We start from the raw sequence: 57,671 nt of genomic DNA, 5'->3' as shown, positions 1-57,671 counted from the left end.
TACGCACCATCTCGGCGAGGCGCGCGCCGCGATCGGGGGCGTCCGGGTGCGCGTCCAGGTGGCTCAGGTGCCTGCGGACATCGGCGTATACGCGGGCGCGATTACGCCGCAGCAACGGCTGACCGAACCAGGCGTACACCAGCCCGCGAGTAAGGTCCGCGATCACGGGGAAGCGCACCTGTGTCGCGGCCACCAGCCGCTCCAGCGTCAGACCGACGGGCTCGCGCAGCACCCTGTCCGGCACCGGCTCGAGCAGCCACTCGCGCAGCAATGTCGTGATGATCGTGACGGTGTCGGCCGGACGCTGCTGAGCGAGGAAGATCCGGAAGACGGCGGCTTCGAGGTCGGGGGTGCGCTCCAGATCGGTCACGCCGTAGTGCTCGAGCGCCTTCGCGAGTTTGGCCTTGTATGCCGCGGACAGCCCGGCCCGCTCGACATCGAGGCTCTGCAGATAGGTGTGGAAGTACTCGCGGGCACTGTGGACGTGGCCCTGGCCGCCGTCGTCGTCCCAGGACCGGTTGTGACTCAGTTCGGCGAGATCGGCGAACACCTGCACGAGCTCGAGTTCCTCGGCGAGGGGCCTGCGGTTGTCGGCGATGGCGGCCCGGCGCGCGACGAGATAGTCGTCGACCACTCGGCGGTCGTCGTGCGGGTCGACGTCGAAGCCGAGGAGCAGGCTGCGCAGATCCTGCTGGCCGCGGGTCAGACGCTCATGCGGTTGAACCGGCGCGGGCTCGCCGGGCAGATCCAGCTCGACCGAGCCGACCGCCGTATTGTCCGAGGCCTCGTCGTCTTCGGCGAGCGGTTCCAGCCGCAGCAGTGGCGCGCCGGTCTCGACCTGAGTGCCGACGGAAACGCCACATTCCTTCAACCGGGCCCGGAACGGCGCGCGCAGCACAGTTTCCATCTTCATGCTTTCCAGCACCAGGACCGGCGCGCCCGCCTCGACCTCGTCACCGATCTCCAGCGGCGTGGCGACGACCAATGCGGGAGCCGGGGAGCGGACGACGCCGCCCTCGTCGCGGCTGATCCGATGCGCCACACCGTCGACGTCGACCATGTGGATCGGGCCGTGCGTGCCGGTGATCAAGCGGTACCTGGCTCCGTTGACGACGATATGCCCGGAGTGGCGATCGAAGCGTTCGAGATCCACGTCGGCGGTACGGATGTCGCCACCCGCCTCGACGCTGACACGGAACCGATGAGCACCGACGCGTGCGACGCGCACCCGGTAGCCGACTCCGCGCAACTTGAGATCGCGCGGCCTGCCGCTCTCGTGCTGCACCTGGGGCCGCCCGCCGGACGCCGTGGACAGCAGCCGGTGCCGCTCCACCCGCTCCTCCTCCTCGTAGGCGTCGATGGCGGCAGCGGCCAGCGCGACGGTGGAGTGGCGGTGCGACACGAGACGACCTTCGGCGCGAACACGGTCGATCCAGCCGGTGTCCGCGCTGGCATCGAGCACCTCGGGCTGGGTCAGTAGCTCGAGCACGAAGCTCTTGTTGGTCACACCGCCCTCGATGACGACCCTGGTCTGCGTCAGTGCCCGCCGCAGCCTGCCGAGCGCTTCGTCACGATCGCGGCCGTAAGCGATGATCTTCGCGATCATCGAGTCGAAGTCGGCGGGAATCGTGTCGCCCTCGCTGACTCCGGTGTCGACGCGGATGCCCGGCCCCGCAGGCAGATCCAGCCGCGCGATACGGCCAGGGGCGGGCGCGAAATCGCGGTCGGGGTCTTCGGCGTTGAGCCGGGCCTCGATGGCGTGTCCGCGTTCCGCCGGAGGTTCGCCCTCGAGCCTGCCGCCGGACGCAACCAGCAGCTGGGCCCTGACCAGGTCGAAACCGGTGGTTGACTCGGTGATCGGATGCTCGACCTGCAGGCGGGTGTTGACCTCGAGGAAGGCGAACTGCTTGTCACCGGGGTGGTAGAGGAACTCCACGGTCGCGGCGCCGCGGTAGCCGACGGCGATCGCCAGCCGCTCGGCCGACGCCTTGAGCTCGGCCGTCTGCTCGGGGAGCAGCACGGGTGACGCCGACTCCTCGATGATCTTCTGGTTGCGCCGCTGCACCGAGCAGTCGCGGACGCCGAGTGCCCATGCGGTGCCCTGGCCGTCCGCGATCACCTGGACCTCGACGTGCCTGGCGCCGGTGACCAGCCGTTCCAGGAAGACCACGCCGCTGCCGAAGGCGCGGGCGGCTTCCTGACGGGTGCGCTCGTAGGCGTCGACGAGTTCGGCTTCGTTCGTGATCACGCGGATACCGCGGCCGCCGCCGCCCGCGGTCGCCTTCAGCATCAGCGGGTAGCCGATCTCGGCCGCGGCCGCCAAGGCGTCGTCCACGTTCTCGACCGCACCGCGGCTCCATGGCGCGACCGGCACGCCGACATCCTCGGCGATCAGCTTCGCGCCGATCTTGTCGCCGAGTTTGCGCATCGCCTCCGGGCTCGGGCCGATGAAGGTGACTCCGATCTGCTCGCACAACTCCGCGAACGCCGGGTCCTCCGCGACGAAACCCCAACCGACCCAAGCGGAATCGGCCTTGGTGGCCACCAGCGCGCGCTCGAGTGCCTTGAGATCCAGGTACGGGCGCGCGGACGCCGGGCCGAGGTCGTAGGCGATGTCGGCTTCGCGCACGAACGTCGCGTTCCGGTCGACGTCGGTGTACAGGGCGACGGTTTCGATCGGTAGCCCGGTTTCCGCGGCCAGATCTCGGGCGGCGTGGATGAGCCGCATGGCGGCCTCTCCCCTGTTCACGATGGCGATGCGGTTGAACACTCGCCGGCTCCTTTCACAGAACTGGCCCGGTCGGGCTGGTTACGTCTACCGGTCCCGCGTAGTGTGCACCTCCATTTTCGCAGGTGCACGGCGTCAGGCTGTTACCCGCGCGTATCGTGGGCAATCTCTCCGTTGAGGTTATGACAGCAGTCGAGGAAATCCTCGGCGGCTGACGGAACTGTTCGAACGCGTCGGTATACCTAATAGGTATTGCCTCTGGATGCAGTAGCGTTTCGGGCCTTCCAGGCGCTCGCCACCGAGCGGACTCGACGACTCGCGAGATGCATTGACCTTCAGCGCTTCTCCGACACATGTTTCCCTTGATTTCCGGGCCGCGCGACGGCGGGCCGTATACGATCGCCGGAAGTGCGCCCGAGAAGCTCTGGAACGCTCCGCCGCGGTGTGGGAGGTGATCTGTGTGCCCGACATCCTCGATGTACTGCACGCTCGCTGTGCCGAGATCGCGGCCGAGGCGATTCTCTCGGGGGAGGAACATCCAAACCTCACGCTGACCACACGCGAGGTAGAGGACCTGCTCGACCACATCGATGATCTATACCGTCACTACTGCGACATCGACCTCGCTTACCGCGAACTCGACCACCGGTACGCCGTGCTGCGTCGAGCGACCAGCGAAGCCACCGCATCATTGGAGAGGATCCGTGCCGCGCTGGAACAGCGCACCGCGCACCCGGAAGCCCGCGCGCGCCAGGCATGCACCATCGCCGGTTTCGCCGCCCGGAATCTCACCGCGGCGAGCCTGGACCCGGACAGAACAGCGAGCTGACACTCCGCGGTTCGATGGTCGAGGCGCTCGTCGCGACTACCGCTGTCGCGGCACAGGCCGGTTGTCCGTGGTGGACACGACGAGCGGACGCCTCAGCGGATCTGTGTGGCTTGTGACCATTCGCACGCCGGGCGGATGACCTCGCCGGATCTGCCCGGCGTCCTGTCGCCGACCATCGCTGGACCTCATGGCCGAACTCGCCGGACTACGCCTGCGCGAGCGATGGGGCGGGTGGGCGCGGGAGCCTTTCACGAGCGAGAGCGGTCAGCACGTCTCGATCTGGCGGAGATCGCCGTGACCGCGCGGACTTCGCATCATCTCGAGCGGGATCGGTCACCAGTCCGCGCTGGATCGCTAACGTCGTCCGGGTGGATCTCAACCTGGATGGAAAGCGCGCCATCGTGACCGGCGGCAGCCGAGGCATCGGGCTGGCCATTGCTCGCGGACTCGCGACCGAAGGCGTGGATGTGGTGATCGCGGCGCGTTCAGCCGAACGACTCGAGGCCGCCGCGCGAACATTGGCCGACGAGACCGGCAGGCGAGTGATCGCGATACCTACCGATACCGGCGATGACGACCAGGTCCGACAACTCGTCCAGCGCACGGTCGCCGAATTGGGCGGCGTCGACATTCTGGTGAATTCCGCCGCGACGCCGTGGAGCGCCGGATCTCCCACGGACCTGACCGCGACCACCGACGATATCGTCCGTCGTGAGATCGAGATCAAGGTGCTCGGTTATCTGCGCACGGCGCGTGCGGTCGCTCCGCATCTGGTCGAGCAAGGCTGGGGCCGGATCATCAACATCAGCGGACTCGGTGCGCGACAAGCCAATTCCATCGCCCAGACGATTCGCAACATCAGCGTATCGGCATTGACGAAGAACCTGGCGGACGAACTCGGCCCGAAGGGTGTCAATGTGACGGTGGTGCATCCGGGCTTGACCAGAACCGAACGTCTCACCGACCGTTTGACCGCGCAGGCCGAGGAGTCGGGCAGTACGGTCGCCGAACTCGAAGCCGGACTGACGACGAACTCGGTGCGCCGGGTCATCGACACTCGAGAGGTCGCCGACGTGGTCACCTTCCTCGCATCACCACGCAGCATCGCCATCACCGGCGACGCTATCGCGGTGGGCGGCGGCGTACCCGGGCCGGTCTATTACTGAGTCACATGCTGGACGTTGTCGTCGAGTACATTCGATCGACCAGCAAGATGTCCTCCGGCGGTAGATCGAGAAATGCCCAGGGCGAACCGCACGGCCCGATCGCAGCGAACAATGCGGCAATCCTCGACCACACCCGGGCGAAAGCGCCGCTCGTACCATGTCGACTCATCTCGATCTCCCTACCGCGCTGTATCGAGTTCATCGAAAGACCGATCCCACCACCAGCATTGGGATCGAGCTGATCGTGAAGGGCGCTGAGTAGTGGATCGCGGTTCGATCTCGGGGTCGGCCGCCCTGGCCACAGGGAGTTCCGCCCTCCGGCTCGGTGAACTCGATCGCGTCTCCGAGGTCCGCGCGGGTGGCCGATCAGGACACCTGCGCGTTCCCGGTAGATGTCGCGCGGACGAGTCTGCCCAGCGAATTCGCCACCGATGTCGCGGAATTCCTCGACGGCACCCCCCGGATCGTCCTGAGTGGTCGCCGATGGGAGTGAAGGCTTTTGAGCCGAGGGTGACGAAGCGACGGTCCGTCGTTCGTGCGTTTCAGTGCAGAAAGCTGGTCAGCAGGGCATTCGTTTGTGCCGGGCAGTCCTCGTGGACTGTGTGCCCACAGCCGGGAAGAACGGTTGCTGTGGCATTCGGAATCCTCCGCGCCAGCTCATGAGCTTGGGCGGTCGGGAGCCAGGTGTCCTGGTCGCCCCACAGCACGAGGGTGGGTGCGGTGATCCGAGTAAGCCCGGCGTCGGTGAGCCGGTAGTCCAGGTTCCGCCAGAGTGACAGGAAGCCTGCACGGTTCGCTGCGCGGGAGAACGGTGCGTAGAGTTCGTCGATCACTTCCTCGGTGACCAGGTATCGGTTGTGGAAGGTGCCACGGATGTTGTCGGCGTAGACGGAGCGGGTCGTCAGCTCGGTGGCCAGCTCACCGAGCAGCGGCGTGGTGAACAGTGTTGTGACAGGCGCCTTTTCGGCATCGAGGCCCGGTGAATCGAGAAGAATCAGCTGCTCGACTCGTTCAGGGTGCTGTTCGGCGAAGTACAGGCTCCAGGCCCCTCCCCACGAATGACCGACTATCGCCGCCCTGGATAGGCCGATGGCGTCGAGGAAACCCGCGATCGCCGCCGACATCGCGGGCAGGTCATAGGCGAAATCGTCACGATGCAGGTCGGTGAATCCCTGGCTCGGGAGATCGACGGCGTAGACCGTGTGCTCGGCGGCCAGGGCCGGGACAACGTCTCGCCAGGAGTATCCCCAAAGCCCGCCTCCGGCGATCAAGACGACGGGTGAGCCGGTCCCGGTCCGGGTGTAGTGGAACTTGGCCAGATCGGTTTCGGCATATCGGGATTCGACACGGGTCAGGTACTGCGATTGGTAGGAGGGACCCGGCCCCGCCAAGGCATAGGCCATGGGCACCGTGATGACGGCGAGGACGGCGAGTAGCACCGTCGCGGTCGATGCGAGTCGCTGGAACAGCGTTCGGGATCTCATGTCGGAGCTTTCTGATCGGCGGGGCAACTGCTGGTAGGACAGCTGGCCGTCCGCTCGCGTGACAGAAGGTGACGTGATTCACGAACCTGGCAGCTGTCAGCGGTGGTCGAGGCCGGACAGTCGCCGAGCAAGGCGGTGTCGCACAGCCGCTGTCATGCCTGCCAGACGCAAGGCGCCGTTGCGATCGGCCGGGTCCGGGCGGATGCGGTGGCCCCCTGAGAATGCTTGCGCTCTTCCACGCGGTGCGCGCGGTCCGACTACGGCGACGCCGGGAGTGAGGCCGTCAGCCGGTCGCGGAGTATGGGCCAGTGCAGGTGGGCCTGTTCGGCCCCGGGCACCGCCAGGAGCGCGGTGCCGCGCAATGTGGCGAGAGTGGTGAGCAACCATTCGCGGAAGCCGTCTCGCGCCGCAACCTCGGGAACGAGCTCACCAGCCAGATCGCTGACGGCGGTAGTCGCGAGGTTCGCCATCATGGCCGCGACGTCGGCGACATCCTCATCGTTGTGGGCTACGGCGTACAGCTGGAGCAGCGCACGGCTTATCGGCAGGTTGTGAACCTCCCACAGCAAGTCGAGCAGCGCCTCGAACCTCCCGGCGCCGGGCGGCAACGGGCCGACCTCGGCCTGCACATCGGCCACGTAGCGTTCGACGATGCGCTCGAGAGCGGCCTTCACCAACGCGGCCTTCGTCGGGTAGTAGTGCTGCATCGCGCCCTGGCTGACGCCGGCACGCGCGGCCACCGCCGCAGCGCTCAACGCGACGAACCCCTGCTCGACGAGCATCGATACCGTCGCTCTGAGCAGCCGATCCTGGGTCTCCGCTCGTCGTTCGGCTTGGGTTCGCCGTGGCTTCGTCTGCCCTCTCGTCACACCCCGAAGGGTAGTACCACCACTTGCAAGTTACTAACTTATATCTTACCGTTTGCGCATGCCCTCCCCATCGAGCAACGCGCGAGGACTAGCGAACCGCGCCCTCCCATCCCTCGCTTCCCTGGTCGTCCTCGGCGCCATGCTCACCGAGTCGGCGCTGCGGGATTTCCTGCTGGTGAACCTCGGCGTCCAGCTCGCCATCTTCGTGGGCGCCGCCTGCATCCCGGGGTGGCGCACTCTCCGGATGTCCTATGTCGACATCGCGTGGCCCTGGGGACTCGTCGCCCTCGGCGTCCTGACGCTCGCGATGAGCGACAGATCCCCGCTCGCCATAGCTGTGGCCGTCGTCTTCCTGGTGATGGGCGGACGCATGGGTCTCGCCGCGCTCGCCCTGTGGCGCCACGGCGAACTCGACCGCGAGCTGCCGCGCTATCGGTTCCAGCGAAAGCGGTGGGCAAAGGCCACCCTGGGCAGCGAGCGGCTCGACATCGTAGCCGAGATCATGGTCCAGGCAGTCTCGAACATCACCGTCATGGCCGTACCGGCAGCGCTGGTGATCGCGATCGACGGTGCCGGAATAAGCGCGGTCGCAGCGGCAGGCATCGTCCTGTGGGCGGTGTCGTGGGTGCTGGAGTCGGTCGCCGACCTTCAGAAAATGCGTTTCGTCCGGTCGATGTCGACGACCAATACGCGGGGGCATTGCGACGTCGGACTCTGGAGCTACAGCCGACACCCCAACTACTTCTTCCAGTGGATGCAGTGGAACGCGATCATCGTCCTGTGCTTGCCGGTGCTAGGCAAAGCGTTCGACGAATTCACACCCGTCGCGGCGATCGCCGCCGGCATCGGACTGTTCGCGCTGTCGGCGATCATGTACTGGTGTCTCGTGTTCTACACCGGCGCTGTCCCGGCCGAGTACTACAGCGCGCAGAAGAGGCCGGGCTATCGCGACTACCAGGCACGGACCAACCGATTCATGCCCGGTCGCCACAAGCCATCCGCCAGCCACACTGTCAGCTGAGGGCGCCGACTTCCGGCTCGGCGGCCGGACTCGGCGCCCGGATCCGCGGGGCATGCCCCTCCCCCGGTACGCGCCGTGCGACGACCAACGGGCGACGGAAACCGTCAGCGTGCGTTCGTCGCACGTTCGAGAGGATCGACGCCCTCGAGGGCAGAACTGGCGGCCCATAGCCCCGGTATCGACGTCGGTCATGTGCGGGAGGGGCGTTTCTCGATGTGGTCGCCCGCGGAGACCGAAAAACTCTTATCCCCCAGAGTTGCCCGCTCGTGATCTTGTGCCCAGAACGGCGCGGACGATGGCGCGGGCACCCGCGCGTTTGCCGTGCAGCACAACATTCGCGGGAACTCTTCGGCACTACCGGACGCCCGCTGAGACGGTCGAGACTCGATGAACATTCGCGAGGCCGAGGATGACCTGTGGACCCGGAGTCGTCCTCGAAAGCCGAGGAGCCACAATACCGACCGAGCCGAATTGGTAAGTGCCACAAGATTCTCGGTAAGCCCCCGGTTGGTGCGTCCTTCTGCTAGAAAGTTGTAATCATTCGCGTTCCCTACTTATACGCGAGCGTACCCCACTCGATGTTCATGATCGGATCACAGACTCGATGAAGAGAAGCACATCTGCCGCGGCGGCCCGTGCCGTCGCGATCACCGCCCTGGTCGCTGGAAGCACAGCCGGATTCTCCGGGGCGGCCCACGCCGACAACGCACCTGGGAATTCGCCAGGAGTGATCACTGTGAACAGCACAGCGGACGAGGTCGCGACCGACCCCGGAGGCGGGCAATGCCGCACGGCATCCAACACCTGCACATTGCGCGCCGCGGTGCAGACGGCCAATGCCCATCCAGGCAGTACGATCGTGGTGCCCGCAGGACGGTACATTCTGGCGATACCGCCCGACCCCGGCAAAGTGCAGGGCCGCAACGCCGATCCGACCACGGGAGACCTGAACCTCACCGCGCCGACGGTACTGCGAGGCGCAGGCCGCGACCGGACGATACTGGACGCCAACGGGATCGACAGGGTGTTCAGTATTGCCTCGCCCGTGACGTTGGCGGGATTGACCGTGACCGGCGGCGTCACCGCCCAGCACGAGATCCCCTTCTACGACACCGGCGGGGGCGGCATCGCCAATTCGTCGAATCTGGTACTCGACGACGTCGTCGTTCGAGGTAACAGCGCCGGTTACGGCGGCGGGATCTTCAACGTGCCGGGGTCGGATCTGCAGACGAAGAATACGACCATCACCGGTAATACAGCCGGCGAAGCGGGCGGCGTTCGGTGCGATAACACCTGCACCTTCACCGACTCGACGATCTCCGACAACCGCGTGATCAATCCCAAAGAGTGGTATCGCCCTGGTGGATTCGCCGGTCGCGGCGGCGGCGTAGACGTCCGAGGCCGGGGCGTGGTGACTTTCGATCGTGCGACGATCACCGGAAACACTGCCTCGGACGCCGGCGGCGGCATCAACGTGGCGCCGGCCTACCTCGACACCCTCCCGCACCAGGTGACCGATCGGGTCGACGTTCCGTTGGGCACCGTCGTATTGCGGAACTCGACTATTACGGCGAATACCGTCGGTACCGCTCTTGCCAACTGCGCGAAGGTGTTCGCGAAAATCGTCTCCGACGGCGGTAACACCAGCGACGACAAGTCCTGCGATCTCACCGGGGCGGGAGACAGAATCAAGTCCTAGTCGACCGGCGTTGCCGGCCCGAGCAGCGCGTGGTGGATGTACATCACGGTGTCCTCGAGCTCGAGCAAGTCACCTCCGGCACGTAGGGTTCGGCGGACGGCCTCGTTGGTCGCGTCGGTCACCGCGAGATAGGCATAATCGGGGACCGACGGATCGACGGGGCCTACCGTTTTGCGCCACGACCGAATGTATCCGGCGAACCAGTGTTGGCAACGTTCGAACGACTCGATCGCGCGTGATCCGGCCACGGCGGTTTCCAGGTAGAACGAGCGCGCGAACGATGGTTCGTCACGCAACAGAGTGAGATACTCGCGAATGCCGCGCCGAAGAGTCTCGCGGGGCTCCAGCCGTTCGGACAACACCTGCGTCATCGCCCGCTCGAGATGCTCGATCATCAGATCGCGACCCGTCTCGGCCGCGGCGAGGAAGCACGCTTCCTTGTCCGGGAAGTGCTGATAGAAAGTGCGACGCGAAACCTTGGCCGCCGCAGCGATATCGGCGACCGTCACATTGAGATAGCCGCGTTCTGCGACGACCACCGTCACCGCGAACAGGAGCCGCTGACGCTGCGACCCCGTCACCAGATCACGAGCAAGACCGTGCGGCCCGTGCGGTAAGGCCGTCAGGGTCGGTTCCAGCAGCTGCTTGTGTTCCACCCGCACTTTCATATCAGGTCCTCACACAGCGCCCACATGTGTGCTCATCAGGTCATCCATCCGGCTCCCCTGCCGGTGAGCTCTGCTCTTCATCGTCGCCACTCGACGCAACCGTATCCGGCTCATGATCAAGCCGAGGATCGCCCCGTGCCACGCATACCCGCTCCTGATTGCATGCAGCTGAGGGGCTTCATTCGCACATCGCGATCTGGCGAAATGCGGTCGGCATCCGGTCGGCGGCATCGAGCGATCCGAGAATGGCGATCAGCACGGCGACGACCAGCGCCCCGCCGACCACCGAACCGAACGCTGCGGCGGCGGAACCCGTTGTGGCCCATATCTTCACCGCGCCCGGGACCGCGCCGGCGACAGCACGGTGCGGAGCAGCCGCACGCGACGTGCCAATTCGTCCGAGGCGCCGGGCGACGAACCGGGCCGTGCTGTCGATCTCGAAGGCGGGCAGGTCGAAATGCCCGCATGCTGATCATCCGCTGGTACAGGTGCGTGTGCGTCAGCGCGCTGGGTGCGGATGCGTAAATGCAGGTTGGCCCGTAGCTGCGCTCTCCGACGCCGAATCGATCACTTCGTCCAGGACATCGCGGGAGCGAATCAGATCGGCGATCATGCGGTCGATGCGGTCGCGCTCCGCGGTGAGTTCGTCGACCAGTTTGGGTGTGGCGATCTCGTTCGGGCGACCGTCGGCGTCTCTCATGCAAGGCAGCAGTTGCGCGATCTTCCTGCTGTTCAAGCCTGCGGCATAGAGGGTTTGGATGCGTACGACGCGGTCGACCGCCCATTCGCCGTAGTCGCGGTGGCCGCCGGAGGTGCGCTGCGCTGTCAGCAGTCCTTGTGCCTCGTAGTAGCGAAGGGAGCGCTCGCTCACCCCGCTGCGGCGGGCCAGCTCACCGATCCGCATTCCTCACCTCGCATGACAAAGGCTTGCACCTGACACCAATGTCAACTTCTACCATGCCGGCGCAGTGAACACCCCGTCGTACAGAGGAGAACATCGATGAGTGACCTGACCGGCAAGGTAGCGCTGGTGACCGGTGGCAGCCGAGGGATCGGCGCGGCGATATCGCAGCGGCTGGCCGGCGCAGGGGCGGCGATCGCGCTGACCTATGTCCAGGCAGTGGACCAAGCGCGTGCGGTCGCCGAACAGATCGAGGCGAATGGCGGCAGGGCCATGGTCATCCAGGCCGACCTGGCCCGTCCAGAGAGCGCGGCGGAGGCGGTGGAGCAGGTGGTGCGGGAGTTCGGCCGCATCGACATCCTGGTGAACAACGCGGGCTTCCTCGCCTACGGCCCACTGGCCGAGGTGTCGGCTGCCGACCTGGATCGCGTACTCGCCGTGGACATCCGGTCGGTGTTCCTGGCCGCCCAAGCCGCTGCCAGGCACATGGGTGACGGTGGGCGGATCATCAGCATCGGGTCGTGCTTCAACGGGCGCGTTCCTGGCTCGAACTTCGTCTTGCAGGCTACGGCGAAATCCGCGCTCATCGGGCTGACCAAGGGACTTGCCCGTGAGCTGGGTCCGCTGGGAATCACCGCCACCGTCGTGGACCCGGGCCCGATCGACACCGACATGAACCCGGCCGACGGCGAGACCGCCGATTTCCAGCGCTCCCTCACAGCCCTGGGCCGGTACGGCGAGGCCGAGGACATCGCCGCCGCGGTGGCATACCTCGCGGGTGCCGGCGGTCGCTACGTGACCGGCACCGCCCTCGCCGTGGACGGCGGGTACACCGTCTGACACAAGCGCGACTGTCAGCGGGAAGCGGCGAGCACCGAGCCATCGACGCCCTGCCCGCACATCAGGTCAACGGCAAGGCAGTCGTCGAGATGAATCAGGGCTGGCCGGAACACCTTTGGACCGGTCTTGCCTTGACATCGGTGACAAGGTTCAGCGTTTCGGCGCCGGTGTGGTGAGGAGGTCGCATGCTGATCGGAGAGTTCGCCGATCGTTCCGGTACGAGCGCCCGCATGCTGCGGTATTACGAACAGCAGGGATTGGTGCGGGCGCGGCGGTCGGCGAACGGCTACCGGGTGTACGACGAGGGCGAGCTGGAAATCGCCGACGCGAAAACGAAGGAATACATGTGAAATTCGCCCTCAGTTACCCGACGCCGTTCAACGGGACCGATCCCGACCGTCTCGTCTCGTTCGCCCGGCATGCCGAGCAGTGCGGGTTCGAGGCGCTGTACGTCCAGGACCACATCGTGCTGTATCCGGGCGCGAACTACGGCGCCGGAGAACTACCTCCGACGCTGCCCTACTTCGACCCCCTGGACTGCCTGAGCTTCGTCGTCGCCGCCACCCAACGCCTGCTGCTCGGCACCGGCGTACTGCTGCTGCCGTACCGCCACCCTGTGGTGCTCGCCAAACGCCTGGCCACCATCGACACGCTGTCCGAGGGCCGCATGCGCCTGCTCACCGTCGGCCTTGGCGCCCTCCCTGGCGAGGCGCAGGCCATGGGCGTCGACTTCCGCACCCGCGGCCGCCGCGCGGACGAGGCGATCGACGTGCTGCGCCTGCTGTGGTCCGGCGGCCCCGATGGCGTCGACCATCACGGCGAATTCTTCGCCTTCGACAAGCTGTGCAGCTACCCGAAACCCTTTGGCACAACGGATCTTCCGATTCACGTCGGCGGGTCGAGCCGCGCCGCCGCCCGCCGCGCCGGACTCCGCGGCGACGGCTACTTCGCCGGCGGCATACTCGACGAGGACGAGCGCGACCTGCAGATCGACCTGGCGCGCAAGGCCGCCGTCGAAGCAGGCCGCGACCCGGCCGCCCTCGAGTACACCCGCTGGGAATCGGCCGAACTGACGGTCGAGCGCGCCGGGCGACTCGCGGAACACGGTGTCACCCGCATCGTCGTCAACGTGACCGCAGCGACCGCCGACGAACAGCACGACCAGATGTCGGCGTTGGCCGAACGATTCGGTCTGCCCACCGATATCAGGCCGGTGTAGGCGCTGGATCGGCCACAGCCATCACGGGCGACGCAGGTCGGGCGTTGCCCGGAGGTTCCCAACGAGAGGAAGATCGATGGGGTGGATGCGGAGAGTTTGCTCCGCTTCGGCACGGCCCTGATGATCGCTGACACCATGGGGTGATATCGATGCGAACGGACGGAGACAGCTGGGACATCGTGACGAGCGTGGGTCTGACCGCCCTTGGCGTCGCCACGTTTCGCGCGCTCGAGACGATCGATCCCGAGCCGATGATCCACGACGACTATGCGGCGTGGTTCGTCGAGGCGGCGGGTGAGCCGCACTTTTTGCGGATGCTGGACGATCCGGCGTCGGCGGGCGCAGTCGGTCGGTTCGGGCGGTTGATGGGGGTTCGGACAAAGTTCTTCGACGAGTTCTTCGCCGCGGCGTGGCAGCGGGGTGTGCGGCAGGCAGTGATCCTGGCATCCGGTCTGGACGCACGCGCGTATCGACTGGACTGGCCCGCGGGCACGGTTGTCTTCGAGATCGATCAGCCGCGCGTTTTGGAGTTCAAGGACCGGGTGCTCGCCGATCACGGCGCGGTTGCCACGGCCGATCGGCGTGCGCTGGCGGTCGATCTGCGCGATGATTGGCCCGCCGCGCTCACTGCGGCGGATTTCGATCCGGGGCAGCCGGCAGCGTGGTCGGCCGAGGGGCTGTTGCCGTTCCTGCCGGGTTCGGCACACGACGCATTGTTCGAACGCATCGACGCACTGTCCGCGCCTGGCAGCTGCGTGGCCACCGACGACTTCGGCCGCGGCCTGGACCAGCGGCACTTCGACATGGAGGAAAAGTTCTTCGGCAGCAACCCGTTCGGCAACCTGAACGTTCATGACCTGTGGTATGACGATGCCCGCGCCGATCCTGGGGACTGGTTGTCGCGGCACGGCTGGTCGGTCGAGCGCGCCACTCCCTTCGACCTGGCCGCCACCTACGGCCGCCCGATCACCGACTTGCCCGCCGACCTGCCCGCCGAACTGCTCGACCGAATGCGGCAGGCGCGTTACGTATCCGCCGAGAAGCACAGGTGAATCCGGCCGAAGCCGTCTCCAGGTTCACTCTGTTGTGAAGCATCCGACGCGGTTGTCGGGAGAGCGTCGCGCACGCCCGCCCGGAGGCGAATCCAATGTCAGCGGAACGAGACGTGACCTAGGATCCGGCGATTTCAACTCTTGGGCGGGAATCGAGATACGAACGGGGATTGAGCCACGGGGCCAGAGCTTCCAAGTCTTCGGAATTCAGGTTGGCAATGCCATTCTCACAATCTCGATGACGGCCATTTCTGTAGTCGTACTCCGTATGCATGCGGTTGTTACACACCGAACAATTCCGAGTAGTCATCACAGCGTCCGTCCCGCATGCTCTCCAGCCTCGTGAAGCAGGACCGCTTCACGAGCCGCGCCAGGCTGTGGAAGCTCCTGGTACGGCATGGAATCGCGATTCTGAGCATGGTAGGTCCGCTTTGCCCATTCATACGCGTAGAGCGCTCTGCGCAGCCATCGCGAGGGGCAATCCCGAAAGTAGTCACTGGGGTCTTCGAAGTAATCACCGGGATGGGGATCGTCCATCATCAGCGCTTCCATAGCCGCATGAAACCCGGCTCTGTCGATATCTATTTCGTGAGAATTCATGATCAATCCTTGGTTCGAGTCAGTGCGAGACACCTCCGGCGATAGCAGTAATAGCAAGAGGCAACGAGATATGGATCACATTTACCCGTCTGCCAGGAAGGAGGGCGGCAACACGCGGCCCGCCGCAAGCCAGAGGATATGGATCGACGTGTTCGCCGTTCTGAAATCGGTGGTGCGCGAACCGGCGAATGGTAGTGATTGTCTCGTCGCGACAGTCCTGTGCGCCGAGGGCTGGATCGCCAGTCGTACGCAACGCCAGAAGTGGGTTCCGCAGTGAGTTGGGCCGGCTGCTGCACGCATCTCACGAGCCCTCCGTGGGTCTCGAGCCTGGAAAGTGTGACGACAGCCCTCACTGGGCCCGGGACCTCCGGCGCGGTAGCGCGATCGGCGAGCAGCAGATCGCCGAGGACCGGAGTCTCAGCCATCGCGCATCCTTCCACTTACCCGACGTTCTGAACAGTCACCGTGCGTTCGATAGGTAGACGTTCAGTTGGTGACTATGGTCACTGCACCCTTGCAGTGATGTCAAGACTCGATCGCTACTTCCGCAAGATATTACGCAAGGACGATGTAGCATGTTCAGTGTGACTGAACATGCGGTTGTCGGTGAGGGTTCCGGCGACACCGGTGCGGGCCATCTGGTGCGCCAGGCTCGGACGGCGGCTGGAATCTCGCTGCGCGAACTGGCGCGCAGTATCGGCGTCAGCGCTGGGACCCTCAGCGCCATCGAGAACGGCAAAACACCACTGACCGTCGGCCGACTCGACCGGATCGCCGCCGAACTCGGCGTCGCCACCGTCGACATTCTCGCCCCCCGGCTACCGTCAGCCGCCGACGCCACCGACACATCACCCGCCAGGTCGACAGGTGCCGGGCAAAGATGGCGCACCTTCGAACCCCTGAACCTGGATCCGGCTCTCGGCGCGGCGATCGCAGCATTCATGCAAACCGGTTACCACGGCGCGACGATGAGGAGTATCGCGGCCAACGCCGGTATGAGTGTCGCAGGCATCTACCACTACTACCCGAGTAAGCAAGATCTGCTCGTCGCCATATTCGATCTCGGGATGGCCGAACTGCATTGGCGAATCCCGGCGGCGCGCGACGACGGTGACACCGTGGTCGAACGATTCGCCAACATGGTCGAAGCCCTCGCGTTGTTCCACACGCACCGCAGTGACCTCGCGTTCATCGGGGCCAGCGAGATGCGCAGCTTCGACGAACCCAGCCGCTCCCGAATCGCCGCTCTGCGCAGCGACATTCAGCGAATGATCGACGACCAAGTCGCCTCCGGCATCCGGGCGGGCGAGTTCACCACCCGCCACCCGCGCGAAGCCGCCCGCGCCGTCGCCACCATGTGCACGTCCCTGCCGCAGTGGTTCCGGCCCGGCGGCCCCGTCTCTCAACAACAAATCGCCGTCGAATATGCGCAATTCGCCGTCGACATCATGCGCGGGCAAACACGGATCGAGCCCACATGGCCCAGGCTTCCCCGGAGAGAGCGTCGGGATACCGGTAGATCTTGATCTCGGCAAGACATTGCCACCGCCTATGCCGAGCGGATGCTCTTGTTGCCGGTGAGAATGTCTCCGGCGACATAGTTGGGGTTGTAGACCTGCGTGGCGGCGGGGCCGACCACGGTGGTGGCGACGATGCTATCCCGGAACCCGGGTGCGAACCGCTCGACCGCGTCGAGCAGTACGTCGGTGGCATCCTCCGAATATCCTTGTGGCACATGCGCGTAAAGGTCGATCGGGTGTACGTTTCCGCTTGATCGTTTCGGGTCGGCGAGGTATTGCTGTCCGACGACGATGAAGGGCCGGTCGGGAAGCCGGCCTCGATGGATTGCGCGTTCGGCACGGACCACATCCGCCGCGCTGCCGCAGACGTGCAGGTTTTCCCGCCTTGTCGGCGTGGGGTTGGTCCACGGGACGCCGTCCTCGACAGCAAGACTGACCTTGTAGGCGGCGGGCCCGTGCCGGAATCGCCGGTACGCTCGGGAGACCGGCGACGGCAGTCGGTCACCGGCGATATCGGCGATCGCGGCCGGGGCGAGATCGAACATCACGAGGTCGGCGGGCGGGGTCGTACACGTAGTACGCCCCGGTCCTGACGCCGGCGATCGATGTGATGTCGTGGGTCGTCGAGCCGTGCGAACCGCTTCCAGCGAAGGCGACCGCCGCCGCATCGAGCAGCCGCGCTCGGGTCCGGGCCGCGCGCGAGCGGTCCTCTGTATCGGTCACCGGGACAGTATGGCTCTACACAGCGCGCGCGAGTTTGCCGTACCGTGGCGATATCCTCGAGGTAGTCATCGAGAGGTGAGCAGGATAGTGGTGCTGTTGCTATGGCGTGGATCGGGTGAATCGGTGTAGGTCGATGACCGGCGCCGATCCACTCGCAACGCAACGCGACGCGTCTGGTTCCGTCGCGGCGGAACTGGCCGCGGCCGGGTTCGACGACGCCGTGGAGATCGGCCGTGGCGGGTTCGGTGTCGTCTACCGGTGCACGCAGGCCGAGCTCGACCGGGTAGTGGCGGTCAAACTGCTCACCGCCCACCTCGACGAGGACAATCGGGAGCGGTTCTTCCGCGAGCAGCGGGCAGCGGGCCGGCTGACCGGGCACCCCAATATCGTGCACGTCCTGCATGCCGGTGTCACCGGCAACGGTCGGCCTTTCCTCGTGATGCCGTACTACCCGCGCGGCTCTCTCGACGCACGGATCCGCAGCGGCGGGCCGCTGGAGCTGAGGGAAGCGCTGCGGCTCGGGGTGAAACTGGCCGGTGCTCTGGACACGGCGCATCGCTTCGGGGTCCTGCATCGCGACATGAAACCCGCGAACATCCTTTTCACCGACTACGACGAGCCGACGCTGGTGGACTTCGGAATCGCCCATTTCGCGGGCGGGTTCGTCACCGGCACCGGCATCGTGACAGGTACACCGGCCTTTACCGCGCCGGAAGTCCTCGCGGGCCAGTCACCGAGTCCCGCCGCGGACGTCTACGGCTTGGGCGCTACCTTGTTCGCCGCGATCACCGGTCACGCCGCCTTCGAACGCCGCAGCGGTGAGCAGTTGGTGGCTCAGTTCGTTCGGATCACCTCCGAGCCGGTCCCTGATCTGCGGGAGCAGGGCATTGCCGAGGATGTCAGCGCCATAGTCGAACGTGCCATGCACAGCGACCCGCGCAGCCGCCCGTCCGCCGCGGAGCTGGGTGAGCAACTCCAGGCCTCGCAACGCCACCATGGATTTCCCGTCGACGAGATGGCTCTGCATACCCGGTCCGAAGCCGAGGACGAGCCCACGCCACCCACACGCGGGAAGTCTTCCTCGGCAGGATCGAATCGGAGCCGGCCGTCGCAGACTTCTCGACCGGGGAAGGCTCCGTTGGAGCTGACCAGTTTCGTGAATCGACGTACCGAGCTGGCCGAAGCGAAGAACTCGTTGTCGATCGCGCGGTTGGTGACGTTGACCGGGATGGGCGGGGTGGGCAAGACCCGGCTGGCGGTGCGGGTCGCCACCACCGTGCAGGGTGAGTTCGCCGACGGTGTGACTTTCGTGGAAATCGGCGAGGTGCGTGACGAGCGGCTGCTGGCGAGCATCGTGGCGAACGCGCTGGGGTTGCAGGACCGGTCGGCGCGTCCGCTGCGCGAGGTACTCGCCGAATTCCTGGCCGATCGGGAATTGCTGCTCGTGTTGGACAATTGCGAGCAAATGGTCGCCGCCGTCGCCGAGCTCGCCGAATCATTGCTTCGCGTGTGTCCCAGGTTGCGGATTCTCGCGACGAGTCGCGAACCGATCGGCCTCGACGGAGAAGCGGTATTGCCGGTACACCCGCTTGCTGTCCCCGACCCCGACCAGTTACCCAGGAGCCTGTCCCGCAACGACGCGATGAGGCTGTTCGCCGAACGGGCCGCCACGGCTGTCGCGGGCTTCGAGATCACCGACGACAACATGGCCACCATCGCCGGGATCTGCCGGCAGCTGGACGGCCTGCCGTTGCCGATCGAGCTGGCGACAGCCCGGCTGCGAGTCATGTCGCCGGAGCAGATCTTGCAGCGGCTGACCGATCGTTTCGCATTGCTCACCCGCGGCAGCAGGAGCGCCCCGCCGCGGCAACAGACCTTGCGCATGTGCATCGACTGGAGCCACGACCTGTGCACGCCGACGGAACAACGAGTATGGGCCCAGCTCTCGGTGTTCGCCGGAAGCTTCGAACTCGAGGCGGCCCAATACGTCTGCGGCGACGATCCCACGGCAGAGGATTTCCTGGACACGGTGGCCTCCCTGGTCGACAAGTCGATATTGATACGGGAGGAATCGGATACCGCGGTTCGGTTCCGAATGCTCGACACCGTGCGCGACTACGGTCACGAAAAGGCAAGGGAGACCGGCGAATACCTCGAGTACCGACGCCGCCACCGCGACTGGTACGTACGGCTCGCCTTCGGCGCGTATACCGAATGGTCCAGCCCCCGAGCACTGGAGTGGATCTCCCGGTTCGGTCGGGAGCAGCCGAACCTTCGGCGAGCGCTGGAGTTCTGCGTCTCCGACAACCCCGAAGCCGGGATTCGGATCGCCGCCGCTATCTGGCCGTTCTGGTACTCCCAAGGCTCGCTGAGTGAGGCTCGCCGCTGGCTGGACCGTCTGCTGGCTCGCCGCACCGGCCCACTCACCATCGACCAGGCGGCGGCGCTCTACGTCGCCTGCATCATGGCCGCGGTGCAGGGCGACCTTGCCGCGGTGGAGGGTTTCGTGCGCCTAGGGCGCCCGCTCGTCGAGAAGACCACCGCCCCCTTTGCCCGCGCACACATCGACCTCATCGAGGGAATTCTCGCGATACTCAGCGGAAAACCTTCTGCCGCACGCCCGTACCTCGAAAAGGCTGTCCAGGCGTATACCGAACTCGACAACGTCTTCTTCCGAGTCAACTCGTTGACACTGCTCGGGTACACCCAGCAACTGCGCAACGATACGGAAAGGGCCGTCGAGTACTACGAGCACGCACTCGCCATCGTCGAAGAGCACGGCGAAACGATGTACCGCCCTTACGTGATGTGGGCGCTGGCTGTGGCGTCGTGCCGGCAGGGGGACCTCGCGCGGGCGACTCGATTACTCGAGCGGGCGCTGCGGGTGAGCCGGGCGCTGAACGACCGCACGAACACGAGCATGTGCCTACGCGCATTGGCGCGGATCGCCACCGACGAACAGGATGCCGAGCGTGCGGTCGTGTTGATGGCGGCCGCTGATCAGATCGACCGGTCGATGGGCGCTTCGCCGACCTGGTATTCGTACCTGCTCGTCCGCCACGAAGAGTGCGAGCGTCTGACTCGCGAGGCGATGAGCGCGCAGGCATACGCTGCAGCCCAGCGGGAGGGCGCCGCGCTCAGTTTCGATGCCGCGATCGCCTACGCCCTGGGTGAAAACGCCCCGCCCACCTCCGCGGACGTTGCCGGTCGCAAACTGACCAAGCGGGAGCGGGAAGTCGCCGAACTGATCGCCGAAGGCCTGACCAATCGGGAGATCGCCACTCGTCTGGTCATCTCACCACGCACCGCCCAGGGACACGTCGAGCATCTTTTGACCAAGCTCGGGTTCACCTCCCGGGCACAGATCGCGGCATGGATCGCGGCATCTCAGAACAATGCTTCGAAATCATGAGCGAAGATGACGCGCTGCGTCATGGCTTCGGCGAACATCAGAGGGTGTCTCCTGTTCGGGCGTAGTGGCTGTGGCTCCAGGCGTCACGTTCGGCGGCGAACGGGTCGTCGACAACGGCCCATTCGTCGTCGATGAGCTGCGTGGTGCGGCGGTCGGGGCGGTACTCGGGCCAGCCGGGTGTACCGATGGTGACGAAGTCGACCCAGGCACGATGTACTCGGGCGGCCAGCAGGGCGGGCGCAGCCGTGCCGAGTAGTCCGTCCGCGCCCTGGAGGGTGGGCAGCAGGTTGTCGAAAACGAAGGGCAGCTCGACGATGTGGGTGGCGCCGAGTTGCCTGTCGAGCGCGGGCGAGCGCCAGCCGAACGCATAGGCGTAGGTGCGTCGGCCCGCCGCCGAGTGGCTGTCGGCCATGGCTCGGCTCCCGGCTCCGAATACCGCGTCCCCCAATATGATCGAGCGCAGCCTGCCTGGTGTGGCGGTGGGATGCAACCTCCGGTAGACCGACAGCAGCCGGTCCGGGTCGGGGTCGGCGTACTCGGCGGCTTCGGTCAGCTGTTGCGGGGTTGTCGCCGCCGCGACGCCGTTGGGCAACAGATATAGATTTCCTTCGTCGGTGTTGTGGCCGATCAGCAGGTCGACAGGTTGGCCCGCCGCGTGGGCCACGGTGGTGACGGGCTGGTCGTCGAGGACCACACCCAGCGGTGTGATCCGTTGGAGCGGGTCGCGGACCGCAGCGGTGCCGAGGTCGAGACCGGCGAGCTCCCCCACGGCATCGATGAGCTGCTGATCCGGCACGTCGGCGAATCCGTCGAGTGTCGGCGCTACCGCGAGCGTCGCTGCGGCGGCATCACGCACGATCGCGGCCTGTTCGCGGCTGAAAGCCGCACTGCCGCTGCCGCTTTGCATCACGGCACGGCCGAACAGGCCGGCCGCCTCGGGTGCGGCGATCGCGGCGGCGGTGAGCATCGCACCGGCGGACTGACCGGCCAGGGTCACCCGTGCTGGGTCGCCGCCGAAGGCGGTGATGTTGCGGTTGACCCACGCCAGCGCGGCGACGACATCGGCGAGTCCCCGATTCGGGAAGGCGCCGGGGATGTCGAGGAACCCGGCGATGCCCAGGCGGTAGTTCACCGTGACAACCACGACGCCGTGCTGTGCGAATCGGGAGCCGTCGAGCATCGGCGAGTGCGACGACCCTGCGACGAACGCGCCGCCGTGCAAGAACACCAGCACTGGGGCACCGCCGGCCACATCGCGCGGTGACCAGATGTCGACAGTCAGGTAGTCGGGTCCGACCCGCCACCCGGGAGCGAAATACGCCGAGATGTCCAGTGATCCGAAACGGCCGCGCGGTAGCTGTGGAGCGGTCGGTCCCGGCTCGGTGGCCGCACGCACACCCCGCCACGGCTGAACGGGAGCCGGCGCCTGAAAACGGCCGATCCCGACCGGCGCAGCGGCGTAGGGGACGGAGTAGAACACGGTGTGGGTCGGGTACGCAGTGCCGCGGAGCCTGCCGCTTTCCACCTCGCGCACGACATCGGCGGGTCGCGAATCGGCGGGTTGTGAAGCCATCATGGAGCGCCTCGATCTGGGTAGCGTTGAGGGTGCAGCGCCGCCCGGCGCGGGTGCGGGGCGGCGCGGCTTCGGTCAGTAGGCGGGCAGCGGAGCCCAGTTCTTGATCGCGAATGCGTCGGCTTCGCGGACGATTTCGAGGGCGCTGTGTCCGCTGAAGTGCGCGGGCAACACCAACGCGGTGTTGTCGGCCGCCCAACCCAGTAGCCGAAGCCGGGTCGCCCTCGCAGCGGTGGGGTCCTCACAGAAGCAGCTGTTGTGTTCGGGGTGAGCGATCTGCAGGGGTGTATGCACCAGATCTCCCGCGAACAGTGCCTTGTCGCTGCCCGACGCCAACACCAGCACGCTCGAACCGGGAGTATGCCCCGGTGCAGCCCGCAACGTAAGATTCGCGTCCACGACGTACTCGGTCTCCCAGAGTCGCACCTGGCCTGCGGCGTAGACCGGCGCGACGCTGTCCTCGAACACGTTCTCGTTGACACCGCCCATGATGTTCGGGTTGTTGGCCGGATTCCAGTGCTCGTAGTCCGCACGTGGCATCAGGTAGGTGGCGTTGGGGAATGTCGGCCCCACTGCCCGTCCACGAGGCGGGTGTTCCAGCCGACGTGATCGACATGTAGGTGGGTGTTGATCACCAGGTTCACGTCCTCGGGTGCGATGCCCGCCGCGGCGAGATTGGTCAAATACCCCAGGTCGAGGTGGTCCCAGGCGTCGACCGCCGGGCGGGTCTTGTCGTTGCCGATGCCGGTGTCCACCAGGATGATCCGGCCTTCGCTGCGCAGCGCCCAGGTCTGCATCGCGATCTGAACGATGTTGTCGACCGGGTCGAGATGATCCGGAACCAGCATCGGTCGCTGTTCGTCCCAATGCTGATCGGGTGAGCCGGGGAAGAACTGGTCGGGCGTCATGCCCACCGGCCCGTGCATTTCCTCGACCCGCGACACGGTGACATCACCGAGCACAATCTCGTTCATCAGGTTCCTTCGCTGCGTGTTTCCGACGCCGTGACCGGGCGCCGGACGGCTCGTGGGCCGTGCCACTGAGTTTTCAAGTGCCCGAAGCCGGTAGCCACACCCTGCGAAGGCGCTGTTGGAGCGGGTGCGTCAACGCTGTCCACACCCCGGCAGGGTCAGGACAACTGTGCATTCGGCAGCGACAATGACGTGATGTGCGACCGCGAAGACGAGTCCGGACAGCTCGGGGCGTTCCTCGAGGCGTGCCGGGCCAGGGTGCGACCCGAGCAGGTGGGGCTCACGCCCTACGGCGAACGTCGTCGTGTTCCGGGGCTGCGCCGCGAGGAGTTGACCCTCCTGGCAGGGGTCAGCCCGTCCTATTACGCCCGGCTCGAACAGGGCCGATCCCGCAACGCCTCACCGGAGGTCCTCGACGCTATCGCCGCCGCACTCGCGTTGACCGCCACCGAACGACGCCACCTGCACGCGCTGGCCGAGTCCGCAGGCCGCCGCCGCGTCACCCGCCCGGCGCCCATCGAGCACGCTGACCCAGCCCTGCTCGAACTGCTCGACGCCATACCATCGGTGCCCGCGCTCGTGCTGGGTCGCCGCAGCGATGTGCTCGCCTGGAATCCTCTCGGCCACGCCCTGCTCGCGGCGAATCTCGATCCAGGCTGCCCGGCGGTCCCTGGTCGCAGACCGAACATGACCCGGATGGTGTTCCTCGACCCGGATACCCGCGCCCTCTATGCCGATTGGCCGCGCAAGGCGCGCGCAGTCGTCGGCAACCTGCGGCTCATCGCAGGCGCCCACCCCGACGACCCAGCACTGGCGTCGTTGGTCGGCGCCCTCACCATGGCCAGCCCGGAATTCGGCACGCTCTGGAACGACCACAGGGTCCAGGCATGCGCGACCGCCCATTACCGGCTGCACCACCCGCTGATCGGGGACCTCACCATCACCCAACAGACACTGAGGTCGGTCGAGCAACCCGATCAAACTCTCGTCACCTGCACCGCCCCGGTCGATTCCCCGTCGGCATCAGCACTGGCCATCCTGACCCATTTGGCTCGACCAGCCGAGCCGCCCACACGCCTTGCCGACAATCGGCACTCTGCGCCCAACGAGACCGTGAGTTCGAAGGCGGGCACCTGACCGGTGGTACTGGGACGTCTTCTCCAGCGGTGCAAGGGAATTGTGCCGTCGGGATCGCCCACGACGACTGACTACTCGGCGTCACGACTGGTGAACTCGAAGGATCCGCCGTCGATGCCCCAGGAGATGATCCGCTCGGGGTGAATGCGGATGACCGCGCGTTCCTGGGGCGGGAACGGGGGCTCCTCGTCATCGAGCGCCTCGGCCGTGCCGCGTACCTCGATGCCGCGAATCACATATGGCTCCACCGAAACCTGCTGGTCTATGACGAACGACACCCGGCTGCCCGCCTCGACATTGCGGTACTTTCGACTGGCACGCATCCGCATGCCCCCGATGTCGATCGTGCCGTCGGCGTTCACCCGATAGCTGGTCGGATTGTTCTGCACAACGCCGTCGGGCGACACCGTGGCCAGCCGACCGATCCCGGCCTCCGCGAGGAATTGCAGTTCATTGATGGTGAAGGTCATGTCCGTTACTCCTCGGTGAATTCGATATGTGTACCTCCGGCGATCAGCCGGAAGTTGTCGGGTGCGGCAAGCGCAAGCTGTTGCCTGGCGCGTCCCGTGCGTCGTGCGTCGGCGGTTCAGGCGCGAGCCGTGCTCTGAGATCAGAACAGGATCAGCGCGGCGCACAGTCCGGCGATGGCGATGAATTGCAGGGTGACCCGGTACTTCAGGATGCTGTCCCACTTGTCCTGCAGTGCACGGGCATTGGCCGGAATGATGCCGCTCTGCGCGGCGGCGGTCTGCTGGGAATTGATCGGCTTGGCGATGCGGACGTAGAAGGCGAGCCAGGTCAGCAGCGCCGCCACCGTGATGCCCGCCGCGACAGCGGCGCCGATCTGCCCGGCCAGCAGCGCGATCAGCAGCGTGAGCACCGCGGTGACCACACCGCCCGCACCGAAAACCGGCATCCGCTTGTCGCCGTAGTAGTGACCCCATCCCGCGCTGATGGTCACAGTCGCGTCATCGAGCTTGCGGTACACGGACCGGGTGATCACGGCTCCGCAGACATCGGTGCCATAGACGACGGCATTGGCGAGAACGGCGACCGCGGCGATGATCTGGCCGGTGACAACGAGCATTTCGGCTTCCCTTCCAATAATCTAGCAGCGCTAGAAACTGAAGTAACGGTAACATTCGCCCGCCAGCTTGTCTAGCGTTGCTAGATTTCAGCTCGCCACCGCCGGGTCGCCGGATCAGCAAGCCGCACATGACCGTTCGGCCAACCCTGGGGCAGCCCCGGGATGCGTCCGTCAGGGCATCGTGGTCGTGTCACGCGCATAACGAGCATCCGCGACCGGTCAGCGCGGACCGCGACCACGACACTTCGAATCGGATTACACACGCCTGCAACGGTTTACAACTGCACCGTCCACACGATTCCGCGCCGCGCGGTCGCGTCGGATCTCGACCAGGTCACGACTGTCTGAAGCATTCGTGCTTGTCTCGCCGACTTCGCGCAGGACCGTTACAGTACCGACGTTCGGGCTGGTTGGAGACCTGGGATGTGGTGTGGCAGTGATGGCTTCGTTGGCGAGGCCCATGCTCGGCGGCCGGTTGAGGTTGTGGAGTCTCGGGAGGTGGGCCGCGCAACGCCTTCGCGGAGTGCCGCGACCGGGTGAAATCACTCGAGACGTGCCGGCGGTTGGCGATCAGGGCTCCCAGGCACCGACCAATGTCCATGCGCTCCCGCTGAATTACCCAGCGGCACCGCACGATTCGGACAGCAAGGACCTCGGTTCCGTACGAAGGCATGGCCGCAGGTATGGCGACCCGGGAATCGATCACAACTTTTCGAAAGGCCAGGCAGATATGACAACTCCCGACGACCGGGCGACGATCACGGACGACGCGTCCGCCGCCGAGGAGACGACGACAGCTACCGCAGGCGAGGGGGCGGTAGCCGAGCAGGAGACCGCTACCACGGCCGAGGCGTCTGTCGCAGCGGGCGACATGGTGTCAGCGGAGGGCGAATCGGCAGCTGAGGAAGACGTGACAGTTGCTGAAGGCGAAGCCGCGAAGGAGGTTTCGGAAGCCGTGGCCGAGCACGGCGCCGCTCCCGAAGGCGGGGAGGAATCCGCGACCGTAGCACCCGAGGCAACTGTATCCTCGGTTGCCGAGAATGAGCCGGCTGCCGAGGCCGAGGCCACGGAAGTCGAGGGTGAGTCCGCCGCCGAGGAAGCAGCTGTCGAAGCAACTGCCGCTGAGGCTGAGGTAGAAGGGGACACAGCCGAGCCGGAGGCGGCAGCCGCCGATATCGAGCCCGCGGTCGAAGGTCGAGTGCCGCAAGCCGAGTGGACCGTCGACACCGAAACCGCAGTCCAGATCGTTGACCCGGCCGAGGAGCCGGAGGTGGTGGCTGCCGAAGACGGAGCTGCTGCTGAGACCGAGGTTGCGGCAGAGCGTGCCGGTGATGTTGCCGTCGATGCCGAAGCGGAAACGGCAGCCGAAGGTGAGGCGCCGGAAGCCGGGTCGGCTGTCGAGACCGAAGAGATCGCCGATGAATCGGAGATAGTGGCCGCTGGAGGCGAGGGTGAAGCCGATGCCGCCGCCGCAGTCGAGATCACCGCAGACGGCGATGTCGGCGAAGGCGAGCCCAGTGTGGTGACCAGCGAGAAGATCACGGATGGCGCCTCGGATGCGGTAGCTGACAGCGGTTCGGACGTCGAGTCCGATACATCGGCCGAGGTTGATGTCGTCGCAGAAGTTGGCGAGCCGGTTGCCTCCGAGGCCCAAGCAGCTGAGGTCGAGGCAGTTGCGGCAACGGAGTCACCTATTGCCGAGGTGGCTGCCGAAAACGAGGCGGCCGCTGTGGACGAGACCGAGGCCGAGGTGGATGCCGTTGAGGTAGCTGGACAAGAGGATCAGACCCAGCCCCTCGAGTTGGAAGTGTCCGACGTAGAGGCGACCGTCGTGGAAGCGCTTGCGGTCGAGGTGGCTTCGGAGCTGGAGGAGCGACCGGTGGCTGCGGCACAGCTGACGGAGCCGCCTGCTGCCGAAGGTGAAGAGGTCGTCGAGGCCGAGTCCGTGGTTGACGAGGAAAACGTGGCGACCGAAGCCGAGCCGGCCGAGACCGAAACCGCTACTGAGTCCGTGGTGGTGGGCATAGAGGCTGTCACCGACAACGAAGTAGCAGCTGAAGCCAGGGAAGGTGTTGAGACCGAAGCGGTCGCCAAGGTGGAGGCGATCGAACACACGGCAACCGCCGAAGGCGAGGAGACAGTCGAAGCCGCAGCGGCTGAGTCGCCCGTTGCCGAAAGGGAGCAGATCGTCGAAGCCGAGTCGGTGCTCGACGAGGAGCAGGTCGTGGCCCAAGTCGAGCAGGCCGAGGCCGAGTCGGAGTTGGCGGGAATGGTTGTGGAGGCGGTCGACGCCGAGCAAGAAGCCACAGCCGACGACACGGAGGATGCCCAGCCCGAAGCGGTCGCCGGAGTGGAGGCCGCCGAAAGCGAGGCAACCGCCGAAGGCGAGGAGATCGCCGAAGCCGCAACAGCTGTGGCCGAGTCACCCGTTGCCGAAAGGGAGCCGATCGTCGAAGCCGAGTCGGTGCTCGACGAGGAGCAGGTCGTGACCGAAGCCGAACCGGCCGAGGCCGAGTCGGAGTTGGCGGGAGTGGTTGTGGAGGCGGTCGACGCCGAGCAAGAAGCCACAGCCGACGACGCGGAGGATGCCCAGCCCGAAGCGGTCGCCGAGGTGGAGGCGGTCGAGAGCGAGGCGCTCGCTGCGGACGAGCCCGTGGCCGAGCTGAGTGCGGTCGACGTAGCTGAAGACGTGGATGAGGTCGAGCCCTTCGAGGCGGAAGTGGCCGAAGTGCCAGCGGCAGTCGAAGAAGTACCCGCGATTGCGGATACCGCTGAACCGGAGGAAGAGCCGGTGGCCGTGGCCGAGGTAGCTATTGTGGAAAGCGAGAAGGTAGTCGAGGGTGAAGCCGTCGGTGAGATCGAGCAGATGGCCGACGACGAGGCCGATCCCGCCGGGAACGAAGTAGCGGCAGTCGCCGAAGACGTGCCGGATCTCGAGTCCGTGAAGGAAGTGGGTTTGGTGCCGACCGGAGCCGGGGACCTGGTGAGGTATTCGAGTCCAGTCGCACTGGCCGACGGGGGCGCGCCCGCAGCCGGTGATGGCGCGGCGGCGGTCATCCGCGACCAAGCGACGACGATCAGCGATCAGGCGCGGATGATCGCGAAACTTCGGCGGAAGGTGATGGTCCTGGAAACCATCATCAAAACCCAGGAATCCCAATCCGCCTCGATGGTCGACGTAATTTCGACCTACAAGAACGAATTGACCAGTCTCGCAGTAGATCTCATAGATCTCTGACCGGCTGACCACGGAGCGCCCGGCAGTGCCTGCACGCTGAAAAGCCACGGGCACTTCCGGGCGATCCCGACGGTATGCGGGTGTAGTCCGGGCCGGGTATTCGCGATCGCGACAAGGACTCCGCTCGTCCCGTGAGTCGGAGGCAGCGGTTTCGCGGTCGTCGCCCGGGCCCGGGGGAAGATTTTTCCAATACCGGGCGGGACCGCTCGGTCGATAGTGGTGCCGTGACCGACACATTCGATCCCGAGAAGCTACAGACCGCCTTGGAGACCGTCCATCACGTGGGCGTACCCGGAGTTTTCGCCGAGGTGCGCGACGACGACCGAATCTGGCGCGGCGCCGCCGGAGTTGCCGATGTCGCCACCGGCCGCCCCGTCACGGCCGAGATGCGACACCGCGTCGGCAGCATCACCAAGACGTTCACCGCCGCCGCTGTGCTGCACCTGGTCGACGATGGCGAAATAGAGCTCGACACACCCATCGGCCACCACTTGCCCCGGCTGGTTCCCGGCGAACGCGGTGCGGCGATCACGGTCCGGATGTTGATCAACCACACCAGCGGCCTCGCCGAATACCTCCCGCATGCCTACCCCTCACTCGCGGCCTTCCCCGCCCTGGCGAAAACGACACCGACCAGCCTGGATGACAGCCGGTTCACCAAGTTTCACGCGACAGAGCTGATCGAGATGGGGGTCTCGGCGCCCGCTACCGGGACACCAGGTGGCACACCCGGGGTGTACTCGAACACCAATTACTTGCTGATGTGCCAACTCCTGGAGTCGGTTACCGGTACCTCGGCGGAGAAATACATCACCCGCAACATCATCGAGCGCGCCGGACTGCTGGACACCGAGCTTCCGACCGGACCGCATATCAACGGACCGCACTCACTGCATTACGAGGCGTGGTTCGGCATGATCGACCCGCCGCGCGACTACAGCGTCTATGACATGTCGTGGGTGGGGCCGGCGGCTTCGCTGATATCGACCGTCGCGGACCTGAACCGCTTCTTCGGCCTGCTGCTGGCCGGCGAAATCATCAGTCGAGCATCGCTGACGCAGATGCAACGTACCGTTCCGGTCATCTCCTTCGAGGGAAAGACACTCGACTACGGTCTGGGCCTGCAGAAGATGACGGTGCCAGGACACGGCATCTACTGGGGCCATGAGGGTTCCGTCTGGGGCGGCGGCGCGATCTCCATGACCAGCGCTGACGGCAAACGGCAAGCGTCCATCGCGGTGAACCTGCAGCGATGGAACCAACTCGACTCATCGGGAAAGCCACAGCCCCATCCCATCGATGACGCACTTCGGGCTCTCACCCAACTCGCGCTGTGTGGTTGATAAACCCAGCCATCGGAGCGCTTGCACTACCGGGCACTGTCGAGCCCCTGAGGCCAGTTCTGTTCGAATTCCACGGGCTTCGGGTAGCCGGGCAACCGTGCGCCGGGACGGACCTGCGGCGCGGATATCCTCAGGCAGAACCCGAGGATGATTCGCCCTCGAGAAACGAGGCCACCGTTGCACGGTGTTCGCGAGAACTTCTCACCACTCATCGACACCGTTACGGACCGGCGATTCGTAGGACCGTACTATCCCGGTGCCGGCAAAACACCGAAGGCGACCGCGCCGCTGTCGATCCGATGAACTCGCAGACACCGTGGTCGCGACCGCCTTGGAGGCCGGCGCGGAACGGTTTCCGATCATCGGGCTTTCGCTGGGTTCCGCCGTCGCGCAGTCGCCGTGGCGCGCCTTCGGCGGACTCGACACCGAAGCTGGGGTGGGCCGGGCTGACCGGCACCGGGCACTTCGTTACCACCCACGCCGAGCAGTTCTCCTGGACGATCGAACTCCGGACCGATCGGATCCACGATTCTGTTCACCACGTTCAGCGACTGGAACGCTGCCGAAGTCGATGAGGCGAATTCGAATTCGGTAGTGAATCCCCGCGCGGGCCCAGCTCCAGCGCAGAGCTCGCAAAGATACCCGATGACACGGCAGCGCCCTGCCCAGTCGATGCGGCAGACTGGACAGGGCCTCCCGGCGCGCCGGGCCGAGCATCCCGCTCGGGACTACTTCGCCGGAGCGGCCGGCGGCGGTTGGTTGATCGTGGTGAAGTACTGCACCGCCGCCATGATGGCGACCGGGGCGGTCACCAGCAGTTGACCGGCGAGCGTCCCGAGGGTGCCGAGGGCGACAATGCCACCGAGACATCCGACCGCCGCGGCCGGAATGAACGCGCCGAACAATCCGATGATCGCCGCGGAGGCGATGGTGGCTCCGGCGATACCGCCCAGCACACAACCGACCGCGGCGCCACCGATGCCGCCGACGGTCGTGCCGATCGTCGCGCCCATCAGGATCGTCGATGACAACCGCGCCCAGGCGGCCTGCTCACGGTCGTACTGCGTCTTCCACGGCGCCTGATCCTCGTACGGCAGGGCCACGGGCTTGTAGGTCGCGTGCTCGAGATCCAGTTGCGGGGTCAGTGTGGCCGTGCGGTCGCGGATTTCCGCGGCAATGGGGAACACGAAATCATCGACCCGGAACGACAATTCCGACCCGCCCAGCACCGAACCGTTGACGGCCTTGAGCTTCAGCACCCCCTCCTCCACCACCAGCGAACCGGAGTCGGCACTGAGCACCATGGAACGTTCGCCCACCGACGCGGTGTAGTTCACCACATCGCTGCGAGCGGGCGGCGCGGCCCCGGCCGAACCCGTGCCTGCCGTGACACCCAGGGCGGCGGCAAGCAGCGCGGAGGCCGCAATAGATTTTCTCATCGGATTCCTTCTTCTCGATACCTCGAACCGACCGTTCGAGAGATCCATATGCGCACCAGCGCAACGCAGTCGACGCCGGTAGGCGGCGTCGGCAACTGCCGTCCTTCCGGGCCCACAGGCCCACTACTAAGCGCTCATTAACCGGTATGGCCACTAAAGATGCAGCAGGCCACACGCGGCGTCAACCCCATCGGGCAAATTTCCGCACAACGCGGTTTTCTTCCGGCAACCACTTGAACTTGACGCCCGATTCAGGTATCAATGGCGTGACCCGCGCCACACCCACCCTCGACCGAACCTTCGGTCACTGGGTCGAAACACCCACTCCCAGCGGCATTTCGGCACGCCAGATGGCATGTTGCCGATAGCCACCCACAACCGATCCGATCGGTTCAGCACTACCCGAACCCAACCCCAGGCGGTCGCCCTCGGCTGCGTGCAGCGGCGGCCGATGAACTTCCCGGCACGACCCCGGGCGCCGGCAGCGATGCCGGCAAACGAGCTCATCGACGAGGACTCCGCATGACGCGGATCCCGCGTTTGGCGATCGGGCGCGCCTTCGCCCGCCCGTCCACCGTTGCCCAACCCCGGCGACAGCCGCCCACTTCCACCCCCGACGGGGCCGGAAAACAACAGTCGCGAAGCCGATTGAATTTGACACCAGATTCAAGTACGGTTCAGCCACCGATAGTGACGGCAGTCACATCGGTTCCTTCACCCCCACCCTTGGAGATAGCGATGACGCCGACCCCGGTCTCCACCGCCCCGGACCAGAAGAAATTGCGCAGACTCATGGCCGCCGGCCTGATCGGCAGTTCCATCGAGTGGTACGACTTCTTCATCTACGGCACCGCCGCGGCCTTGGTCTTCGGCAAGCTGTTCTTTCCCAACGCCTCACCGCTGATGGGAACGCTGCTGTCGTTCAGCACCTTCTGGGCCGGCTTCATCGCCCGCCCCCTCGGCGGACTCGTCTTCGGGCATGTGGGCGACAAGTTCGGCCGCAAACCCGCGCTCGTCACATGCCTGATCCTGGTCGCTCTATCGACCTGCGCGATCGGCCTGCTGCCGACCGCCGCCTCGATCGGGGCGCTAGCACCGATCCTATTGGTAGCCCTGCGATTCCTGCAGGGTATCGCGGTCGGCGGCCAGTGGGGCGGGGTCACCCTGCTGCTCACCGAAACCTCCCGTCCCGGCCGCAAGGGCCGGGCGGGCACATTCGGCCAGATGGGCGTGCCATTCGGTCTGCTGCTCGGCACGGGTGCATTCCTGCTGGTCGCCCGCCTCGTCAAAGGCGCGGACTTCCTGTCGTGGGGTTGGCGCATCCCGTTCCTTGCCAGCGCCCTGCTGTTCCCGGTCGTGCTGTTCATCCAACTCCGCATCGAGGACTCCCCGGAGTTCCGCCAGCTCCAGGCCCGCGCGAGCGACGCCTCGGCCGCGATCGCGCAAGCCCCGATTCTCGAAGTTCTGCGCAAGCATTCGAAGAAGGTGCTGCTCGGCAGTGGTCTGCTCTTCGGTAGCAACTCCATCTTCTACATCAGCGTGGCCGGTGTGCTCGACTACGGTGTCCGCGAACTCGGGCTGGACCGCAACGGCTTGCTGACGGTGTCTTTGCTGTCCTCCGCGGTGGGCATCCCGGTCATCTACATCGCCGGCTCGCTGTCCGACCGGTTCGGGCGCCGCCCGCTGATGCTCACCGGCGCGGCGATCTTGACGGTCTGGGCGTTCCCCTTCTTCTGGCTGGTGAACACCGGCTCGCTCACCGCCATCCTGATCGCCACCGCGGTGGGCAGCGGCATCGGCTCCGGCTTGGTATACGGTCCGCTCGCGGCATACCTGGCCGAACTGTTCGAACCCCGGATCCGCTACTCGGGCATCACGCTGGCCTACCAGCTGGCCGCGATCCTGGTCAGCGGTGGCACGCCTTTCCTGATGACCGCGTTGCTGGCCGCGACCGGATCGACGGCGGCGGTCTCGGCCTTCATGATGGTCATGGCCGTGTGCACGCTCGCCAGTGCGTGGGCTCTACCGGAAACCGTGGCGCACGCACCATCGGCTGCCGTCGGCGAACCCGCCACCGCCCATCCCTGACCCTCCGAACCGGGTAAGCAGCGCCGATCCCCTCACCTCGGCGCTAGAAAATTCGGAAGGGTTGTCAATCGGCGTCGCCGCGGAATCCACGAACCAGCCCGCCGCGGCGACGCCTCCCGGACCGACCGACACCGGATCAGGTTTGCGACCCGTCGACTCTGCGAATCCTCTTCTCCGAGACGAAATCTCTGACCATCGCAGAATTCGACCGCTGGCACCTACCGACCTCATCCGGCCATATCGGCGCCGAACCCAACCATTTCAGGCCCCGCAGCCGGGCTCGTGACGGCCGCGGGCGTTTGGTGCGGCCGAGAGTGTCGAGGTAGCGGAGAAACGATGTGGCCGCATAGATCGCCGCCGCAGGTGCGTGCGGCGACGAGGCGACCTTCCTGCCACCAGTGCCCCACGAAGTGTCGGCTCTTCGCCGCAGCCGGGTCTTCAGCCACAGACGCGATCGCGTCCCCGGGCGATAACTGGACTTATTGACCGGACTGGGAACGACACTCCGCTGTATGAAGCTGTACGCCGGGCGGTTACTGGTTTGCGCTGCGGCGCCGTGCGGGTGAAGATGATCTCCTCGTCCGCGCCATGCTGCGGGGCCGTGCCCAGGCTGCGCAGGGTTCCGTGGAGGCGGATATGACCGCAAAGTTCCAGCCCGGTGTGGCAGCGGTTTCACCGGATCGACACTGGTGGTTCGCCGATGGACAACTGCGTTCGGAATCGACGGTGTTCACGCCATACCGAATGTATTGCTTCGACCGCTGGACCTACGCACACTTCCCCCGGGATGGTGTGCTCGTACTGGCCTTCGAGACCGATTACGAGTGGGACAACCACCTCGAAGCCGTCATGGGACCGCAACACGGTGGCCTGCTGGTGCTGAGACTCGATACCGAGAACTGCTGGCAGCTCGTGGAATTCGACCACGATGAACGCTACGGAGAAGAATTCGTCCCCACTGCTGTCGTGTGGCATTCCCGGGGCGTGTTGGCATGGCTCAACAACGGCCAGCTGCAAGGCCGGGCTCTGCGCCGGCCCCGTGTCCTGGAGCCCGGGCATCCACAAGGTCTGCAGTACTGCGACGACCACGAATTCATACGGCTGGAGTTCGAAGCCCGCGGCGCGTGGGAGACCCTCGCCCTGTCCGAGGACGGGGTAGTACTCACCGCCGGCAGCCAAGCAGGATCTGTTCGCTTCGACCTCGACAACAACCGAATCTCGTCGGACGGTGGACCCTGGCAGGAGCCGGCTTCGACGAGCCTCGATCGGTTGTACTGGTACGTAGCCGATTCCGAGGCTTGACCCAGGCTTACCGATATCCCTCATCGGCATTGACGCGCCGTTCGTGAACGCGCGATTTGCGGCAGACGCGGACGCTCTTTGTCGGCCATCGCGGGAAGCTGGATCCAGGATCAGGGATGATTCGGGCAGAGATCCGGGCTCCGATGTGGTAGTCGTACAACGCTTCCGGCGGGAGGCGCACGCTGCGGCGCGGATGAGCGAACCGCATGTCATCCCGATTCACGACTACGGTGAGATCGACGGGCGCCTGTATCTGGACATGCGGCTGGTCGAGGGTCACGACCTCGCCGCCCCGCTCGCCACCGGACCGATAGCGAAACACACTGCGGTGCAGTACATCCGGCAGATCGGTTCGGCACTCGACGCAGCGCATCGGGCCGGGCTCGTGCACCGCGATGTGAAGCCCTCGAATATCCTCGTCACCGCAGGCCATTTCGCGTACCTCATCGATTTCGGGATCGCTTTCGGCAGCGGCGACTCCAGCTTGACCACCACCGGTGCGGCAATCGGCAGTTTCGCCTACACCGCACCCGAACGGCTCCGGCACGGCGCTGCGACGCCCCGTTCGGATGTGTACTCGCTGACTTGTGTTCTGTACCAATGCTTGACGGGCTCCCAACCATTTCCCGGTGACAGCGTCGAGCAGCAGATCACCGCACACCTGAACGCGCCACCGCCACGACCATCCGCATCGGCAGCGGTGCCTGCCACATTCGACGCGGTCATCGGGCGGGGAATGGCGAAGAACCCGGAGGACCGTTATCGCACGGCCGGGGACCTGGCCACCGCGGCGCAAGCCGCGCTCGACGCCACACCGACAGCGACACCCGCACCGTCCAGGGTCGCCACCACCCGGATCAACCCAGCCTCGCAACCACGAACTCGCAACCGGCCCGCATCGACGTGGATCGTCGTCCTCGTCGTCGTGGCCGCCATCGCCTGGTGGGCGATCAGCGATCGTACGAACCAAGACTCATCCCCCACGAACCCGACGTCCGTCACCTGCACCACCGCGCCACCGACATCGGCGGGTATCCCGGGCGTCCCCACCGCACCTGCGCTGGGCTCGCCGTCCGGTTCGTGTGCGCGCTGAGCTTCGGGTGCGATCGCCACGGAGGCCCCGAACCTCCACACCGCCGACAAGCTTCTCGTAAGCCGTCACCAGCGCGGGGCCACAAAAGCACCGAAGAATGCGAACAAACACTCGGTCGCCAGCAGCGCGTTCTCGGCCACGCTCATCTCGACTCTCAGCAGTTGATGGTCAGATGCGCATATCGACATATAACCATGCCGAAACTCCGAGAACTCCGCTATTTGGCTACTGCTGACGATTTCACTGCCGATCGATGTGGTGTACGACCACGCCGCTGGCCGGACGGATTCACGCCTCTGCCCCGGTAATGGAAACCACACGGGCCCAACGGAATTCGTGTCCGCCGTCGGAATGGCGACCGGTGAGATCGCGTATTCGACTGTCGACTCGTCTACGCGCAGTGGTTCGTAGTTGGGATCGAGGTTGCCCCGGTCTTCCGGGCTACCCGAGCCTGAATATCAGCGTTCCTCGATCTGCGACCGTTCAGCATGTCGCGCACGTGGAGTTACGCATCGGAACCACCTGCCGCCGGTTGCACGAGCGTGGTCTGCGGCCCGGTCCACGCGGCGAGCAGCCGCAGCGCGGTCTCCGACTGCGAGCCCGCCTCGGCGGTGTAGATGCACAGCGTCTGATCGGGATCGCCTGGTAGCGAAACACTTTCGTAGCCGACGGTGAGATCGCCGACGAGAGGATGGTGGTAGCGCTTGCTGCCGTGACTGCGTTCGCGGACATTGTGGTCGGCCCACCAGCGCCGGAATTCCGGGCTCTTGACCGCGAGTTCGCCGACGGGTTCGGTCAGCAGCGGGTCGTCCGGGTGACGGCCGGCGTCCAGGCACAGGACCGCGACGTTGTCCCAGGGCGACCTCTTCCCAATCTAGGTACAGCTCGCGGGCGGACTCGTCGAGGAACATGTAGCGCAACATGTTTCGGTCCCGGGGCGGGAGCGCCTCGAAGTCGGTGATCAGCGCCCGGGCGAGACGGTTGGCGGCGAGGATGTCCATGCGGCGGCCGAAGACGAAGGCAGGCATCACGTCGTCGAGCGTCTCGAGGATGCGGCGGATCCCGGGACGGACGCGCTGCACTCGCGCCGGAGTCCGGCGCCGGGCGCGCCGCGGTTCAGCCCGGGCGATCTGGAACAGATAGGAGCGCTCGACCTCGTCAAGGCGCAGGGCGCGGGCCACGGCGTCGAGGACCTCGTCGGAGACGTTGATATCGCGTCCTTGCTCGAGCCGGCTGTAGTAGTCCACGCTGACCCCAGCGAGTTACACCGGCTCTGCACTCCGTACGGTCGGAGCAGCCCACGCGATCAGCGGCATGAGGGTGTGTTGTGTCGGGGAGATCAGATACATTCCCGTGCAATGACGTCACCTCGATCGCCGCGCAGAACCTGTTCCCGAATTTCGCGGTGTACTCGGGCACCAAGGCCCATGCGACGCACCTGTCGCGGACCCTGCGCGCGGAACTCGGCGCCAAGGATGTCCGTGTCTCCGCGATCGAGCCGGGCATCGTCGGCACGGAGCTGCAGAGCCACGTCACCGACGCCGGCGCCCAGGAATGGCTCGAGGGTTCGAAACAGGAGATGACCTGGCTCGATCCGGAAGATATCGCCGAGGCCGTCAACTTCCTGGCGTCCCAGCCCGCGCACGTGAACCTGCAGCAGGTCACGATCATGCCGACCCGCCAGCCATCGTAAGGGAATCATCCGGCACGGCGGGTTCGCCCACTCTGCGCACTCGGGCCGCGGTGACGGGCGTCCATTCTGGTTTCACGCGACGCCTCGTCGTCGGCGAAAACGCTTGCTGAAAGTCATTTCCGGGTTTTCCTGGGCGGCTCGGGGGAGTTGCTGCGCGTCGAGGCGGGCTTGGTGGGCCGAGTCGTTCAGGGGTTGGCTTGCTTGCGGCGCTGCCGAAGAGCGCGCATAGACACCTGCGATCCGCATCCCGGGCTGCAGTAGCGCGCCGCCCGGTTGCGGGTGCGATCGATGAAGCCGAAGTGGCACGGCGGATTGCAGCATGCCTTGATCCGCATCCAGTCCCCGCGCTGCGCCGTCTCGGTCACCGCGGCCAGAACGGCACCCAAAACGCCGGGGACACCGGTCGATCCGGCGAGGAGCTGCGCCGTTTCCGAGGTGACGACCGTTGTGAGCGGATAGCGCACACCGGCCTGCAGGAGATACCGTTCCGCCTCGGTGACCTGGGCGTCACCGATGTCTGGATCACCCGAGTGTGTCAGCAGCACCGTGACCAGTGCGTCGCGCAGCTCACGCGCAGCCACCGCGTCGGAGTCGGTCACCACGACGGCGGCGTCGAGCAGGCCGTGCTCGATCGCCCAGTCCGCGAATCCCGAAGCAGTGCCGAAGACCTCGACACGCCCCGCGCCGTCGGCTCTGGTGTTGACGAACTGCAACACCAGAGCAGCGGCATCCTCGTTCCACTTCGGTGCCTCACGCGTCGCCTCCACTCCCCCACGATACCAACACGAGAAGCAGCTAACCCAGTTGATCACAACATCTGGGCTGAAATGACTTGAAAAGTTGCGAGCTAAACCGCTACGGTCACAACATGACGAATGCAGGAAACACCCCACCGATCTGGTTCATCACCGGCGCCTCCTCGGGCATCGGACGCGAGCTCGCAGTTCAGGCGCTGACGGCCGGAGAAATTGTGGTCGCGTTGGCTCGACACACCGAAACCCTCTGTGATTTGGGAGAATTCGACCGACTGCTCACGATCGAGGCAGACGTGCGCGACGAGACAGCCGTCGCGAAGGCGGTCGAGCAGAGCGTGGCTCGCTTCGGCCGCATCGACATCGTCGCCAACCTTGCCGGCTATGGACTCTTCGGGGCGGTCGAGGAAGCAGCCGACGTGCAGGCACGGGCGATCTTCGACACCAACGTCTTCGGCGTACTCAACGTGCTGCGCGCGACACTGCCGGTGCTGCGGGGCCAGCGGTCCGGGCACATCCTGCAGGGCTCGTCCTACTACGGCCAGACCGCAGATCCCGGCGTCGGGCTGCTCGCAGCCACCAAGTACGCCGTCGAAGGGCTCTCCGACGCGCTCGCAGCCGAAGTGGCGCCACTAGGGATCCACGTGACTCTCGTTCAGCCCGGCCTCACCGCAACACCTTTCCTGTCCAACCTGGATACGGCTACAGCAACCCACGCCGACTACGACCAGACGGTGCGCGCCCTACTGCAGGCGATCCAAGCGCTGCCGGCATCGGCGTTCTCCGGCGTCGATCGCGTGGCCGCCGCCATTCGCGCAGCCGTGGCCCGCGACACCCCACCCCGCCGCCTCGCCCTGGGTATCGCAGGCGCCGACAGTATGCGCACCGCGCTCACCGCACGCCTCGCCGAACTCGACGAATGGGCCAGCCTCACCAACCTCGTCGACGCCGAGCCAGGCGTTCACGTCCACACCGGATAGATGACCCCGCAGGCTGCCGCCGCTGTGGCAAGATGCCGGTGCGATCGGGGAAGTAGCGGATGACCCGGCCGCCGACCCTGCTCGCCCTGCATCCCAAGCGCGTAGGTGCGTGCCTGCGGCCACCGTTGGTGGTGGACAGACCCATGTCGGTCCACCACCGCCGGGTAGCCGGGTAGTGCTGCGTCCGAACGAAATCCGGCGTCAGCGCGGTGAGCCTGCGTGGGGTTGATGTCGGGCGGCCAAGGGATTACAGGGGTGGATGGGTCGCGTCTAGGGCACGCACGACCACCGGCCACTGGCGCCTCGTCCTACGAGCAGGACCTTCGCCCCCGTCCCCTCGGCGTCCACACGAGGAGCGAAATCGGGTTCGTTCTTCTAGCCCCTGCTGGGCGGGGCGCCAGGGTGATCATGACTCGCCCGGCCGGTATCAGCGGGGCAATCGCGTCGTCTGCGAGCATCTTTGCCGCAAGAAGACAATTCCGGATCAGACCGTTCGATCTCGCCGAGCCAGGCCTGTTCGACGTGCGCCCGACGCGCAACCATATGCGCTTTCGCCAACTGCCCGATCAGATCTTCGCCCTGCGCCAGCAAGGTCGCCAGGTCAGGCTGTTCGACACTCGCACCGGACTTCCTTTTCCGCTTGAGCAACCCCACCGAAACCTTCTCGAACAGAACCGAACCAGAACTCCCCCGTCGCTGGATGCGACGCAACTCCGCAGTTCGATCGTGCCAGGCCATCCGCGGCGTACGGTTCGTAGCGTGGAGAAGCTGCGGAAGTTCACATTTCGGCAGTATCCGAGGGCGTTTGAAGCTTGGGCGTGCGTCGAGTTTCGGACGGCGGGTTGATGGAGGCGCCTGCGAAGACCGATCGGAGGGCGTGTGATCGCATCCAGGATCGCCCGGGGCGCGCCCCTGGATTCGGGCCGGTCGAGGAACATCAACACCGGATTTGCTGTGCGCCAGCGAGTTCCGCGCGTGCAGCGACCACGAGCGCCGCGACCGCCGGAGCCAATGCCTCCCCGGTCGCTGGGGCGAAACGCGGCGAATGGTTGGTAGGCATCCGAGATGGCAGCCTGCCCTCACTGAGCAACAGTTCGTGGTCCGCCGGGGTGAACCCGGAAGGATCAGCGCCACCGATGTGCCAGAACACAGAGGGACATCCCGCCGCCGTGCCGAGCAATCCGAAGTCCTCGCTACCAGCGATTGGATTCGGCAGCGGGAACACCGCAAGTCCGCCGGTCGCGAGCTCGGCCATGACCCGCTCGGTGTGCGCGGGGGTGTTGACAGCCAACGGGAAGCTATCGAAAACCTCGACCACCGGTTCATGCTGCGCACCAGCGGCTTCCGCCTCTGCCATCGCGATCCGCTCGATCGCTTCCAGCATGTCCTGACGTGAGCCGGGAGTGAATGTTCGCAAGCTCAGCAGTAATTCGGCCTTGTCGGCGATGACGTTGGCGCGGGTTCCCGCATGCAGCGCCGCAGCCGTGAGGACCGGAGCAGCCGACAGCGAGGCCTGCCTGGCCGTCAGTGCCTGCAACCGCAGCACCAGCGAGGCCGCCATCGTGAGCGGGTCGACGGCTGCGTGCGGCATCGATGCGTGCCCGCCGACGCCGGTCAGTGAAACCCGCACCGAATCGGCGGCCGCCATCAACGGCCCACCTCTGGTCAACACCAACCCAGCGGGCAACGGACTCACATGCTGCCCAAGACAGATGCGGGGATGCGGCACCTTCTCCAACAGACCGTCGTCGAGCATATCCCTAGCACCTGAACCGGTTTCCTCGGCAGGTTGGAAGATAGCCACAACCGTGCCGGACAGCCCGCCGACCGACCCCAGCGCGGCACACGCACCCAGGAGCGCGGCGACATGAAAATCATGCCCGCACGCATGCATGACGCCCGGTACGACGGAAGCGTAATCGAGGCCGGTCTCTTCCTGGATCGGCAAAGCGTCCATATCGGCGCGCAACCAGATCACCGGTCCGGGCGCGCCCCGGAGCACACCCACCACTCCGGTGCCTCCCACACCTCGAGTCACCTCCCAACCAGGCAGCAATCGCAGCTCCTCGGCCACCAGATCCGCAGTGGCGAACTCGGCCCCCGACAGTTCGGGATTCGCGTGCAACTGCCGGTAGACCTGCTGCCAGTGTTCATCCACAACGACCGCTGCCGTCGTGCGTGTCCGCAGGTCGTCCGGCTCCTTCGGTCCGGTTGCCGATCCGGAAATCGGGCTCATCGAATGCTCTCGATGCTGCGCATCATCGCGACAACTTCGGACGGATGGGTAAGTTGCGGATAGTGTCCGGCGCCGACGATTGTCGCGACAGTGGCTGGGCCGGGATCGCCGACCAGTGGATCCAATTCCCCGGCAACGATGTGGACTGGCACAGGAAACTGTTCGGTTCCGCCGAGCAGGGATTGCAGAGCGGCGCGTTCGGCACGGCGGTTCGCGGCCCGGAGCCAGCGGGCGGTACGGCGGGCGACCCCGGGTCGTTGCAATTGCGTGGCAGCACTTTCCAGGGACTGACGAACCTGGTCCGAAGAATCGCCGCCGGGCGCGCCGAGCAGTGCGCCGGCGAGACGATCGGCCGACATCCTCTTCAGGAGAGGCGTTGCCAACGTCGGTGTGCGTAGCAACCAATTGGGTTCGGACTGAAGGAAATAGGGAGAAATGAGGAATACGGCCGTGACCCGATCCGGATGAGCGGCGGCGTAGCGCAGGGCGGGCGCGGTCGCCGCCGAGTGGGCGACGATGACTGGACGGGTTCCAACAGGTGCAAGTAGGTCGGTGAGCCAATCCAGCGGGGGTGCCGACAGCGGAGCCGAACGGCCGAGTCCAGGCAAGTCGGCGACAAGGGCCGATGCATCGTCCAACTCGCCGAGTACCCCCCGCCACGACTCACCGTCGAGTGGGAGTCCGTGCAGGAGAACGAAATCGGGCGAGGTCCTGTCTCCGGCGACGAACGTCCGGGATCCGCCGACTTCATAGAAGCCGCCGGGAAGCACCGCGGGCGTCGTTCCGAAACCGTCCGATACCAGCCGATCGGCCCAGCGACGCAACGTGGTCGCGACCGGGGGCAGGCTGAGCCCCGCGCGCTCGGCGACCTTGTCAGCTGAAGCCGTGTCGTAACGGTCCTCGGTCAGAAAGCTCAGGGTCTCGGAATCGGCTCCGGTGAGCGCGGTGGGCAGGCGACGGACAATCGCCAGCGGCACAAGGGTCTTCGGCGCGCCAACACCCAGGTGGCCGGCGAGCAGTCGGACAGTATCGGGCAAGTCGGGAGTGTTCTCATCGAGCACCCAATGCAGCCCGCCGGGCTCCGGATCGAATTCGGGAATCGCGGTCATCAATTTCGCGAAATAATCCACCGCAACCACTGGCACAAACGTACGGGCGGTTCCCGGCAGCGCGGGCAGCCGCCCCATCCACAGATCGCGAACCATATCGGCCAAACCGATGTATTGACCGACCTCGCCGGTGATCGAGTGGCCGATCACGCTGCTGGGATTCACCACGGTCAGTGGGACACCCAGTTGCGCCGCGACGACCCGCATGGCCGCGTCCGCCTCCGTCTTGGAGCCTTCGTACGCTCCTTTGACCCGGTAGAGCTCCGCCAATTCGTCCTCGGGGAGCGGATACCGGGGTTGCGGGTCCAACCCGACCCGATAACCCGATACGTGAATCAACCGGCGCAGGCCGGGGAGAGTCGCGGCCCAGTACAGCACATTGAGTGCGCCATCGACGTTGACGGCCGTAGCCTCGGCGCGTTGCAGCCCGAACCGGTAGATGCCGGCAGTATTGAAGACATCCCGGACGCCTGTGAGCCGTTGGCGGTCCGCTGGACTCAACCCCAGGTGCGCGCTGTTCGTGAAATCACCGGGCACCACCGTGAGCCGATCAGCCGCGACACCATGATCTCGTAGCCACGATCGCAACTCGTCCGCCCTGCTCGGCATTGGCCTGCCCGCAGCACTCAGGTGCGCCTTATCCGGTTCACGAATGACGGCCGCGACTGCACGGCCCGCATCCAGCAGATGCAGCATCGTCCACCTACCGATAAAGCCCGTCGCGCCGAATACCACGGCGTCCGGGGCACTGGTCAAGGTCTCGTCCATGTCTCTTCTCTCTAGACTGGTCTACATATTCTGGGCAGCGGGCACCCCATTTCTGGGGCGCTTGTCAGTCGATGGCGAACAGCTTGGCGATACGGTGGCCGACCTGCTCGATCGGGACCCGGCTGCGGTCGGCCCGCGCCAGCACCAACGCACCTTCGATCAGGGCGAGCGCCGTCGTCGCGAGTTCGTCCGACTCGGCCACGTCATGACCCTCGGCGCGGAGCGCATCGGCCAGCGCTCGCCGCCAGCTCGAGTAGATGCCGCCACAGATCGACTGGAGGCTGTCGTTGCTCGCGGAAACCTCCAGGGCCACAGTCGCCACCGGGCAACCTTTGGCGTAATCGGCTGCCACCATCCGGTCGGCCAGCCGTTCCAGCAAGGCTTGGACGAGATCACAGGTGGTCGGCGCTTTCGGAACCAACTCCCCTACGATCCGATCGACCTCCCTGCCGGCAACTCCGAGTGCCTCACCGATTAGTTCATCCTTGCCTCCGGGGAAGTGATGATAGAGCGAGCCACGAGGCGCATCGGCTACCGCGAGCACCTCATTGAGCCCGGCGCCGTAGTAGCCCTTTGCCTCGATAAGCGACCAAGCGGCCTCAACCATCCGTGTCCGCGTCGAACTACCCGAGACTGCCATATCCACAGACTAGACCGGTCTACATAGTCACGTCAACCGTCGGCCTCCTGATTCGTGGCCGCACGGCCCGTTCGATGCTGGCGCGCGCCCCGCTCCAGCGGCAGTCATATCCGCGGCGGATGGAAGACTGTCACCGACACCGATCATCAATTACGAACTCGCCGTAATGAACTGGGACCATCAGTGGGAGTGTTCCTGCGTAAATTGTCTACGCCGCCGGAATTTTCGGTGTCCCGGGCAGCGCCGTCGGGCGCAGGCGGCACTTGTGGGGGTCGGGCACATCCGGCCCCACAGTCCTCGGCGGGGCCGGTGAGTTATTGTCGAGCCTCTGAGGGACATGCCAGCTGCCTCGAGGGGCGGTCTGCCCTGGCGTCCAGTACTGACCTGAACTTCGACATCAGGGAGGAATTGTGGACATTACCGAGCTGATCCTCGACGACCACCATGAGCAGCGGCGCCTGTTCGCGATCCTGGAGCAGATCGATCGCATGGAGACCGGCGCGCTCTCCGCGATCTGGGCCAGGCTGGCTGCCTTCCTCGAACTGCACGCGCAGGCGGAGGAGGAGATCTTCTACCCCGCGCTGCTACAGGCCGGTATCGCCGCACGGCGGGCGGCCGGGGTGGAGGACGAGACACTCGACGCCATCCATGATCACAACGAGATCAGGGACGCGATCGCCGAAGTGGCGCGTCATCAGGTCGGCACCGATGACTGGTACGCGGCTGTCGCTGCGGCCAACCTGGCCAACAGCGATCACATGGCCGAGGAGGAACGCGAAGGTCTCACCGACTTCCGCCGCCTGACCGGGCTGCCGCGCCGCCATCAACTGGCCGTCGCCTTCGCCGCCTACGAGGCGCGAAACTACGCAGGCGTCCGGCCCGTCGACAAGGATCCCCTCGGCTACGTCCGTGCGACGGAGAAGAAGCTGCGGACCGCCCCGAGCGGCTCGCTGAGTGTCGGCAGCATGAAGCGGAACTGACTCGGCAGACCAGCCACAGCACGAATATCCGCCGAATCCGCAACTACGACCGTCACCCACGGATCGACGACGGCTTTGCGCCGACCGCACAGGCGGCCGTTTCGATCGGTCGGTGTACATGCGGGCGTAGTCCGGGAACCGATGGCACAACTCCGCGTCGAACTCGGATATGCGCTCGCGGGAGTACCCAGCGGCATACCGCCGGCCTGCCGTGTACCAATTCGTAACCGACGCAGCCTGTATGTTCCACTTGCCGAGCATGCAAGCTGGTGGTTCCGCCCCGCTACCACCAACCGCGAACTCATGACCCGGCCCAACACATCAACCCAGCCTCGATAACAGGTTCGAGCCCTCCCCTGTCGACTCATGGCAACCGCTCCGAAGGAGGACCGGCCGTAATCAGTGTTACCGGCGTGCTCCTTTGCGGAGTGAGCGTGAGTGAGTTCATGTGGCACGCGCCACATTCGCAAGTAGGTTCTCGAATATGGATAACGACGGACCCAGCCGGACAGCGCTCATCACCGCGTACGCCCGCGCCTATCACCAAACCGTTGACCGACCACAAATCTTCACCGACCCCCTGGCCGCACGTCTGCTCGGCCTCACCGCAGAGGAACTGGCCGAATCGGGCACGCCCACAACCAATCACCCCGGCGACGGGGCCAGCGATCGACCCCGCCGACTGTTCTTCGCCGCACGCACGCGCTTCGCCGAAGACGCCGCGGCCGCGGCCATCGCCGCTGGTGCGCGGCAGGTCGTGATCCTCGGCGCAGGCCTGGACACCTTCGCCTACCGCAATCCTCTCCCGGACTTGCGTGTCTTCGAGGTCGACCACCCCGCCACCCAAGCCTGGAAACGCGAACGCCTCACTACCGCCGGAATCGACCGCCCTCAGACGTTGACCTTCGTGCCGGTCGATTTCGAAACCCAGACGCTGAAAGCAGGATTGGAATCCACCGGATTCAAACCGACGAACCCCACCGTATTCCTGTGGCTCGGCGTCATCTTCTATCTGACTCCGAACGCCGCCCACACCACACTCGAATACATCGCTGGTCAAGCCCAGCCGGTCGAGGTGGTCTTCGACTACCTGCAGCCCGCCAACAGCGACGAAGAACATGCGCACCAACAAACACGCGCCGATCGGCTCGCCGACCTCGGCGAACCCGTGCTCAGCTACCTCACGCCCGACGACATCGCCGCACAGCTGCGCGCCCTCGGCTTCACCGACCTCGAAGACCACTCCGCGCCCGACCTCATCACCCGCTACCTCGACGGATCCACAAAATTCGGAGACGAACCGCCCCGCGCACTGCGCGCGATCCGCATACTGCGCGCGCGCCGCTGAGGACTGCCCGCCACGTCGACTCACACCACACCTGCCGCGACGACCAGCACCTCCGGCATCAGCCTCTGAACTGCACATGCCGTCCCATTTCATCTCGATCACCCAGTGGGCTGTGTGTCGAGGGCCGTCCGTTTCTCTGAACTAGTGTGCGACAGCTGGCGCTGTGGCCGCTGGGCGCAATACATTGGGGCGCATGCGTGAACGATCTCGAGTCCTGCTGTGCGCTACCACGACCGTCGCCGCGGCGCTCGCGCTGCCGGTCCTCCCGATCGCCTCCGCTGAGCCCACCCCCAGTCCCACAGGTTGTGCCCAGGTCCGCGTCGTCACCGTGCGTGGCACGCTCGAACCGCAGATCGGCAGTCTGCTGCTGACCCCGCTGGCCGGGCGGATCGCCCAGGAATCCGGCCGCAGCACCACGGTGACCGAACTCGAGTATCCCGCCTCGATGGCCCCGGACAGCCCCGTGCGCGGCGTCGAGAACCTGACGGCACTGGTGAACGAGACCGCAACCGAATGCCCGAATCAGCAGCTCGTCCTCCTCGGCTACTCCCAGGGCACCCGCGTCATCGGCAACACCCTTCGCACGCGAACCGCGTTGACCGACCAGGCCGCCGCACAGATCGACGCAATCGCCCTGTTCGGCAGTCCGCTGTTCAACGGCGCCGACCCCTTCAACCGCGGCAACTACGATCCCGCCTTGTCGGGCGTCGCCGCGCTGCCCGTCGGCGCCCTCGGAGAATTCACCGACCGCGTGCGCTCCTACTGCGATGCCGCCGACCGCGTCTGCCAGGGCGGCGATCCGGCCGCCGGGTTCGGAAATGCCTTGAGTCCTGGGCATTTCGCATACTTCGTCAACGACTACCGCGACCAGGCGGCGGCATTCGTTCGCGAGCAGCTCGGCTCGTAGTCGTCCCCGCGGCCCGGGCTGGTACGCGTCCGACCGAACACCGCGATACGCGCGGTGATCGACGACCTATGGACCGTCGTTGCCATCGCGCAGGGAGTGGATCATGCTCCGCAGGATCCGGAACGCGTCCGACTGCTCGGCCTCGGTCATGCCGGCCAGCATTCTGACCTCGACGGACCGGACCGCTACGGACGCCTTCTCGAGGCTCCGCCGGCCGCGAGGCGTGAGCCGCGTGGGAAGAACCTTCCCGACGGGCGCCTCCGCGGGCCTGGTCACGTAGCCGTCTCGTTCCAAGGCCTGGAGCAGCACGTTCATCGTCTGCCGTGTCACGAACGCGCCCCGCGCGAGCTCGGAGTTCGACAAGCCCGGTCGTTGAGCCAGCAGCTCGAGGCAGGAGTAGTGCGTCACGCTCATCCCGAGCGGCCGCAGCACCTCCTCCATGGCTACGCGCAGCGCGCTCGACGCCTCTTTCAGCAGGTAGCCCAGTGACGTCTCCAGGTCGACGCCGACACCGTCTCGACTCATGTCAGTGTTCTGGCATAGGAACCATGGGTCGGCCACGGTCCGGAACCAGTCGAATCGTGCGGTGGTGCGGGCGATCTCGGCCGCAGCGTCCACTTCTTTATCCGTGTACGAGCCCTATCTTCCGTCGCCGACACAGAGGTTCGGCGGAGCATCTTGCCCACCCCGACCACCCGTGATTGGAGGCTCGGTCAGCGCGGTACTGCGGTGGTGAGTTGTGGGCCGTAGCCGTTGATTACCAAACAGGTGGCCGTGCCCGCGAGGCTCCAGCGGACCTGGTCCGGGTAGGACGAGGTTGCGAAGCTGATCGAGCATGGTGCTGTTGGTCAGGATCGCCATCGTGGCGTCCATACAGAGACGTTCGGACTGTTGAAAGGCCTGTGCGGTGCCGGGCCACGGTCCGGACAGGTGTACCTCGGTGATCACCTCCGCATAGTGCGGTTCGTTGCAGGGGGCCAGGGTTACGTGAGTGACCCTGGCATCGGCGGGGGCGTTCGTGAGGCAATCACCCGGACCCAGATCGTCGATCGATGTCATACCGACGGTGGCGCGCGGACCGCCACGGTCCGCAACAGTAGTCGAGGCCACCGACGCGGCGGTGCCGCGCAAGTCGCTGCGGTCGGCGTCGATGGTCGACGTCACCGCTCCGGCGCTCGCTCCGAGCAGCCATACCGCCGAGGCCGCCAGACCGGCGATAGCAAAGCCTTTTCCTTGCTGACGAGTCGATTTGATCTGGACCAGCGCGACAATGCCGAACGGGATCGCCAGGGCGCAAGCGCCGATCAATCAGAACACGAGGGTCGCGATCGCGAAACCGTTCATCTTTTCCGGTCGCTGCAGTATGTACGATGCCGGCATCCGTGAGTAGCCGGACGGCTCCGGGGGCATCGGTTCATAGGGCAGATTCGGAATACCTTGCGACGGACGGTCATTCGACTGCATGAAACCCCCTCTGTGCGCGTTCAGCGCCCCGCACGCGAACCGGTAGCCACCGTACCTCTCGGCCTGCATGCAACAAACAGTGCCGCATATGCCGGTTGCCGGTCAGGCTCCTCGACGACGCTAATTCGCAGCCACCCGCTCTCACGAACGCACCGTTGACAATACGATTCCGCAAACTTCAATCCCTTGACATAGACGTCCTGTCATGGCTGCTCGTTATGTCAAGGCAATAGCAGACGTTCGCGCCCACGATCAGCCTGACGGTCGGCTCCCAGCGCTGGCCGCTTGGGTTGGCGGGCAGCGGCATGAGCGGTTATTCAGAACTGCTGGTGTCGGATCAGGTGCAATGCGTGGTTCGGCAGCCGCTCCCCGGGAGGGCACCTGCCGTTTCTGCCATGCGTGCGTCCACATCGCACATCCCACATGAAGCCGGATGAGTGCGACGCCAACCCAGGTGCCCGGACCACAAAGCCCGCCGCGGTGCGCGCCCGCGGACGACACGCTTCTACCGAGCACGCGGTTTCGATCGCACCCAGCCGAAGGTCAGTTCCACCGCGCGCCTCCACTTCTCGTACTCGTCCTCGCGATGCGCGGGGTCCATTCGCGGAAGCCATTGGGCGGCAAGGCGCCAATTGTTGCGCAGTCCCTCCAGATCCGGCCAGTAACCGACGGCGAGGCCAGCGGCGTACGCCGCACCCAGCGAGACGGTCTCGGCGACGAACGGACGCATGACGGGTACGTCGAGTACGTCGGCGACGATCTGCATGAGCAGGTTGTTCGACGTCATGCCGCCGTCCACGCGCAAAGTTGCGGCCTGCAGGCCGGAGTCGGCGTTCATCGCCTCGACCACGTCGCGGGTCTGCCACGCGGTGGCCTCCAGCACGGCGCGGGCGATGTGCCCCTTGGTGATGTAGGAGGTCAGTCCGGCAATCAGGCCGCGGGCGTCGCTGCGCCAATGCGGCGCATACAGCCCGGAGAACGCGGGCACCACATAGCAGCCGCCGTTGTCTTCGACGGTGCGCGCGAGCGTTTCGATCTCCGGCGCGCTGGTGACCAGGCCGATGTTGTCCCGCACCCACTGCACGAGCGAGCCGGTGACCGCGATCGGTCCCTCCAACGCGTACACCGGCTCGGGGCCGATCTGGTAGCCGATCGTGGTGAGCAGGCCGTGCTCGGACCGCACCAGATCGCGTCCGGTGTTCATCATGAGGAACCCGCCGGTGCCGTAAGTGCACTTGGTTTCCCCACGCGCGAAACAGGTTTGGCCGAACAGCGCGGCGTGCTGGTCGCCCAGCGCGGCGGCGATCGGGATGCCAGGCACCACCCGGCGGGTCGCGCCGTAGGACGCGGTGGAGCGCTGGATGTGCGGCAGCATCGCCGCGGGAATGCCGAAGAACGCCAGCAGCTCGTCGTCCCAGGTGAGGGTGCTGAGGTTCATCAGCAAGGTGCGGCTGGCGTTGGTGACATCGGTGAGGTGCAGCCCGCCGTCGACCCCGCCGGTGAGATTCCAGATCAGCCAGGTCTCCATGGTGCCGAACAGCACCTCGCCGCGCTCGGCGCGCTCGCGCAGACCCGGGACTGCGTCCAGCATCCACCGCAGCCGCGGCGCCGCGAAGTACGTGGCCAGCGGCAGGCCGCAGAGCTCGCGGATCCGGTCCGCACCCGGACGTTCGCGCAGCTCGCCGACCAACTCCTCGGTGCGCACGTCCTGCCAGACGATGGCACGCCCGATCGGCATCCCGGTGCGGCGGTCCCACACCACGGTGGTCTCGCGCTGATTGGCGATGCCGAGCGCGACGATCTGGTTGGCGGCCACGCCGGAATCCCGCATCGCCTGCGGCACGATCCGCTCGACGTTGCGCCAGATCTCCAGCGCGTCCTGCTCTGCCCATCCCGGGCGCGGATAGTGCTGCTGGTGCGGGCGCTGCGCGACGCCGACCAAGCGGGCGCGCTGGTCGAACAGGATGCAGCGGGTCGAGGTGGTGCCCTGATCGATGGACAGCACGTAACGTTGCGTCATCGGCGGCCGCCTTCGGTCGAAGTCCGCCAGTCACCGGCCTGCCGGAACTCAGTGCGGCGCACCGAGATCCCTCGAGACCGCCCGTGCGGCGTCGAGGACGTAACCGACCAGCGCCGGCCGGTGCCGCAACTGCGCGTCGCACAGTCGATCCACCCGGCCGGTGATGCCGATGGCGCCGACCACGAGACCGCCGGGCGCCCGGATCGGCGCGGCGATACCCGCCTCACCCGACCGGAATTCCTCGGTGTCGCCTGCCCATCCGGCCTGCCGCACCACGGCCAGCGCCCTGGCAAGCGCGGCTCGGTCGACGAGAGTGCGGTGTGTGAGCGGAGCCAGCTCGCTCCCGCGTACCTTGGCGGCCAGGTCGGTGTCGTAGGCCAGCAGGACCTTGCCCAGAGCAGTGGCGTGCGGGGGCAGGAGTTCGCCGAGCTCGAGCGCCTGCTCGGTGTTGTCCGGCCGGAACACGTGGTGGACCACCACCACCGCGCCGTCGACCGGGGCGCCGATCCGCACCGACTCTCCGGTGCGCGCCGCAAGGGCGTCGGCCCAGTTGATCGCCCGGGAGCGCAACTCGTTTGCGTCGAGATAGCTGGTGCCCAGATGCAGCAGCGCGGCGCCGAGCTGATATTTGCCGGTTGCCGGGTCCTGCTCAACGAAACCGACGCCCTGCAACGTGCGCAGAATGCCGTGCGCGGTCGGCTTGGCGAGATCGAGTGCACCCGCGATGTCGCCGATGCCGAGACGACCGGATCCACGAGCCAGCAGCCGCAGTACGGCCGCCGCTCGTTCGATTGATTGGATCGGACCTGGCATGTCGGGAAACCTCTCCGGCGAGTGGCGATTCGACAATGTCGAATCTTCGGTAATACCTGGGTTACATCATTGAAACCCAGTGTGAGCTGCGCCATACATCCTCCTAGCTTGTCGGACGGTAGTGGCGCCGCGGTCTGGCAACCAGCCGGGCCATTCGGCATTGTCGAATACGAGCTATGTCCGACTCGGAAATCGCCCCGTAATTTCCGTTCGGCACGGTCGCGCCCGCGACCTGCGGGGCGAAACGGAGGCTCAACGATGAACTTCGGCTCAATCTTCCTCAGCGAAGCACTCGGTACAGGAGTACTGCTGCTGCTCGGGGTTGGTGTGGTCGCGAACGTACTGCTGGCCAAGTCCAAAGGACAGGACGGCGGCTGGCTACTGATCAACTTTGGATGGGGGTTCGCGGTGCTGGCCGGCGTTTATGTCGCCTACAAGACCGGCGGCCACCTCAATCCTGCGGTCACCATCGGCATCCTGTTCAGCGGTGCCGACGAGTACGCCTCCGGTATCGCCATCTCGGGCGCCACGACGCTCGCCTATCTGAGCGGTCAGCTGGCCGGCGCGTTCCTCGGCGCGACCGTTGCCTACCTGGCCTACAAGCGCCACTTCGACGAGGAGACCGACGAGGAGAAGAAGCTCGCGGTGTTCGCCACCGGCCCCGCGATCCGCGCCTTCCGCTGGAACTTCGCCACCGAGGTGATCGGCACGTTCACCCTGGTCCTGGTGATCCTCGCGTTCGGACACACCCCCAGTGGGCTCGGCCCGGTCGCGGCGGCGTTCCTCGTCGTCGGCATCGGCGCGTCGCTCGGCGGCCCGACCGGATACGCCATCAACCCGGCTCGCGACCTCGGTCCGCGCATCGCGCACGCACTCCTGCCGGTCAGCCAGCCCGTGCCGGCCGATGAGGCCCGGGTTCCGGTGGGTGTCGGCGCCCGCTCGTCGGTCGAGTTGCCCGAGGTCAGCGCCGAACCGATCCGCAAGAACTCCGACTGGGGTTATGCCTGGGTGCCGGTGCTCGGCCCGCTGGTCGGCGGCGCGCTCGCCGGTCTCGCTGCCCAGTTCCTGTTCTGAACCGATTTCCGACAGCAGTTTCTCGAAAGGACCGCGATGACCAAGTTCGTCGGCGCCATCGACCAAGGCACCACGAGCACCCGCTTCATGGTGTTCGACCACAGCGGCAACGAGGTTGCCCGCCACCAGCTCGAGCACGAGCAGATCCTGCCGCGCCCGGGGTGGGTGGAGCACAACCCGACCGAGATCTGGGAGCGCACCCGCGCGGTCATCCAGAGCACCCTCACCAAGGCCGATCTGGTGGCGAGCGATCTGGCCGCGGTCGGCGTCACCAACCAGCGCGAGACCACGGTGGTATGGAACCGCAAGACCGGGCGGCCGTACTGCAACGCCATCGTGTGGCAGGACACCCGCACCGATCGCATCGCCTCCGACCTGGAGAAGGCCGGGCACGGTGACACCATCCGGCGCAAGTCGGGCCTGCCGCCGGCCACCTACTTCTCCGGCGGGAAGCTGCGCTGGATCCTGGACAACGTTCCGGGTGTGGCCGAGGACGCCGAGCGTGGCGACGCGCTCTTCGGCACCACCGACACCTGGTTGCTGTGGCAGCTCACCGGCGGCGTGGACGGCGGGGTACACGTCACCGATCCGACCAATGCCAGCCGCACCATGCTGATGAGTTTGGAGACGCTGGACTGGGACGACGAGCTGCTGTCGATCTTCGGCATCCCGCGCGCGATGCTGCCCGCCATCGCGCCTTCGTCCAACCCGGAGCTGTTCGGGACTGCCCGCGCCGACGGTCCGTTCGGCGGTGCGGTGCCGCTGTCGGGTGTGCTCGGCGACCAGCAGGCGGCCACGGTGGGGCAGGTCTGCTTCCGTCCCGGCGAAGCCAAGAACACCTACGGCACCGGCAACTTCCTGCTGCTGAACACCGGGACCGAGATCGTGCGGTCGCAGCACGGACTGCTCACCACGGTCGCCTACCAGCTCGGCTCGGACAAGCCGGTGTACGCGTTGGAGGGTTCGATCGCGGTTACCGGCTCGGCGGTGCAGTGGCTGCGCGATCAGTTGGGCATCATCTCCGGTGCGGCGCAGAGCGAATCGCTGGCCCGGCAGGCCGAGGACAACGGCGGGGTGTACTTCGTCCCGGCGTTCTCGGGACTGTTCGCGCCGTACTGGCGCTCGGACGCGCGCGGAGCCATCGTCGGCCTGTCGCGCTACAGCACCAACGCCCACCTGGCGCGGGCGACGCTGGAATCGATCTGCTACCAGTCCCGCGACGTCGTCGAGGCCATGCAGGCCGACTCCGGGGTGAAGCTCGACGTGCTGCGTGTGGACGGCGGCGTCACCGCCAACGAGCTGTGCATGCAGTTGCAGGCCGACTTCCTCGGTGTGCCGGTGTCGCGGCCGGTAGTCGCCGAGACCACCGCGCTGGGCGCCGCTTACGCGGCGGGGCTCGCCGTCGGCTTCTGGAACGACACCGACGAGCTCGAACAGAACTGGAACGAGGCCAAGCGCTGGGCTCCCACTTGGTCGGAAGAGCAGCGCGAGCGCGGCTACGCGCGCTGGAAGAAGGCCGTCTCCCGCACCCTCGATTGGATCGACGTCGACGAATGAGGGGCGACGTCGGCCCGACTGTAACCCTGGTGCAGGCCAGGGACTTCGCGGCAGGCACGTCGAGCCGCTCCTGCAAGCCGATCCACGGCGGCTTGCGCTATCTGGAGCGGCTCGACTTCCGACTCGTGCGCGAGGCGTTGAAGGGAGCGCAACCTGCTGCTCCACCGCCTCGCGCCGCACCTGGTGCGACCCGTCTCGTTCCTGCTGCCGGTGCGGCATCGGGTGTAGGGACCCGACGCGACAACCTAATTCCTAGCCCGGGAAGGTGCATCTGGCAAAGCCTCGGGCGGCGGGTTGATGAAAGTACCTGCGGCGACCGATCAGTGGGCATGTGATCGCATGTGCTGGATCGCCCGGTGCCCCTGGATTCGGGCTGGTCGCTATCGACGCGGCGCCTTCCGCAGCTGGCGGATGCGTTGCGGTTCAACGGAATCGCCGCCATTGGCCACGAGAACTGCGGCAGACCTGGGGGCCGGTGAGGTATCGTGACAAGCCGCGAGACGCGTAAAGGCCGGCAACGATGCCGACTCGCGAAGGAGAGATCGCTCGGGTCCTGAATCTCTGGGGGGATGTCACCGATGAGTTTCTACCTGCTCAGGCCCAGTGGCCCGCGCGGTTCGAACGGATACGAGTTCGGACCGGTCACAACCTCGATCAGTTCGCTGGTCGAAGACTCCGAAGACTTTGTCATCCCGCCGTTGTCCGGTCTGGTCATCACCGGCCGAGTGTTCGTCGACGACTTCAGCATGAGGGGTCGCAGCAAGCTGATCGCCTCGGGACGGGCAGCCGAGTTCCTCTTCGCTCGTGATGAGATTTTTCGGGAATATTCGTCCAGGCTGGACGAAAGCGGCGAGATCATCATCGACCTTTGACGTGCTGATACCGACCTGGGGGGGCGTAATCCATGACCTTCTACCTGATCGACCCCGAGATCCCTGCCGGCTTCGGCGAGGTCAGCAGGGACTCCAACTCTGACCCTCCGCGAGTGGTCTCGGCTCATTTCGAGTTTCACTTCCCAGTTGAGGGTGAACTGATTACCTCCTACAGCGGCGCGTACGCGGTGACGCAACCACTGGCCGATGCTCTGGCCGGGAGCGATCTGACGGGCTACGAGTTCGGTCCGGTTACCACCTCCATCAGTGCACTGGTCGAAGACCCTGGTGGCCTTGTCATTCCTCGCCTGCTCGGGCTGATCATCACTGGCCGGGCGTTCGTCGACGACTTCGGCATCCAGGGTCACAGCAATCTGATCGCTTCCGAACGCGCGGCCGAGTTCCTCTGGAATCGTGATGCACGCCTTCGAGACGAGGCAAACAGGTTGGACGAAGACGGCAACATAATCTTTGGTTTCTGAGATGTCATGAGTGCGAATGCCTCTGATTTCGACTGCCGAACGGCAGAATGCCATTGGGCTCGTCCGCGCGGCAACTGAATTCGCGGTGAAACTCCAGAGTAGCTCCAGACACTCGCGCACCGAGACCAGATGTGCTGTGCACCATCGAGTTCCGCGCGTGCGGCAACCACGAGCGCCGCGACCGCCGGAGCCGATGCCCCCGGGGCGGGGGCTATCGAAAACCTCGACCACCGGTTCGTGCTGCGCACCAGCGGCTTCGGCCTCTGTTGTCGCGATCCGCTCGATCGCCTCCAGCCAGCTTCGAGAATTCGACGAAGGCGAAACCGGCAAGGTGGAACACCTGTATCGACGGCCAGATAAAAAGCTGCAGACCGGCCAGTCCTTGGTTAGGGAAACAAACCCTTTGCCGGTCGTATGGTCGGCGATGTTTGCACAACCCAGGGCCGCCACCGTGCCCGCTGCCGAGGCGAGCCGACGCAGAACCGAGACGAGTGGATCCGCGCTATCGATCCCGTCGGTTGCGCTTGTTTCGGCGACGTCCCCGTCGTGCTCGACTCGCTACCCACCGGCATCTCGGCACGTCAGTGGCAGTTCAGCGATGGACATTGTGAACTATCACAATAGCTTGCCGACTGCCCCTCCGGAAATTTCACGATACTCGGAGTAAACCGTTCTCACGAATCTTTGCCTGGTTACGCTGGTGCAATAGTGCAGTTAACGGAGATGGAAGGACGTTCGACCATGCCTGTCACAGCTCCGCGCCGGCAAGGACTCACTGTTTCCGGCCGCCCCATGTCGTTGCCGTTGAAAGACGTGCGGGCTTTGTCACGGCAGATGGTCGGGCATTTCGTCGAAACCGTCGCTCCCTGTGGCACCTTGCCCGGTGACGCGATCCACGGCGACATCACCGTCATCACCCGCGTGTGCTTGGAACTGGCAGTCAGCATGCTGGACGGCAGCAACATTCCGGAGAAGACCGAGCAGCTCGAGGACGCCGCGGCCCAATGGGCTCGCGAAGGCGTGCCCATTGGTACCATTCACCACGCCATCCACGAGGGTTTCAAGATCGGCTTCGACTTGGTGGTGTCCCCCGCCTTGGTCCAGCAGCGTGCCTCCGGCTCGGCCGACACCGAGCCGATGCTCACCCCCAGCGTGGCCGACTACCAAAGCATCCTCGACGGCGCCAAACTCGTCGTCGAAATGCTCGACACCATGACCACGGCGGTCTCTGTGGCCTACGTGCGCGAACTGCGTGCGGTCGTGTCGGAGCACCACACCGCGGTGCACACGCTCACCTCGGCGCTGCTCGGGGGCCATCCCACATCCACCATGGCCCGCGAGTGCGGTATCGACATCTCCGACCGTTATCGCGTAATAGCCCTCGCCATTCCGCCTCACCCGGACGAATCCAACCCGATGCTGGACGCGAAAGTCGTTGCCCGGCGCAAACTCCGGCGCGTGCAGGCGGAACTGGCCACCCGGTGCGGCGACACCGTGCTTTCGCTGCTTTCGATCGACGGCGGCACCCTGCTCATCCCCGCCGATCACATCACCGAGGACACCTTGAACGAGCTGATCGGGCAGTTGTCGCGGGCGGCCCGCGTGCCCATCACCGCGGCGACGGTCACCGCTCCCGCCGACACCGTCCCCACCGCTGCCGATCGCGCCCACCAACTACTCGACGTGATCACCCGGTTGCGGTCGGTGCCGGGCCTGTATCACTTCGACGATCTGGCCCTGGAATACCAGCTCACCCGCCCCGGCCCCGCCCGCGAATATCTCGGGTCGCTGCTCGACCCACTCGACGAGCATCCGGAACTGCTGGAGACCCTACAGGTCCATATCGCGCACAACCTGAACCGCCAGCGCACGGCGCGGCTACTGCATGTACACACCAATACCGTGGACTACCGGCTCAAGCGGATCGGTCAGCTCACAGGCTTCGATCCCACCACGGCGGGCGGGCTGTGGTAC

The 57,671-nt window shown here is 65.9% G+C and carries 50 protein-coding genes and 2 pseudogenes (2 of these 52 cut by a window edge); 29 read left to right on the top strand and 23 right to left on the bottom strand.

Features of this window, described 5'->3' with window-relative positions; translation table 11 throughout:
• Positions 1-2,770, bottom strand: the 5' portion of a protein-coding gene (locus NX1_RS14625) for an ATP-binding protein (protein WP_068058692.1). 2,693 nt of this gene lie to the left of the window's left edge; only the first 2,770 of its 5,463 coding nucleotides appear in the window; it begins with the start codon at positions 2,768-2,770; its stop codon lies off the left edge, out of view.
• Positions 2,771-3,188: 418 nt separating this feature from the next.
• Between NX1_RS14625 and NX1_RS14620 the strand changes: the two genes are divergently transcribed.
• The 3 genes from NX1_RS14620 (at position 3,189) to NX1_RS38405 (ending at position 5,216) form a co-directional block, all read left to right on the top strand.
• Positions 3,189-3,557 (top strand): hypothetical protein, encoded by a 369-nt coding sequence (locus NX1_RS14620; RefSeq protein WP_157119746.1) that lies wholly within the window; start codon positions 3,189-3,191, stop codon positions 3,555-3,557.
• Positions 3,558-3,925: 368 nt separating this feature from the next.
• Positions 3,926-4,723, top strand: a complete 798-nt coding sequence (locus NX1_RS14615) for an SDR family NAD(P)-dependent oxidoreductase (protein ID WP_068058687.1) — start codon at positions 3,926-3,928, stop codon at positions 4,721-4,723.
• A 358-nt stretch (positions 4,724-5,081) separates the two neighbouring features.
• Positions 5,082-5,216 (top strand): hypothetical protein, encoded by a 135-nt coding sequence (locus NX1_RS38405; protein ID WP_281216463.1) that lies wholly within the window; start codon positions 5,082-5,084, stop codon positions 5,214-5,216.
• 49 nt (positions 5,217-5,265) lie between these two features.
• On the opposite strand, the gene NX1_RS14605 is transcribed toward NX1_RS38405, so the two are convergent.
• Together NX1_RS14605 and NX1_RS14600 are read right to left on the bottom strand one after the other, a co-directional pair.
• Positions 5,266-6,207 (bottom strand): alpha/beta fold hydrolase, encoded by a 942-nt coding sequence (locus NX1_RS14605; protein ID WP_068058682.1) that lies wholly within the window; start codon positions 6,205-6,207, stop codon positions 5,266-5,268.
• A 257-nt stretch (positions 6,208-6,464) separates the two neighbouring features.
• Positions 6,465-7,076 (bottom strand): TetR family transcriptional regulator, encoded by a 612-nt coding sequence (locus NX1_RS14600; protein WP_157119745.1) that lies wholly within the window; start codon positions 7,074-7,076, stop codon positions 6,465-6,467.
• A gap of 58 nt (positions 7,077-7,134) precedes the next feature.
• Here NX1_RS14600 and NX1_RS14595 point away from each other — a divergent pair, with 58 nt between their 5' ends.
• A complete protein-coding gene (locus NX1_RS14595; protein ID WP_084501432.1) occupies positions 7,135-8,097 on the top strand; it encodes a DUF1295 domain-containing protein in 963 nt (320 codons plus the stop codon).
• Between the two features lie 736 nt (positions 8,098-8,833).
• Positions 8,834-9,796: a right-handed parallel beta-helix repeat-containing protein gene (locus NX1_RS14590; protein WP_169812234.1), complete on the top strand. Its 963-nt coding sequence runs from the start codon at positions 8,834-8,836 to the stop codon at positions 9,794-9,796.
• Here the strand turns inward: NX1_RS14590 and NX1_RS14585 are convergent.
• Positions 9,793-10,458, bottom strand: coding sequence for a TetR/AcrR family transcriptional regulator (locus tag NX1_RS14585; protein ID WP_169812233.1), 666 nt, complete (start codon positions 10,456-10,458; stop codon positions 9,793-9,795). The two genes, NX1_RS14590 and NX1_RS14585, sit on opposite strands and share 4 nt — an antisense overlap.
• Positions 10,459-10,963: 505 nt before the next feature.
• Positions 10,964-11,368 carry a MerR family transcriptional regulator gene (locus NX1_RS14580; protein WP_068058672.1) on the bottom strand — a complete coding sequence of 135 codons (405 nt, stop codon included), beginning with the start codon at positions 11,366-11,368 and terminating at the stop codon, positions 10,964-10,966.
• A gap of 96 nt (positions 11,369-11,464) precedes the next feature.
• Between NX1_RS14580 and NX1_RS14575 the strand changes: the two genes are divergently transcribed.
• The 4 genes from NX1_RS14575 to NX1_RS14560 all read left to right on the top strand — a co-directional run bounded on the left by NX1_RS14575 (position 11,465) and on the right by NX1_RS14560 (position 14,476).
• Positions 11,465-12,205 carry an SDR family NAD(P)-dependent oxidoreductase gene (locus NX1_RS14575; protein ID WP_068058666.1) on the top strand — a complete coding sequence of 247 codons (741 nt, stop codon included), beginning with the start codon at positions 11,465-11,467 and terminating at the stop codon, positions 12,203-12,205.
• Positions 12,206-12,390: 185 nt separating this feature from the next.
• Positions 12,391-12,555 (top strand): MerR family DNA-binding transcriptional regulator, encoded by a 165-nt coding sequence (locus NX1_RS14570; protein ID WP_084501431.1) that lies wholly within the window; start codon positions 12,391-12,393, stop codon positions 12,553-12,555.
• Entirely contained in the window at positions 12,552-13,424 is an 873-nt protein-coding gene (locus NX1_RS14565) for a TIGR03619 family F420-dependent LLM class oxidoreductase (RefSeq protein WP_068058664.1), read from the top strand. Before NX1_RS14570 ends, NX1_RS14565 begins: the two co-directional genes overlap by 4 nt.
• Positions 13,425-13,573: 149 nt before the next feature.
• The gene (locus tag NX1_RS14560; RefSeq protein WP_068058662.1) at positions 13,574-14,476 is read left to right on the top strand and encodes a class I SAM-dependent methyltransferase; all 903 of its coding nucleotides are present in this window, start codon (positions 13,574-13,576) and stop codon (positions 14,474-14,476) included.
• 309 nt (positions 14,477-14,785) lie between these two features.
• Here the strand turns inward: NX1_RS14560 and NX1_RS14555 are convergent, their stop codons facing one another.
• Complete coding sequence (locus NX1_RS14555; protein WP_157119743.1) at positions 14,786-15,076, bottom strand: hypothetical protein; 291 nt, start codon at positions 15,074-15,076, stop codon at positions 14,786-14,788.
• A 584-nt stretch (positions 15,077-15,660) separates the two neighbouring features.
• On the opposite strand from NX1_RS14555, the gene NX1_RS14550 reads away from it, so the two are divergent.
• Positions 15,661-16,602, top strand: coding sequence for a TetR-type transcription factor C-terminal domain-containing protein (locus NX1_RS14550; protein WP_245668505.1), 942 nt, complete (start codon positions 15,661-15,663; stop codon positions 16,600-16,602).
• 23 nt (positions 16,603-16,625) lie between these two features.
• Here the strand turns inward: NX1_RS14550 and NX1_RS14545 are convergent, their stop codons facing one another.
• Positions 16,626-17,141 carry a phytoene desaturase family protein gene (locus tag NX1_RS14545; RefSeq protein WP_068058655.1) on the bottom strand — a complete coding sequence of 172 codons (516 nt, stop codon included), beginning with the start codon at positions 17,139-17,141 and terminating at the stop codon, positions 16,626-16,628.
• Between the two features lie 311 nt (positions 17,142-17,452).
• Here NX1_RS14545 and NX1_RS14540 point away from each other — a divergent pair, with 311 nt between their 5' ends.
• Positions 17,453-20,731: a protein kinase domain-containing protein gene (locus tag NX1_RS14540; RefSeq protein ID WP_068058653.1), complete on the top strand. Its 3,279-nt coding sequence runs from the start codon at positions 17,453-17,455 to the stop codon at positions 20,729-20,731.
• A 37-nt stretch (positions 20,732-20,768) separates the two neighbouring features.
• Here the strand turns inward: NX1_RS14540 and NX1_RS14535 are convergent, their stop codons facing one another.
• The 3 genes from NX1_RS14535 to NX1_RS38540 form a co-directional block, all read right to left on the bottom strand.
• Entirely contained in the window at positions 20,769-22,304 is a 1,536-nt protein-coding gene (locus NX1_RS14535) for a carboxylesterase/lipase family protein (RefSeq protein ID WP_068058651.1), read from the bottom strand.
• A gap of 75 nt (positions 22,305-22,379) precedes the next feature.
• A complete protein-coding gene (locus NX1_RS38545; protein WP_281216457.1) occupies positions 22,380-22,877 on the bottom strand; it encodes an MBL fold metallo-hydrolase in 498 nt (165 codons plus the stop codon).
• Complete coding sequence (locus NX1_RS38540) at positions 22,844-23,278, bottom strand: MBL fold metallo-hydrolase (RefSeq protein WP_281216456.1); 435 nt, start codon at positions 23,276-23,278, stop codon at positions 22,844-22,846. Before NX1_RS38540 ends, NX1_RS38545 begins: the two co-directional genes overlap by 34 nt.
• A 192-nt stretch (positions 23,279-23,470) precedes the next feature.
• Here NX1_RS38540 and NX1_RS14525 point away from each other — a divergent pair, with 192 nt between their 5' ends.
• Positions 23,471-24,412, top strand: a complete 942-nt coding sequence (locus NX1_RS14525; RefSeq protein ID WP_068058649.1) for a helix-turn-helix domain-containing protein — start codon at positions 23,471-23,473, stop codon at positions 24,410-24,412.
• A 71-nt stretch (positions 24,413-24,483) separates the two neighbouring features.
• Here NX1_RS14525 and NX1_RS14520 read toward each other — a convergent pair whose 3' ends face one another.
• Positions 24,484-24,882 carry a PPOX class F420-dependent oxidoreductase gene (locus tag NX1_RS14520; protein WP_068058647.1) on the bottom strand — a complete coding sequence of 133 codons (399 nt, stop codon included), beginning with the start codon at positions 24,880-24,882 and terminating at the stop codon, positions 24,484-24,486.
• Positions 24,883-25,022: 140 nt separating this feature from the next.
• Complete coding sequence (locus tag NX1_RS14515) at positions 25,023-25,499, bottom strand: DUF1772 domain-containing protein (protein WP_068058645.1); 477 nt, start codon at positions 25,497-25,499, stop codon at positions 25,023-25,025.
• A 730-nt stretch (positions 25,500-26,229) separates the two neighbouring features.
• On the opposite strand from NX1_RS14515, the gene NX1_RS36250 reads away from it, so the two are divergent.
• Together NX1_RS36250 and NX1_RS14495 are read left to right on the top strand one after the other, a co-directional pair.
• On the top strand, positions 26,230-28,737 hold the full coding sequence (locus NX1_RS36250) for a hypothetical protein (RefSeq protein WP_157119741.1): 2,508 nt from the start codon (positions 26,230-26,232) through the stop codon (positions 28,735-28,737).
• A 224-nt stretch (positions 28,738-28,961) separates the two neighbouring features.
• A complete protein-coding gene (locus NX1_RS14495; RefSeq protein WP_245668504.1) occupies positions 28,962-30,080 on the top strand; it encodes a serine hydrolase domain-containing protein in 1,119 nt (372 codons plus the stop codon).
• A 728-nt stretch (positions 30,081-30,808) separates the two neighbouring features.
• On the opposite strand, the gene NX1_RS14490 is transcribed toward NX1_RS14495, so the two are convergent.
• Complete coding sequence (locus tag NX1_RS14490) at positions 30,809-31,519, bottom strand: DUF8020 domain-containing protein (protein WP_068058637.1); 711 nt, start codon at positions 31,517-31,519, stop codon at positions 30,809-30,811.
• Positions 31,520-32,257: 738 nt separating this feature from the next.
• On the opposite strand from NX1_RS14490, the gene NX1_RS14485 reads away from it, so the two are divergent.
• The 3 genes from NX1_RS14485 (at position 32,258) to NX1_RS38535 (ending at position 36,002) form a co-directional block, all read left to right on the top strand.
• Positions 32,258-33,607, top strand: a complete 1,350-nt coding sequence (locus tag NX1_RS14485; protein ID WP_068058635.1) for an MFS transporter — start codon at positions 32,258-32,260, stop codon at positions 33,605-33,607.
• Positions 33,608-34,243: 636 nt separating this feature from the next.
• Positions 34,244-34,909 (top strand): hypothetical protein, encoded by a 666-nt coding sequence (locus NX1_RS14480; RefSeq protein WP_157119740.1) that lies wholly within the window; start codon positions 34,244-34,246, stop codon positions 34,907-34,909.
• Between the two features lie 43 nt (positions 34,910-34,952).
• Positions 34,953-36,002: a serine/threonine-protein kinase gene (locus NX1_RS38535; protein WP_307650726.1), complete on the top strand. Its 1,050-nt coding sequence runs from the start codon at positions 34,953-34,955 to the stop codon at positions 36,000-36,002.
• 505 nt (positions 36,003-36,507) lie between these two features.
• Here NX1_RS38535 and NX1_RS38395 read toward each other — a convergent pair.
• Both NX1_RS38395 and NX1_RS38390 read right to left on the bottom strand, forming a co-directional pair.
• A complete protein-coding gene (locus NX1_RS38395) occupies positions 36,508-36,801 on the bottom strand; it encodes an MmyB family transcriptional regulator (RefSeq protein ID WP_281216469.1) in 294 nt (97 codons plus the stop codon).
• A 118-nt stretch (positions 36,802-36,919) separates the two neighbouring features.
• Positions 36,920-37,249: pseudogene (locus NX1_RS38390) on the bottom strand (helix-turn-helix transcriptional regulator); the annotation flags it as partial.
• An 80-nt stretch (positions 37,250-37,329) separates the two neighbouring features.
• Here NX1_RS38390 and NX1_RS14470 point away from each other — a divergent pair.
• Complete coding sequence (locus NX1_RS14470; RefSeq protein WP_084501439.1) at positions 37,330-37,695, top strand: SDR family oxidoreductase; 366 nt, start codon at positions 37,330-37,332, stop codon at positions 37,693-37,695.
• Positions 37,696-37,880: 185 nt separating this feature from the next.
• Here the strand turns inward: NX1_RS14470 and NX1_RS14465 are convergent, their stop codons facing one another.
• The gene (locus NX1_RS14465; RefSeq protein ID WP_245668503.1) at positions 37,881-38,462 is read right to left on the bottom strand and encodes a CGNR zinc finger domain-containing protein; all 582 of its coding nucleotides are present in this window, start codon (positions 38,460-38,462) and stop codon (positions 37,881-37,883) included.
• Positions 38,463-38,563: 101 nt separating this feature from the next.
• Here NX1_RS14465 and NX1_RS14460 point away from each other — a divergent pair, with 101 nt between their 5' ends.
• The gene (locus tag NX1_RS14460) at positions 38,564-39,427 is read left to right on the top strand and encodes an SDR family NAD(P)-dependent oxidoreductase (RefSeq protein WP_068058627.1); all 864 of its coding nucleotides are present in this window, start codon (positions 38,564-38,566) and stop codon (positions 39,425-39,427) included.
• Positions 39,428-39,829: 402 nt separating this feature from the next.
• Entirely contained in the window at positions 39,830-40,273 is a 444-nt protein-coding gene (locus NX1_RS36245) for a hypothetical protein (RefSeq protein WP_157119739.1), read from the top strand.
• Between the two features lie 91 nt (positions 40,274-40,364).
• On the opposite strand, the gene NX1_RS14455 is transcribed toward NX1_RS36245, so the two are convergent.
• From NX1_RS14455 to NX1_RS14445, 3 genes are all read right to left on the bottom strand, one after another.
• Complete coding sequence (locus NX1_RS14455) at positions 40,365-41,663, bottom strand: amidohydrolase (RefSeq protein WP_084501430.1); 1,299 nt, start codon at positions 41,661-41,663, stop codon at positions 40,365-40,367.
• Positions 41,660-43,540, bottom strand: coding sequence for an alpha/beta fold hydrolase (locus NX1_RS14450; protein ID WP_068058625.1), 1,881 nt, complete (start codon positions 43,538-43,540; stop codon positions 41,660-41,662). Before NX1_RS14450 ends, NX1_RS14455 begins: the two co-directional genes overlap by 4 nt.
• A 64-nt stretch (positions 43,541-43,604) precedes the next feature.
• The gene (locus NX1_RS14445; RefSeq protein WP_218024126.1) at positions 43,605-44,147 is read right to left on the bottom strand and encodes a TetR/AcrR family transcriptional regulator; all 543 of its coding nucleotides are present in this window, start codon (positions 44,145-44,147) and stop codon (positions 43,605-43,607) included.
• Between the two features lie 443 nt (positions 44,148-44,590).
• Here NX1_RS14445 and NX1_RS14440 point away from each other — a divergent pair, with 443 nt between their 5' ends.
• The 3 genes from NX1_RS14440 to NX1_RS14430 all read left to right on the top strand — a co-directional run bounded on the left by NX1_RS14440 (position 44,591) and on the right by NX1_RS14430 (position 47,415).
• Positions 44,591-45,160: a hemerythrin domain-containing protein gene (locus tag NX1_RS14440; RefSeq protein ID WP_068058621.1), complete on the top strand. Its 570-nt coding sequence runs from the start codon at positions 44,591-44,593 to the stop codon at positions 45,158-45,160.
• A gap of 484 nt (positions 45,161-45,644) precedes the next feature.
• Positions 45,645-46,508, top strand: coding sequence for a class I SAM-dependent methyltransferase (locus NX1_RS14435; protein ID WP_068058620.1), 864 nt, complete (start codon positions 45,645-45,647; stop codon positions 46,506-46,508).
• A gap of 193 nt (positions 46,509-46,701) precedes the next feature.
• A complete protein-coding gene (locus NX1_RS14430) occupies positions 46,702-47,415 on the top strand; it encodes a cutinase family protein (protein ID WP_068058618.1) in 714 nt (237 codons plus the stop codon).
• 66 nt (positions 47,416-47,481) lie between these two features.
• Here NX1_RS14430 and NX1_RS14425 read toward each other — a convergent pair whose 3' ends face one another.
• From NX1_RS14425 to NX1_RS14405, 4 genes are all read right to left on the bottom strand, one after another.
• Positions 47,482-47,940 (bottom strand): MarR family winged helix-turn-helix transcriptional regulator, encoded by a 459-nt coding sequence (locus tag NX1_RS14425; RefSeq protein WP_068058776.1) that lies wholly within the window; start codon positions 47,938-47,940, stop codon positions 47,482-47,484.
• A gap of 114 nt (positions 47,941-48,054) precedes the next feature.
• Complete coding sequence (locus tag NX1_RS14420) at positions 48,055-48,723, bottom strand: DUF4190 domain-containing protein (protein ID WP_068058616.1); 669 nt, start codon at positions 48,721-48,723, stop codon at positions 48,055-48,057.
• A gap of 661 nt (positions 48,724-49,384) precedes the next feature.
• Positions 49,385-50,899: a glycerol kinase GlpK gene (glpK, locus tag NX1_RS14410; RefSeq protein ID WP_068058612.1), complete on the bottom strand. Its 1,515-nt coding sequence runs from the start codon at positions 50,897-50,899 to the stop codon at positions 49,385-49,387.
• 48 nt (positions 50,900-50,947) lie between these two features.
• Positions 50,948-51,712 carry an IclR family transcriptional regulator gene (locus NX1_RS14405; RefSeq protein ID WP_068058610.1) on the bottom strand — a complete coding sequence of 255 codons (765 nt, stop codon included), beginning with the start codon at positions 51,710-51,712 and terminating at the stop codon, positions 50,948-50,950.
• Positions 51,713-51,970: 258 nt separating this feature from the next.
• Between NX1_RS14405 and NX1_RS14400 the strand changes: the two genes are divergently transcribed.
• The 6 genes and pseudogenes from NX1_RS14400 to NX1_RS14380 all read left to right on the top strand — a co-directional run.
• Positions 51,971-52,786: an MIP/aquaporin family protein gene (locus NX1_RS14400; RefSeq protein WP_068058608.1), complete on the top strand. Its 816-nt coding sequence runs from the start codon at positions 51,971-51,973 to the stop codon at positions 52,784-52,786.
• A gap of 36 nt (positions 52,787-52,822) precedes the next feature.
• Entirely contained in the window at positions 52,823-54,343 is a 1,521-nt protein-coding gene (glpK, locus tag NX1_RS14395) for a glycerol kinase GlpK (protein WP_068058606.1), read from the top strand.
• Positions 54,344-54,354: 11 nt separating this feature from the next.
• Positions 54,355-54,568: pseudogene (locus NX1_RS37980) on the top strand (FAD-dependent oxidoreductase); the annotation flags it as partial.
• 353 nt (positions 54,569-54,921) lie between these two features.
• Positions 54,922-55,215, top strand: coding sequence for a hypothetical protein (locus NX1_RS14390; protein ID WP_068058604.1), 294 nt, complete (start codon positions 54,922-54,924; stop codon positions 55,213-55,215).
• A 32-nt stretch (positions 55,216-55,247) separates the two neighbouring features.
• Complete coding sequence (locus NX1_RS14385; protein WP_068058602.1) at positions 55,248-55,697, top strand: hypothetical protein; 450 nt, start codon at positions 55,248-55,250, stop codon at positions 55,695-55,697.
• Positions 55,698-56,489: 792 nt separating this feature from the next.
• Positions 56,490-57,671 carry the 5' portion of a PucR family transcriptional regulator gene (locus NX1_RS14380; protein WP_157119738.1) on the top strand. It continues 39 nt past the right edge of the window, so 1,182 of the gene's 1,221 nt are visible here — the first part of the coding sequence; the start codon lies at positions 56,490-56,492; its stop codon lies beyond the right edge, outside the window.

The organism is Nocardia xishanensis NBRC 101358 (genome assembly GCF_001613365.1).
GTDB classification, from domain to species: domain Bacteria; phylum Actinomycetota; class Actinomycetes; order Mycobacteriales; family Mycobacteriaceae; genus Nocardia; species Nocardia xishanensis.
This window is presented reverse-complemented; position numbering and strand designations above follow the sequence as displayed.

Bases quoted from the DNA above. Each gene is read 5' to 3' on its own strand.
- NX1_RS14605 (WP_068058682.1), bottom strand. From the start codon at position 6,207: ATGAGATCCCGAACGCTGTTCCAGCGACTCGCATCGACCGCGACGGTG.
- NX1_RS14595 (WP_084501432.1), top strand. From the start codon at position 7,135: ATGCCCTCCCCATCGAGCAACGCGCGAGGACTAGCGAACCGCGCCCTC.
- NX1_RS14580 (WP_068058672.1), bottom strand. From the start codon at position 11,368: ATGCGGATCGGTGAGCTGGCCCGCCGCAGCGGGGTGAGCGAGCGCTCC.
- NX1_RS14575 (WP_068058666.1), top strand. From the start codon at position 11,465: ATGAGTGACCTGACCGGCAAGGTAGCGCTGGTGACCGGTGGCAGCCGA.
- NX1_RS14570 (WP_084501431.1), top strand. From the start codon at position 12,391: ATGCTGATCGGAGAGTTCGCCGATCGTTCCGGTACGAGCGCCCGCATG.
- NX1_RS14560 (WP_068058662.1), top strand. From the start codon at position 13,574: ATGCGAACGGACGGAGACAGCTGGGACATCGTGACGAGCGTGGGTCTG.
- NX1_RS14555 (WP_157119743.1), bottom strand. From the start codon at position 15,076: ATGAATTCTCACGAAATAGATATCGACAGAGCCGGGTTTCATGCGGCT.
- NX1_RS14545 (WP_068058655.1), bottom strand. From the start codon at position 17,141: ATGTTCGATCTCGCCCCGGCCGCGATCGCCGATATCGCCGGTGACCGA.
- NX1_RS14540 (WP_068058653.1), top strand. From the start codon at position 17,453: ATGACCGGCGCCGATCCACTCGCAACGCAACGCGACGCGTCTGGTTCC.
- NX1_RS14535 (WP_068058651.1), bottom strand. From the start codon at position 22,304: ATGGCTTCACAACCCGCCGATTCGCGACCCGCCGATGTCGTGCGCGAG.
- NX1_RS38540 (WP_281216456.1), bottom strand. From the start codon at position 23,278: ATGAACGAGATTGTGCTCGGTGATGTCACCGTGTCGCGGGTCGAGGAA.
- NX1_RS14525 (WP_068058649.1), top strand. From the start codon at position 23,471: ATGTGCGACCGCGAAGACGAGTCCGGACAGCTCGGGGCGTTCCTCGAG.
- NX1_RS14520 (WP_068058647.1), bottom strand. From the start codon at position 24,882: ATGACCTTCACCATCAATGAACTGCAATTCCTCGCGGAGGCCGGGATC.
- NX1_RS14515 (WP_068058645.1), bottom strand. From the start codon at position 25,499: ATGCTCGTTGTCACCGGCCAGATCATCGCCGCGGTCGCCGTTCTCGCC.
- NX1_RS36250 (WP_157119741.1), top strand. From the start codon at position 26,230: ATGACAACTCCCGACGACCGGGCGACGATCACGGACGACGCGTCCGCC.
- NX1_RS14490 (WP_068058637.1), bottom strand. From the start codon at position 31,519: ATGAGAAAATCTATTGCGGCCTCCGCGCTGCTTGCCGCCGCCCTGGGT.
- NX1_RS14485 (WP_068058635.1), top strand. From the start codon at position 32,258: ATGACGCCGACCCCGGTCTCCACCGCCCCGGACCAGAAGAAATTGCGC.
- NX1_RS14480 (WP_157119740.1), top strand. From the start codon at position 34,244: ATGACCGCAAAGTTCCAGCCCGGTGTGGCAGCGGTTTCACCGGATCGA.
- NX1_RS14460 (WP_068058627.1), top strand. From the start codon at position 38,564: ATGACGAATGCAGGAAACACCCCACCGATCTGGTTCATCACCGGCGCC.
- NX1_RS14455 (WP_084501430.1), bottom strand. From the start codon at position 41,663: ATGAGCCCGATTTCCGGATCGGCAACCGGACCGAAGGAGCCGGACGAC.
- NX1_RS14450 (WP_068058625.1), bottom strand. From the start codon at position 43,540: ATGGACGAGACCTTGACCAGTGCCCCGGACGCCGTGGTATTCGGCGCG.
- NX1_RS14445 (WP_218024126.1), bottom strand. From the start codon at position 44,147: ATGGTTGAGGCCGCTTGGTCGCTTATCGAGGCAAAGGGCTACTACGGC.
- NX1_RS14435 (WP_068058620.1), top strand. From the start codon at position 45,645: ATGGATAACGACGGACCCAGCCGGACAGCGCTCATCACCGCGTACGCC.
- NX1_RS14430 (WP_068058618.1), top strand. From the start codon at position 46,702: ATGCGTGAACGATCTCGAGTCCTGCTGTGCGCTACCACGACCGTCGCC.
- NX1_RS14425 (WP_068058776.1), bottom strand. From the start codon at position 47,940: ATGAGTCGAGACGGTGTCGGCGTCGACCTGGAGACGTCACTGGGCTAC.
- glpK (WP_068058612.1), bottom strand. From the start codon at position 50,899: ATGACGCAACGTTACGTGCTGTCCATCGATCAGGGCACCACCTCGACC.
- NX1_RS14405 (WP_068058610.1), bottom strand. From the start codon at position 51,712: ATGCCAGGTCCGATCCAATCAATCGAACGAGCGGCGGCCGTACTGCGG.
- NX1_RS14400 (WP_068058608.1), top strand. From the start codon at position 51,971: ATGAACTTCGGCTCAATCTTCCTCAGCGAAGCACTCGGTACAGGAGTA.
- glpK (WP_068058606.1), top strand. From the start codon at position 52,823: ATGACCAAGTTCGTCGGCGCCATCGACCAAGGCACCACGAGCACCCGC.
- NX1_RS14390 (WP_068058604.1), top strand. From the start codon at position 54,922: ATGAGTTTCTACCTGCTCAGGCCCAGTGGCCCGCGCGGTTCGAACGGA.
- NX1_RS14385 (WP_068058602.1), top strand. From the start codon at position 55,248: ATGACCTTCTACCTGATCGACCCCGAGATCCCTGCCGGCTTCGGCGAG.